At 68.2% G+C, this 57,540-nt stretch carries 55 protein-coding genes, 1 tRNA gene, 3 pseudogenes and 1 CRISPR repeat array (1 of these 60 only partly in view); of the genes and pseudogenes, 32 read left to right on the top strand and 27 right to left on the bottom strand.

The features are described 5' to 3' along the window. Positions 1 to 223 (bottom strand): hypothetical protein (locus tag ADL03_RS49680; RefSeq protein ID WP_231642086.1); only part of this gene is annotated, 223 nt, incomplete at its 3' end. Positions 224 to 748: 525 nt separating this feature from the next. Here ADL03_RS49680 and ADL03_RS21040 point away from each other — a divergent pair. Then, entirely contained in the window at positions 749 to 2,491 is a 1,743-nt protein-coding gene (locus ADL03_RS21040; RefSeq protein ID WP_157529031.1) for a DUF11 domain-containing protein, read from the top strand. A gap of 99 nt (positions 2,492 to 2,590) precedes the next feature. On the opposite strand, the pseudogene ADL03_RS50825 reads toward ADL03_RS21040, so the two are convergent. Next, positions 2,591 to 2,974, bottom strand: a pseudogene (locus ADL03_RS50825) (DNA ligase); the annotation flags it as partial. Positions 2,975 to 3,385: 411 nt separating this feature from the next. Here ADL03_RS50825 and ADL03_RS21050 point away from each other — a divergent pair. From ADL03_RS21050 to ADL03_RS21065, 4 genes and pseudogenes are all read left to right on the top strand, one after another. Continuing rightward, a pseudogene (locus tag ADL03_RS21050) lies at positions 3,386 to 3,556 on the top strand (hypothetical protein); the annotation flags it as partial. Positions 3,557 to 3,843: 287 nt separating this feature from the next. Next, positions 3,844 to 4,167, top strand: coding sequence for a hypothetical protein (locus ADL03_RS21055; RefSeq protein WP_157529033.1), 324 nt, complete (start codon positions 3,844 to 3,846; stop codon positions 4,165 to 4,167). Between the two features lie 516 nt (positions 4,168 to 4,683). Beyond that, entirely contained in the window at positions 4,684 to 4,953 is a 270-nt protein-coding gene (locus ADL03_RS21060; RefSeq protein WP_157529035.1) for a hypothetical protein, read from the top strand. A 329-nt stretch (positions 4,954 to 5,282) separates the two neighbouring features. Continuing rightward, positions 5,283 to 5,492: a hypothetical protein gene (locus ADL03_RS21065; protein ID WP_053735234.1), complete on the top strand. Its 210-nt coding sequence runs from the start codon at positions 5,283 to 5,285 to the stop codon at positions 5,490 to 5,492. A 25-nt stretch (positions 5,493 to 5,517) separates the two neighbouring features. Here ADL03_RS21065 and ADL03_RS21070 read toward each other — a convergent pair whose 3' ends face one another. After that, entirely contained in the window at positions 5,518 to 6,051 is a 534-nt protein-coding gene (locus tag ADL03_RS21070) for an NYN domain-containing protein (protein ID WP_053735235.1), read from the bottom strand. 2 nt (positions 6,052 to 6,053) lie between these two features. On the opposite strand from ADL03_RS21070, the gene ADL03_RS21075 reads away from it, so the two are divergent. Continuing rightward, the gene (locus ADL03_RS21075; RefSeq protein ID WP_053735236.1) at positions 6,054 to 6,245 is read left to right on the top strand and encodes a hypothetical protein; all 192 of its coding nucleotides are present in this window, start codon (positions 6,054 to 6,056) and stop codon (positions 6,243 to 6,245) included. A gap of 591 nt (positions 6,246 to 6,836) precedes the next feature. Next, a complete protein-coding gene (locus ADL03_RS21080) occupies positions 6,837 to 7,304 on the top strand; it encodes a hypothetical protein (RefSeq protein ID WP_053735237.1) in 468 nt (155 codons plus the stop codon). A 1,100-nt stretch (positions 7,305 to 8,404) separates the two neighbouring features. Here ADL03_RS21080 and cas6e read toward each other — a convergent pair. Genes cas6e through cas3 form a run of 7 tightly spaced genes read right to left on the bottom strand, consistent with a single transcriptional unit; the run spans position 8,405 to position 15,945 of the window. Further along, complete coding sequence (cas6e, locus tag ADL03_RS21085) at positions 8,405 to 9,076, bottom strand: type I-E CRISPR-associated protein Cas6/Cse3/CasE (RefSeq protein ID WP_053735238.1); 672 nt, start codon at positions 9,074 to 9,076, stop codon at positions 8,405 to 8,407. Then, on the bottom strand, positions 9,067 to 9,786 hold the full coding sequence (gene cas5e, locus ADL03_RS21090; protein WP_053735239.1) for a type I-E CRISPR-associated protein Cas5/CasD: 720 nt from the start codon (positions 9,784 to 9,786) through the stop codon (positions 9,067 to 9,069). The genes cas6e and cas5e overlap by 10 nt, the downstream gene beginning before the upstream one ends. Before the next feature lie 2 nt (positions 9,787 to 9,788). After that, positions 9,789 to 10,967, bottom strand: a complete 1,179-nt coding sequence (gene cas7e, locus ADL03_RS21095; protein WP_053735240.1) for a type I-E CRISPR-associated protein Cas7/Cse4/CasC — start codon at positions 10,965 to 10,967, stop codon at positions 9,789 to 9,791. Positions 10,968 to 10,986: 19 nt separating this feature from the next. Then, complete coding sequence (casB, locus tag ADL03_RS21100) at positions 10,987 to 11,574, bottom strand: type I-E CRISPR-associated protein Cse2/CasB (protein ID WP_053735241.1); 588 nt, start codon at positions 11,572 to 11,574, stop codon at positions 10,987 to 10,989. Next, complete coding sequence (gene casA / locus ADL03_RS21105) at positions 11,571 to 13,199, bottom strand: type I-E CRISPR-associated protein Cse1/CasA (protein WP_197288518.1); 1,629 nt, start codon at positions 13,197 to 13,199, stop codon at positions 11,571 to 11,573. The genes casB and casA overlap by 4 nt, the downstream gene beginning before the upstream one ends. After that, on the bottom strand, positions 13,196 to 13,564 hold the full coding sequence (locus ADL03_RS21110) for a hypothetical protein (protein WP_053735242.1): 369 nt from the start codon (positions 13,562 to 13,564) through the stop codon (positions 13,196 to 13,198). Before ADL03_RS21110 ends, casA begins: the two co-directional genes overlap by 4 nt. Then, entirely contained in the window at positions 13,561 to 15,945 is a 2,385-nt protein-coding gene (gene cas3 / locus ADL03_RS21115) for a CRISPR-associated helicase Cas3' (RefSeq protein WP_197288519.1), read from the bottom strand. The genes ADL03_RS21110 and cas3 overlap by 4 nt, the downstream gene beginning before the upstream one ends. Positions 15,946 to 16,418: 473 nt before the next feature. Next, positions 16,419 to 17,112: a CRISPR direct-repeat array (repeat unit 28 nt; unit sequence GTTCTCCCCGCGCACGCGGGGGTGGTCC). 387 nt (positions 17,113 to 17,499) lie between these two features. Here cas3 and ADL03_RS21120 point away from each other — a divergent pair. The 5 genes from ADL03_RS21120 (at position 17,500) to ADL03_RS50830 (ending at position 21,524) form a co-directional block, all read left to right on the top strand. Beyond that, positions 17,500 to 18,243, top strand: a complete 744-nt coding sequence (locus ADL03_RS21120; RefSeq protein ID WP_053735244.1) for a DddA-like double-stranded DNA deaminase toxin — start codon at positions 17,500 to 17,502, stop codon at positions 18,241 to 18,243. Then, positions 18,240 to 18,863, top strand: a complete 624-nt coding sequence (locus ADL03_RS21125) for an Imm1 family immunity protein (protein ID WP_053735245.1) — start codon at positions 18,240 to 18,242, stop codon at positions 18,861 to 18,863. The genes ADL03_RS21120 and ADL03_RS21125 overlap by 4 nt, the downstream gene beginning before the upstream one ends. Positions 18,864 to 18,994: 131 nt before the next feature. After that, the gene (locus tag ADL03_RS45615; protein WP_369808999.1) at positions 18,995 to 19,282 is read left to right on the top strand and encodes a type I-E CRISPR-associated endoribonuclease Cas2; all 288 of its coding nucleotides are present in this window, start codon (positions 18,995 to 18,997) and stop codon (positions 19,280 to 19,282) included. A 1,382-nt stretch (positions 19,283 to 20,664) separates the two neighbouring features. After that, the gene (locus ADL03_RS48525) at positions 20,665 to 21,267 is read left to right on the top strand and encodes a hypothetical protein (protein WP_053735248.1); all 603 of its coding nucleotides are present in this window, start codon (positions 20,665 to 20,667) and stop codon (positions 21,265 to 21,267) included. Continuing rightward, the gene (locus ADL03_RS50830) at positions 21,264 to 21,524 is read left to right on the top strand and encodes a DegT/DnrJ/EryC1/StrS family aminotransferase (RefSeq protein WP_197288520.1); all 261 of its coding nucleotides are present in this window, start codon (positions 21,264 to 21,266) and stop codon (positions 21,522 to 21,524) included. Before ADL03_RS48525 ends, ADL03_RS50830 begins: the two co-directional genes overlap by 4 nt. 106 nt (positions 21,525 to 21,630) lie before the next feature. On the opposite strand, the gene ADL03_RS21145 is transcribed toward ADL03_RS50830, so the two are convergent. The 3 genes from ADL03_RS21145 to ADL03_RS21155 form a co-directional block, all read right to left on the bottom strand. Beyond that, entirely contained in the window at positions 21,631 to 22,041 is a 411-nt protein-coding gene (locus ADL03_RS21145; RefSeq protein ID WP_053735249.1) for a cupin domain-containing protein, read from the bottom strand. Between the two features lie 29 nt (positions 22,042 to 22,070). Further along, positions 22,071 to 23,087: a zinc-dependent alcohol dehydrogenase family protein gene (locus tag ADL03_RS21150; RefSeq protein WP_053735250.1), complete on the bottom strand. Its 1,017-nt coding sequence runs from the start codon at positions 23,085 to 23,087 to the stop codon at positions 22,071 to 22,073. Positions 23,088 to 23,388: 301 nt separating this feature from the next. Then, positions 23,389 to 24,264 carry a helix-turn-helix transcriptional regulator gene (locus ADL03_RS21155; RefSeq protein WP_053735251.1) on the bottom strand — a complete coding sequence of 292 codons (876 nt, stop codon included), beginning with the start codon at positions 24,262 to 24,264 and terminating at the stop codon, positions 23,389 to 23,391. A 159-nt stretch (positions 24,265 to 24,423) separates the two neighbouring features. On the opposite strand from ADL03_RS21155, the gene ADL03_RS21160 reads away from it, so the two are divergent. Further along, a complete protein-coding gene (locus ADL03_RS21160; protein WP_231642088.1) occupies positions 24,424 to 25,644 on the top strand; it encodes a multidrug effflux MFS transporter in 1,221 nt (406 codons plus the stop codon). 57 nt (positions 25,645 to 25,701) lie between these two features. Next, positions 25,702 to 26,397 (top strand): hypothetical protein, encoded by a 696-nt coding sequence (locus ADL03_RS21165; RefSeq protein WP_053735252.1) that lies wholly within the window; start codon positions 25,702 to 25,704, stop codon positions 26,395 to 26,397. A gap of 203 nt (positions 26,398 to 26,600) precedes the next feature. On the opposite strand, the gene ADL03_RS21170 is transcribed toward ADL03_RS21165, so the two are convergent. Genes ADL03_RS21170 through ADL03_RS50835 form a run of 3 tightly spaced genes read right to left on the bottom strand, consistent with a single transcriptional unit; the run spans position 26,601 to position 28,170 of the window. After that, entirely contained in the window at positions 26,601 to 27,266 is a 666-nt protein-coding gene (locus ADL03_RS21170; protein WP_197288521.1) for a helix-turn-helix domain-containing protein, read from the bottom strand. A 59-nt stretch (positions 27,267 to 27,325) separates the two neighbouring features. Further along, positions 27,326 to 27,901 (bottom strand): hypothetical protein, encoded by a 576-nt coding sequence (locus ADL03_RS21175; protein WP_053735254.1) that lies wholly within the window; start codon positions 27,899 to 27,901, stop codon positions 27,326 to 27,328. Next, complete coding sequence (locus tag ADL03_RS50835; RefSeq protein WP_157529037.1) at positions 27,898 to 28,170, bottom strand: zinc finger protein; 273 nt, start codon at positions 28,168 to 28,170, stop codon at positions 27,898 to 27,900. The genes ADL03_RS21175 and ADL03_RS50835 overlap by 4 nt, the downstream gene beginning before the upstream one ends. Positions 28,171 to 28,434: 264 nt before the next feature. Here ADL03_RS50835 and ADL03_RS21180 point away from each other — a divergent pair, with 264 nt between their 5' ends. The 3 genes from ADL03_RS21180 (at position 28,435) to ADL03_RS21190 (ending at position 31,164) form a co-directional block, all read left to right on the top strand. Further along, complete coding sequence (locus ADL03_RS21180) at positions 28,435 to 29,613, top strand: helix-turn-helix transcriptional regulator (RefSeq protein ID WP_063798668.1); 1,179 nt, start codon at positions 28,435 to 28,437, stop codon at positions 29,611 to 29,613. 11 nt (positions 29,614 to 29,624) lie between these two features. After that, on the top strand, positions 29,625 to 30,353 hold the full coding sequence (locus ADL03_RS21185; protein WP_053735256.1) for a 5-formyltetrahydrofolate cyclo-ligase: 729 nt from the start codon (positions 29,625 to 29,627) through the stop codon (positions 30,351 to 30,353). A 97-nt stretch (positions 30,354 to 30,450) separates the two neighbouring features. After that, positions 30,451 to 31,164 carry a hypothetical protein gene (locus ADL03_RS21190; RefSeq protein WP_157529043.1) on the top strand — a complete coding sequence of 238 codons (714 nt, stop codon included), beginning with the start codon at positions 30,451 to 30,453 and terminating at the stop codon, positions 31,162 to 31,164. Positions 31,165 to 31,171: 7 nt separating this feature from the next. Here the strand turns inward: ADL03_RS21190 and ADL03_RS21195 are convergent, their stop codons facing one another. After that, entirely contained in the window at positions 31,172 to 31,813 is a 642-nt protein-coding gene (locus ADL03_RS21195) for an HAD family hydrolase (RefSeq protein WP_053735258.1), read from the bottom strand. Between the two features lie 155 nt (positions 31,814 to 31,968). Here ADL03_RS21195 and ADL03_RS21200 point away from each other — a divergent pair, with 155 nt between their 5' ends. Continuing rightward, the gene (locus ADL03_RS21200; protein WP_157529045.1) at positions 31,969 to 32,988 is read left to right on the top strand and encodes a helix-turn-helix transcriptional regulator; all 1,020 of its coding nucleotides are present in this window, start codon (positions 31,969 to 31,971) and stop codon (positions 32,986 to 32,988) included. A 9-nt stretch (positions 32,989 to 32,997) separates the two neighbouring features. Here ADL03_RS21200 and ADL03_RS21205 read toward each other — a convergent pair whose 3' ends face one another. Next, positions 32,998 to 33,336, bottom strand: coding sequence for a hypothetical protein (locus tag ADL03_RS21205; RefSeq protein ID WP_231642090.1), 339 nt, complete (start codon positions 33,334 to 33,336; stop codon positions 32,998 to 33,000). A 327-nt stretch (positions 33,337 to 33,663) separates the two neighbouring features. Beyond that, positions 33,664 to 34,062 (bottom strand): zinc finger protein, encoded by a 399-nt coding sequence (locus ADL03_RS50840; protein ID WP_157529047.1) that lies wholly within the window; start codon positions 34,060 to 34,062, stop codon positions 33,664 to 33,666. A gap of 222 nt (positions 34,063 to 34,284) precedes the next feature. Between ADL03_RS50840 and ADL03_RS21215 the strand changes: the two genes are divergently transcribed. From ADL03_RS21215 to ADL03_RS47255, 7 genes and pseudogenes are all read left to right on the top strand, one after another. Then, positions 34,285 to 35,769 carry a helix-turn-helix domain-containing protein gene (locus tag ADL03_RS21215; protein WP_053735261.1) on the top strand — a complete coding sequence of 495 codons (1,485 nt, stop codon included), beginning with the start codon at positions 34,285 to 34,287 and terminating at the stop codon, positions 35,767 to 35,769. A 229-nt stretch (positions 35,770 to 35,998) separates the two neighbouring features. Next, positions 35,999 to 36,949 (top strand): XRE family transcriptional regulator, encoded by a 951-nt coding sequence (locus ADL03_RS21220; protein WP_231642094.1) that lies wholly within the window; start codon positions 35,999 to 36,001, stop codon positions 36,947 to 36,949. Continuing rightward, entirely contained in the window at positions 36,942 to 37,850 is a 909-nt protein-coding gene (locus ADL03_RS21225) for a phosphotransferase enzyme family protein (RefSeq protein ID WP_063798663.1), read from the top strand. Before ADL03_RS21220 ends, ADL03_RS21225 begins: the two co-directional genes overlap by 8 nt. A 469-nt stretch (positions 37,851 to 38,319) precedes the next feature. Then, positions 38,320 to 38,466 (top strand): hypothetical protein, encoded by a 147-nt coding sequence (locus ADL03_RS48535; protein ID WP_197288524.1) that lies wholly within the window; start codon positions 38,320 to 38,322, stop codon positions 38,464 to 38,466. Positions 38,467 to 38,508: 42 nt separating this feature from the next. Then, positions 38,509 to 39,099, top strand: a complete 591-nt coding sequence (locus tag ADL03_RS21230; protein ID WP_197288525.1) for a helix-turn-helix transcriptional regulator — start codon at positions 38,509 to 38,511, stop codon at positions 39,097 to 39,099. A 1,375-nt stretch (positions 39,100 to 40,474) separates the two neighbouring features. Continuing rightward, positions 40,475 to 41,227: pseudogene (locus tag ADL03_RS50845) on the top strand (site-specific integrase); the annotation flags it as partial. A gap of 283 nt (positions 41,228 to 41,510) precedes the next feature. Then, on the top strand, positions 41,511 to 42,185 hold the full coding sequence (locus tag ADL03_RS47255; protein WP_157529049.1) for a zinc ribbon domain-containing protein: 675 nt from the start codon (positions 41,511 to 41,513) through the stop codon (positions 42,183 to 42,185). Between the two features lie 181 nt (positions 42,186 to 42,366). Here the strand turns inward: ADL03_RS47255 and ADL03_RS21250 are convergent. Beyond that, positions 42,367 to 42,438: transfer RNA gene (locus tag ADL03_RS21250), tRNA-OTHER, on the bottom strand. Positions 42,439 to 42,555: 117 nt separating this feature from the next. Here ADL03_RS21250 and ADL03_RS21255 point away from each other — a divergent pair. Beyond that, positions 42,556 to 42,996: a hypothetical protein gene (locus ADL03_RS21255; protein WP_053735268.1), complete on the top strand. Its 441-nt coding sequence runs from the start codon at positions 42,556 to 42,558 to the stop codon at positions 42,994 to 42,996. On the opposite strand, the gene ADL03_RS21260 is transcribed toward ADL03_RS21255, so the two are convergent. Continuing rightward, on the bottom strand, positions 42,986 to 43,984 hold the full coding sequence (locus tag ADL03_RS21260; protein ID WP_197288526.1) for a LacI family DNA-binding transcriptional regulator: 999 nt from the start codon (positions 43,982 to 43,984) through the stop codon (positions 42,986 to 42,988). The two genes, ADL03_RS21255 and ADL03_RS21260, sit on opposite strands and share 11 nt — an antisense overlap. A gap of 109 nt (positions 43,985 to 44,093) precedes the next feature. Here ADL03_RS21260 and ADL03_RS21265 point away from each other — a divergent pair, with 109 nt between their 5' ends. The 6 genes from ADL03_RS21265 to ADL03_RS21290 all read left to right on the top strand — a co-directional run bounded on the left by ADL03_RS21265 (position 44,094) and on the right by ADL03_RS21290 (position 52,295). Next, complete coding sequence (locus tag ADL03_RS21265; protein WP_053735269.1) at positions 44,094 to 45,965, top strand: discoidin domain-containing protein; 1,872 nt, start codon at positions 44,094 to 44,096, stop codon at positions 45,963 to 45,965. 33 nt (positions 45,966 to 45,998) lie between these two features. Beyond that, positions 45,999 to 47,816 (top strand): lectin, encoded by a 1,818-nt coding sequence (locus ADL03_RS21270; RefSeq protein WP_063798664.1) that lies wholly within the window; start codon positions 45,999 to 46,001, stop codon positions 47,814 to 47,816. Between the two features lie 128 nt (positions 47,817 to 47,944). Further along, positions 47,945 to 48,337, top strand: coding sequence for an MmpS family transport accessory protein (locus tag ADL03_RS21275; RefSeq protein WP_053735271.1), 393 nt, complete (start codon positions 47,945 to 47,947; stop codon positions 48,335 to 48,337). 50 nt (positions 48,338 to 48,387) lie between these two features. Continuing rightward, positions 48,388 to 48,918 carry a phosphotransferase family protein gene (locus ADL03_RS48540; RefSeq protein WP_053735272.1) on the top strand — a complete coding sequence of 177 codons (531 nt, stop codon included), beginning with the start codon at positions 48,388 to 48,390 and terminating at the stop codon, positions 48,916 to 48,918. Positions 48,919 to 48,927: 9 nt separating this feature from the next. Beyond that, entirely contained in the window at positions 48,928 to 49,221 is a 294-nt protein-coding gene (locus ADL03_RS48545) for a hypothetical protein (protein ID WP_053735273.1), read from the top strand. Positions 49,222 to 49,262: 41 nt separating this feature from the next. Further along, positions 49,263 to 52,295, top strand: coding sequence for a BTAD domain-containing putative transcriptional regulator (locus ADL03_RS21290; RefSeq protein ID WP_053735274.1), 3,033 nt, complete (start codon positions 49,263 to 49,265; stop codon positions 52,293 to 52,295). Between the two features lie 27 nt (positions 52,296 to 52,322). Here ADL03_RS21290 and ADL03_RS21295 read toward each other — a convergent pair whose 3' ends face one another. The 6 genes from ADL03_RS21295 to mmuM all read right to left on the bottom strand — a co-directional run. Beyond that, positions 52,323 to 53,096, bottom strand: coding sequence for an ABC transporter permease (locus tag ADL03_RS21295; protein ID WP_053735275.1), 774 nt, complete (start codon positions 53,094 to 53,096; stop codon positions 52,323 to 52,325). Continuing rightward, on the bottom strand, positions 53,093 to 54,052 hold the full coding sequence (locus tag ADL03_RS21300) for an ATP-binding cassette domain-containing protein (RefSeq protein WP_053735276.1): 960 nt from the start codon (positions 54,050 to 54,052) through the stop codon (positions 53,093 to 53,095). Before ADL03_RS21300 ends, ADL03_RS21295 begins: the two co-directional genes overlap by 4 nt. Before the next feature lie 68 nt (positions 54,053 to 54,120). Beyond that, the gene (locus tag ADL03_RS21305) at positions 54,121 to 55,386 is read right to left on the bottom strand and encodes a lanthionine synthetase LanC family protein (protein WP_053735277.1); all 1,266 of its coding nucleotides are present in this window, start codon (positions 55,384 to 55,386) and stop codon (positions 54,121 to 54,123) included. Positions 55,387 to 55,415: 29 nt separating this feature from the next. Continuing rightward, complete coding sequence (locus tag ADL03_RS21310; protein WP_053735278.1) at positions 55,416 to 56,177, bottom strand: putative protein N(5)-glutamine methyltransferase; 762 nt, start codon at positions 56,175 to 56,177, stop codon at positions 55,416 to 55,418. A 72-nt stretch (positions 56,178 to 56,249) separates the two neighbouring features. Then, positions 56,250 to 57,266, bottom strand: a complete 1,017-nt coding sequence (locus ADL03_RS21315; protein WP_157529051.1) for a hypothetical protein — start codon at positions 57,264 to 57,266, stop codon at positions 56,250 to 56,252. Between the two features lie 134 nt (positions 57,267 to 57,400). Beyond that, positions 57,401 to 57,540: the 3' end of a homocysteine S-methyltransferase gene (gene mmuM / locus ADL03_RS21320; RefSeq protein WP_053735280.1), read on the bottom strand. 745 nt of this gene lie beyond the right edge of the window; the window shows 140 of its 885 coding nt (coding positions 746-885); its start codon lies beyond the right edge, outside the window; the stop codon is at positions 57,401 to 57,403.

Here is a 57,540-nt window from a genome sequence, read left to right on the forward strand (position 1 = left end):
TGGGTGTGCGGGGCGGCTGGAAGCGGCCGAAGGTGGGGTCGTCGCCGCGCTGGGAGCTCAGGTGGTTGGCCACGACGATCAGGCGGGTGCCGCGGAAGGCGCGCAGTGGGTGTTCGGATTGGTCTTCACCTTCGGCGCGTCGAGGAAGACGTCGACCGCCCTCGCGCACGGTCGGCCCGCCGCCGACGCTGGTCCCCGTCCGCCTGGTCTCCGGCTCCGTCACCGTCGCAACTACGAGCAGACCGCCCCTATCGACCTACCGCATAACGTGCGGGAGTGGCGTAGTGGTCACTGGGCGGTCTCCGCAGCCCGCCCCCGGCCGGTGTGGATCCCTTCACCGGATAACGGTCTGTTGTCGGGTAGCTCCCGGCAGGCGGGACCGGTCGGCACATCGGCATTCGGCCACTCAGGAACCATATTCACGTTTTGCGGGGAAGCCATTCGTATTCCACCTGGATCGCGAAACCTGCGGCCGCGGTGCCGCATACCGCAGTTCCCGTTCGTATTGTGTTCACCTTTCCGTCACGAAGCCGGACGGGACTACCGTGAGTAGTCCCGTCGGGCATTCGAGCGCTGTTCTCGCGGGTGGACTGAAGCCTTTCGGCTCTGTGAATAGTTCTGTTCACGGTAAAGCATTGGGTGGTTGGCCGATGCCCGTTCCTGTACCGGGCCCGGGGCGCGGCTCCCACACGGTTGGAATACGGCGGTCCGCACCGCCCTGCTCCACCCACGTCGAATCGAGGTTGTCTTGTCCACCACCACTTCCAGACCGCGCAGCCCGCTCGCGCGGCGATTGGGAACCCTCGCCGGCACCGCGTTGTTGACCCTGGCCTCGCTGGTCGCGGTCAGCGCGCCGGCGCACGCGGCGTTTCCCGGCACCAACGGACTGATCTACCTCGACCTGAACGACCAGATCTACTCGATCAGCCCCGACGGCACCGGCCTCACCCAGATCACCACCTCCGAGTGGGGTTCCGGGACCCCGCGGGTCAACGCCACCGCGACCAAAGTCGCCTTCCTGCGGTACGTCGACGAAACGAGTACGAACGAGATCTTCACGATGAACCCGGACGGCACCGGCGAAACCCAGATCACCACCAACACCACCGCCTTCGACGGGTCGCTGGCCTGGTCGCCCGACGGCACCCGGCTCGTCTACACCCCCGGCGGGAACCTGACGGTCATCGATGCCGACGGCACCGACCCCGCCCCGCTGGGCGTGGGCGGCAACAACCCCTCCTGGTCCCCCGACGGCACCAGGATCGCCTACTCCTCGGGCAGCGACATCCACACCATCCACCCCGACGGAACCGGGGACACCATTCTGGCCACCGCCCCGTCCGGCACGTTCTACTACAAGCCGGACTGGTCCCCCGACAACAGCAAGCTCACCTTCGGTGTCATCATCGAAGACGGGGAGGAGTTCATCGAGAAGGTCTACTCGATCAACTCCGACGGCACCGGTCAGACCAACATCTCCGGCGCCAACACCCGTGACGGTCTGCCGGTCTGGTCCCCGGACGGCACAAGGATCGCCTTCACCAACGGCAGCGGCCTGGCCCTGATGGACCCCGACGGCACCGACCGGACCCCGCTCCAAGCCGGATTCATCCCCAACCTCGACTGGGCGGCCGGAGCACCCGCGGGCGCGGACGTGTCGGTGTCGGTGTCCGACTCCCCCGACCCGGTGTCGCTGGGCGGGACCGCCACCTACGCCGTGACCGTGACCAACGCCGGCCCGTCGACGGCGACCGCGGCCGGGCTGTCGAGCGGGCAACTCTCGGGCGCCTTGGCGGGCGTCGTGTCCGTCACCACCAGCCAGGGCTCGTGCACCGTCAGCAGTCCGAGCGTGAACTGCGCGCTGGGCACGATCGCCGCCTCCGCCTCGGCCACCGTGACCATCACCGTGTCCCCCACCGCCACCGGCACGTTCTCCCGCACCTTCGGCGTGGGCAACCCCGACCAGACCGATCCGAACACGGGCAACAACTCCCAGGTCGAGTCGACCACGGTGAACAACGCGCTGGGCTGCACCATCACCGGCACCAACGGCAACGACACCCTCACCGGCACCAACGGCAACGACGTCATCTGCGGCCTGGGCGGCAACGACACCATCACCGGCGGCAACGGCGCCGACACCATCTACGCCGGCTCCGGTGACGACGTGCTGGTCGGCGGCAACGGCGCCGACTTCCTCTACGGCGGCCCCGGCAACGACACCAGCAAGGGCGAAAGCCTGCTCGACAACCTGCTCGGCCTGTTCGACAACGGCAACGACACCATCGACGGCGGCCCCGGCAACGACAACCTCGACGGCCAGAACGGCAACGACACCCTGATCGACCACGACGGCACCGACACCATGTCCGGCTCGCTGGGCAACGACACCATCGACGTCCAGGACGGCACCGGCGGCGACACCGCCAACGGCGGCCTGGGCACCGACACCTGCACCACCGACCCAGGCGACACCACCACCAGCTGCTAGAACCCCACCCCCACCCACCGACTCCGCCGCGCGGCGACCAACACACCGGCCACCGCGCGGCGGAGTCTTCCCACGTCCGCGGCGGACGTCCTCACGGGACGGATCAGCCACGCACGGATGACCGCTGTACTCCAGCGGTCGCAGCAGGACCTGTAGTTCCTTGCGGGTGGTCTCGGTGAAGCCGGTGCCGACGTCACCGAGGTAGATCAGATCGCCGGTGTCGGGGTCGTGGGTCCCGAACAGGAGACCGCCGGTCATGCCGGTAAACCGACCCTCACCTAAACGCCATCCGCAGAGAATTACTTCTGTCGTGTGCGTGACGGGGGTGTTAGCACCACGACTCCGGGCAGCTGCCCGGCTTGTAGACGGGGCCCGTAGCTTCACCACGAGTCCCTCGTGCCCCTCCGTTGTCACCTGGTCGAGCAGGTGCTGTTGGCAAGCCGGTCGCCGACGCCCTTGTCCGTGAGATCGGAGTCGAAGCATCCCCACCACACCGTCGACATGATGCCTCGCCTCCGGGTGCGCGACGAGGTGAACGTTCTCCAACTCGACCCCCTTCACAGACCGAACCTCACATGCTGGGCACTCGAGCCGTTCACCATGGAAGTCGGTGATGGCGGCAACGTTCCCGACCTTGAGCCGAACGGCTGACCCAGCTCCTCAACTCGACGCGCGGCGATGAACCACTGTTGCTGTGCGACCTCTGTTGCCAGCCGAACCGCCGCAAATACATCTGCGGCACAGTGTGGTCGTTGGTCAACTTCTCGGGCCTGGTGAACGCTCACGCAGCGATTGACCAACCAGCAGCACCGGCTTGGTTAGTGGCGCTGCTCACCGCGCAACGATCCCCTGTTGCCTCTTCGGCGGCTCATGAGACACGCGAAAGCCGTAGAACAAGAGCAGGTGATGCAGATCGCGATCGACGTCGCCGGGTTCACTCCGGCCGAGGCCGATGAACTGCGCCGCGCGATGGGCCCCAAACGCAGCGAGTCCAAAATGGAGCAACTACGGGCCCGGTTCTGCAAAGGAATGGAGCGCAACAACATCCGCGGACCGGTCGCCGAGCATCGTGCTCGACCGGAACTCTGACGAGAGCGGCAGGCGTCGACACCCGAATGGGCTATTGAGTGCTCCGGCGAACGGAGCGCATGCTTTCCATCCCAACGGCCTTCATCTCCGCAGAAGCACATCTCCGCATGCCGCGTTTCGCCGTTCACACGTACTCCGCAGCCCGTAATAGCCGCCGGCCGTAACGGCACAACCGTCTCCGGTGCGGCACGGCCGATTGCGCGGGGTGGTCCACGCGCGAGTTCGGCGGCAGAGAGGGTCGCGCAATCAGTTTAGGAGTGGAAATGAAACACGCAGTCCGAATGACGTTCACGGCGCTGAGCACGGCGGCGCTACTGATCGGCGCCACGGCGATCCCCGCGTCCGCCTCGAGCGTCGCCCACGGCTCGTTCTACACCTCCGACCTCGTCAACGGGTACAACGAGCTCAAGGACCCGACGACCGGCGCCTGCTATACCCTCACCCCCACCATTCTCTCCGCCCACAATGACACCGACAGAACCGCGGTCGTCTACAGCGACCCGTACTGCTACCTGGCCGGCTTCCGCGTCGATCCCGGCAACACCACCACGTTCCAGCTCTGGTCCGTGCGCTTCGTGGACGCCTGACACCGGGCCGAGGCCCGCGGAACAGGTCGGGGATTGCTCGGCCACCAGCCCGCGTCACACGGCGCCTCATGGCGCGATACCCGACCAAGGGTGCGTGACGCGGCACTAGCGGGGGCTTCCGGGCTCTGCAGCCGACCGAGGTGGCCGGCATGCCGATGGTGAGGTGGTGGTGCGCGGATGATGCGGGGCCCGCTGCCTGCGCACGTCGCCGGTGATGCGCACCCCGCAGCCCGGTGGCTCCTCCTCCGGTCCCCGCATACCGCGAATGGCTCGATTGCGTTCACCCGAATGGCCGGTAACGCGACGACGGGGAACGCACGATCTCCCCGATGAGTAACCCACATCACCTGGCAGGGTTCCCTCGATTCGCCGCCCGATCGGGCGGCGGCGCGCCCAGGCAGGCGGTCGGACTCTGCAGGAACCGCTGGAACGACAACAAGAAAGCCCACTAGGGCCGCGGTGGAACTCCCTGGCAGGACACCCGCGGACCGCACCCAGAGGGTGGAGATGGAGCTAATGATGAACCGTACCCGCCGCATCCTCACCGCGGCAGCCTGTCTGCCTGCTGCCCTGCTGATCGGGCTGGGCATGGCCGGCACCGCCTCGGCCCAGACAGTCAACTGCCCCAGTGTCAACCTGAACAGCCTCGCCAGCACCGGCTGCAAGGCCCAGTACAACAGCAGCAGCAGCCTCGGGAACTCGGTCGAGGTGTCCGTCGACCTAAATGACCTTGACGTATATGTCGAGATCTATGCGGTAATCAAAGACGGACGTAGCGCTGGATAGCACCGCCCACTGAGCATGGTGATGGACGCATTCACTGCACGACCGCGGCAGTGGCCGCCGTGGCAGGCAGGCTGAAGGTTCGCCTTGAGCCAGCCGATGCCGGTGAGTTCGCGCGACCGCATCGACAGGCCGGTCCGGGAATGCTTCGTCGGAACGTCGCGAGGGATTCCCGGACCGGCACTCTTGCCTTCGGAGACAAGCCGCTACGACGTTATGCCCTGAACGTCACCCCGCCGGGCGCGTGAGCCCCTCCGCGACAGTGACACGGTTTCAGGCTTGTCTGGTTCTCGATCGTCACCGGCCGGCATCGCTCTCGGCGGTGCGCATATATGATCGATGGCAACAGCTTCGCATATGGCGGCTATGACGCCCGCTACTACGCCTGTGCTTGGGCCACTGTGCTGGCGGCGCAACTCCGGAAACGGGAAGAACGCGACTCCCGGATGAGGGAGATCATCGCGCTCGGCGCACTCGCGGCCGGCCGTTTCCCCGCCCCGGACCCAACCGCGTTCCCGCGCCAGCTCGGGATCACCCGCTGAGTTCGCGCGGGTTAACCATCGCCGCTCAGATCTTGCGACCGAGTATCCGGTCGGCGAGTCGGGCACCGGCCGCGAAGCCGAATCCGGGGACGACGGCTGTGATCAGGGTGCGTGGTAGATGGTCAGACGCTACGGCTGGACATGCTGGCGCGGCCGGTCTGGAGACCGTGTCTGCTGGTGGCGAGACGTGCTCGATGAGCGATGCGACCGGATCCGTGGTTGGCCGTTCCACTTCGCGCACCTGGTGTGCGGCATCGGAGAGTCGGGTCGAGATCGGTTGGCCGGTGAAGACCACGAGCTCGAGGCGGCCGAGTTCGGCGAGTTCGGCGAAGGCGCGGTCGGCGGAGCAGACGGCGAAGTCGCGGCATCGGTGTTCGGTGTGCAGGCGGCGGGCGTGGGCCAGCAGCACGTGTTCGGCCGCGTTCGGGCCTGGCGAAGTCCGCAGAGGCGCGATCCGGAGTTCGGCGAGCACCGAGGCGATGGGATCATCCTCGTCAGGCAGCGCGTAGCCGGCGACGGCATGGTGAACGTCCCCTGCGGCAGCGAGCAGAGCGCTCACGCGTGCTCGAAACGGGCGGGGGCGGATCCTTCAGCCCGAGCTCGTGGACGACCACCGCGAACGCCACTCAGCGCTCGGTCGGCGTCGACAACACCGAAGCGATCACCGTGAGCAACCCGTCCCCCGGCTACGTCTACATCAGCCTGAAGGGCGAGACCACCTGCTCGGGCGTCACCGGGGCAACCCAGTACTGACCAACCACCACCTGCCCGACATCACCACCGATCGAAGGTGCGGCTCGGCGGGAACACGTTCCCGCCCAGCCGCACCCCCGTCACGACCGGTTCTCGGAACTCGAAGCCGACCTAGGCGGGCGCAGAGCCCTTCTGACGATCTGTCCACAAAGGTGACAGCTTTCTTGGAGCCTCATCGGGGACCGAGCACCTGCCGCGCGGTGATCTCACCGCCGCCGGATGCCTAAGCGGTCGCATAGTTCGGCGGATTGTGGATAGGACGCGTGACGGGCAGCGCGTCGAGCTGGACCGTCCCGACTGTGCGGGCGGGTACGTGTTGGTCATCGAGGCCGACGAGTGGATGGTCGAGCTGCGCAACCGATCCCCACTCTGCGACGCAGATCGTCCATGTGGAGTGACCAGCATCGCCAGCGGCTGGTGCTCCCATGTCCGCCGGACCGGATCGCGTGAAGCCGGCCTACCTCACGCGCTACGCGTGTCGGGTCGAGCAGAGAACACGTGTTCGATACCGTTCTCTGCTCACTGCTCGTTCCCGCAGGCCACCGAGGCGACGCGCTCCGGTGGCGACACAGACACACGAGGACCGGCTATATGAGGATCAACATCGAACACCATGCCGAAGGCTTGCTGCTGTACCTGGGACAGAGCGCCGAGAACGAGGCGGCCGGCTACTTCGAGCAGCACGAGATCGACAAGGCCAACGGGCACCTGGTCGTGGACTTCATCGTCGACCGCGGGCTGGCCAGCGACCGCTCCACCTTCGGCGGTGCCGATTGCACGCTCACCGGCAGAGGCGTCGTCATGGCTCAGCAACTGCTCGCCGAACGCAACAGCCCCGCCCGCCGTCTGGGCACGCGGCCTGATCGAGCAGTGGCAGCCGGGGTGCTGCCCGCACGCGCGGGGGTGGTCCCTACGAGTACCAGTCGTGGACAGCCGGCCCGGAATGCTCCCCGCACGCGCGGGGATGGTCCCTGGTCGGGGGCCGGGTTAGGCCACTTCCAGTTGTGCTCCCCGGACGCGGGGGGTGGTCCGTCCCGCAGATCGGCGGTCAGGTCGTAGCTGCCGTGCTCCCCGCACGCGCGGGGTGGTCCCGTGGAGTTCGCGGTTCCGTTGCAGCAGAGCACGTGCTTCCCGCTCGCGTGGGGGTGGTCCGTCCTTGTAGACCAGCACGGTCAGGCGCCGGTTGTGCGCGGAGGTGGTCCGATCCGCCGCCACCGCGCTGCTTGAGCACGGCGGTGCGCCCCGCACGCGGCGGTGGTCCCTTGGGGTAGATGCCGCCGTAGGGGTCGTGCGGGTTCTCCCCGCGCACGCGGGGTGGTCCCGTCTGCTGCGCTGCCCTGGTGGAGAGAGCCCAGTTCTCCCCGCGCAGACGGGGTGGTCCGGTGAAGCCGCGAGCCTTCGACGCGGTGTGCACGTTCTCCCCGCGCAGGCGGGGGTGGGTCCGGACGTCGAAGCTGGCCTGTGGGAAGACGGCGAGTTCTCGCCGCGCAGACGGGGGCCGGGTGAGAAGAACACCGCCGAGTCCGAGTTCTTCGTTCTCCCCGCGCACGCGGTGGTGGTCCCCGGTTCCGGGAACTAGTAGGAACCAGTTGGGGTTCTCCCCGCGCACGCGGGGGGCCTGGTGAGGATCCGCGAGTTCGGCGAGCGCAAGCCGTCCTCCGTACGCACGCGAGGTGGTCCCGACCGCCTCGCGCCCGCCGGCGACATCGTCCCCGGCGGCCCGCGTGATCCCGTCTCCCCGCGCACGCGGCGGTGGTCCCAATTGCAGGGCGCGGTTTCCTTCACGGTGACGTTCTCCCCGCCCCCGCGGTGGTGGCGCCCGTAGTCTGTCGCTGGAGTAGGCCGTCATGGTGTTCTCCCCGCACGCGCGAGGTTGATCCCAACACCACCCATTCATCCAGATGCAGACGATGTTTTCCACGCACGCGCGGGAGTGTTTATCGGGACCGGCGGGGCCGGCAGCTCCACCGGTGCTTCCGCACATATGCACGGGGACGGTCTGGAGCGGCTACCACTCCGGCTTGGCTCAACGCCGTGCCGTCGCAGGCAAAGAGAGTCCCGCGCCAACTCACAGCGCCGGTGTCGAACGACCTATGTGATAACGACACACGCCTCGGCGATGTCGCCGAGGCGTGTGTCGACGCCTGCTTGTGGACAAGTCACTGGGCGAGGCGCGGGGGCGCGATGCTGATCAGGCCGCAGCCGTAGGCTTTCGCTGGCCCGACGCCGTTGATCAGCGCGTCGGTGAACGCCTCGGTGTCGGTGACGATCAGATGTCCATCGAATCGCACGGGTTCGACCGTGATCTTGCCCTGGTCCTTCTTCTGGCCGGTGAGGGTGGGCACGGGCGAGGGTGCGACGTCAGGTTCGCCTCGGCGGGTCGTCGGGATGACGAAGCCGTGTCGTTCCCCGCGGCCGATGAGCCATTCGATCTGGGCTTCCGGTTTGCGGTGGGCGAATCGTCTGTGGACGTTGCGGCCTTGGCCGGCGTGGGTGCTCCAGGTGGGGTTGGCAAGCAGGCGGAACGAGAACTTCCTTCCTGCGGCGATGGCGTTGAGCACTGGCTGCAACGGTCGCACTTCGGCAGGTGTCATGAGGTGTCCCGCGGGGAGCTTGCGCCAGTCGGGGACGGTGTGGCTTTGGATGTACTGGGTGTATCCGGTCTGGGTGGCGTCGAGGCGCCAGAGGATCTTGTGTTCGAGCCGTGCCGGTGTGTCGCCGGTGACGTTGGGGTAGGCGCTCATGATGGTGCGGTGCATGTCGTGGACGTTGGCGTAGTCGCGGCGGAACTCGCGTGATCGCACGTTGATGGTGAGCTTGCTCAGGAACACGATGGATCTCCGGTAGTGATCATGCTGTCAAGCAGGGGGACCTGGTCGACGAGCACGGTCCGGGTGGCGAAACGCCGCCGGCCCTCTGCGAGGCTGAGGGGGTGGTCGTGGCGGACTTCGGCGTTGGTGGCTTGGGCCGGGCAGTCGATGACGGTGCGCAGCCCGATCCGCTCGACCTTGACGAGTTCGTTGTTTCGCGCGGATTTCGAGGTCTCCAACCACGGATGGCCCTCGAGTAGGTCTTTCGCGGCGAGGGCGACTGGCCCTCCGTTCGGCGGTAGCAGCGGCCGTGCGGGAACGAAGGCTCGCCGGCCGAAGAACAGCGGCCAGTGCGGGCGGTCGACGACCGAAGCGATGCGGGTCAGCAAGCCTTCGTCGCCTTGCAGCACGACGAGGAACAGTGCGTCGGCGAGGTAGTAGCGTTCGCTGACGACCGTGCGTCGGCCGGTTCCCATGGTGGTGGGAACGTTCTGGGTGGTGTGGTAGTCGCGTTCGAGGATGCCTTCGCGGTCGACGCGGACAGCGAGCTGCAGCTGCGCGAGCTCGGCGATGGCGTCGTCGTCTTCGCGTGAGATGCCGAGCGCGGCGGCGAGCAGGCCGACGACGCCGGATTTGGTGGGTTCGGTGGTGGTGTCTCGGATGACGCCTCGTGACCGGGTTCCCCATGACTGCATGGGTGCGTCGAAGCACAAGGCCAGTGACATCGCCATGGTCAGGCCGTTGCTCCGGTGAGGATCCGGCTGGTGAAGTCGTCGATGCTGGCGACGATGTCGGTGTCGTCGAGGTGTGGCACGTCGCCGGAGACGGAGGCTGCGGCGACGGTGCGGAGGTCGGTGGTGCCGTAGAAGGTGCGCAGCTGGTGGAAGTGCTGGGTGAGGCGGTCGGTGGAGGCGCTCATGATGTCGGGGTCGGTGACGGGTTTCTGGAAGGCGTTGGCGAGGTTCCAGGCGCCGCGGTCGCGGACGACGCCGAGGAGGGTGTCGGGCATCGTGCGGGCGGCCATGGAGTTCTGTGCGCCGCTGGGCACCGCGTGGATGAAGGAGTACAACCAGGCGCGGGCGGTGCGGGTGATCAGGTCCTGGTCGCCGGCGAGGTTATTGGCGAGTTGGTCGAGGTTGAGGTTGGCGTAGCGGTAGTAGCAGGCGGAGTTGAAGTCGATGGTGCCGATCATGTCGGCGCCGGACTCTTCCTTGGGCTTGAGGTCGTCCACTGCGGTGTAGTAGTCGAACTCGTTGACCACGGCGTGGGTGCTGATGGCGTGAGCGACCTGGGAGGCTGCTTCGACGCTGAAGTCCTTGTTGTCGGCGATCATGCGGCCGAACAGGGCGATGTCGGCGACGCGGCTGGCGTCGAGGATGCGGCGTGCTTCCGCGATCGCTTCCTTGCTTGGCTTGCTCACCTTGCCGTTTGTCTTCGGCTCGGCACCATCGGTCTTCTTACCGCGCTTGGCTTTCGCTGCATCGGCATCGGCGTCGGCCTTGGCTGCGATGGCGTGCAGCGTGTCCCAGTTCGTGTCGCAGTAACTGGTCAGGTGATCGATGGCGTGCCGGCCGACGAACAGCAGGTATTCGGTGAGGCCTTTGTTCTTGTCCACGCCGAACCCGAGCTGCTGCAGTCCGGTCGCGACGACCTTCGCCGCGAGCTCGGCGTCACGCCCGCTGGTGGCCAGTGCGTCGGCGGCACGTTCGAGCAGTCGCTTGGTGCGTACCGCGGTCTCGGACTTGTCGAGGCCGTAGTCGTTGAACAGCTGGCGAGCCGCGCGCTTGAGGCACTGGCTGGAGACCCTGCCGCGGGTGTGACCACCGAAGGTGGCGGTCTTGGGCTGGCCGACGTCGTCGCGGTTGAGGTTGCTGACCGGGAACGACTGGAGCAGGTGCAGTTCGATGATCACTGGAGGTTCTCCGCGATTTTCAGTGGATGTCGGCGGGTTCGTCGGGTTGGTCGTGGTCCTCGGTGGACTCGCGGGGTGCCGGGCGGTAGTGGAATTCGCGGGCCCAGCGGAGTCGGATGCGCTGTGCCTCGTCGTCGCGGTAGCGATCCCCGAGAAGGGTGACGAGGTCGGTGAGGAGCTCGTCGTAGTCGACCGGTACGTCCTCGCTGTCGAGCAAGCGGATGGTCTGGCGCAGTTGATGGGCCAGTGCGGCGCGGTCGCGGGCGAGGAGTTGGGTGAACCGGCGGTTCACCGATGCTCCGCGCTGTGTCGCGAGCTTTCCCATGGAGGCGCCGAGCGAGCGTGTGTTCCGGCGGGGCTGCGGGTGCAGGGCGAACAACCCGGCCACCAGCAGCCAGACCTCTTGCTCGGACTCGGGCGGGTTGTGTGCGAAGACGATGTCGTAGGCCTCGGCCTGTTGACGGGGGCCGGAGAAGCTGCGGCGCAGCCGAGCCAGGACTTGCCGGGCCTGAGACACGCGCTCTGCTCTCCCCGAAGACAGGCCGCTGTGCAGGCCGTAAAGGTAGGCAGTGAAGGCGCGGCGCCGGTCGACGATCGGCGTGGTCACGCGGCTCCTTTCGTGGTGATGTAGGCCGCGATCTCGGTATGGAAGATGCGGGTGAGTTTGTCGAGGCGTCCGAGAAATTGGCCGTAGTGTTTGCCCACGACAACGAGGTCATGTCCCTCAGCGGGTGAGCCTTCTGCCCAGTGGTCGGTGGCGCGTAGTGCGATCGTGGCAACCTGGTTTTGCCATGCTTCGACGGCCGTGGTCTTAGTCTCGTCGGCGTCATGTGCTTGAGCGATGTCGGTGAGGAACTCCGCGAACGGCCGTGCCAGTCTTGGCCAGTACTCAACGTCGAGGCTCCAGGTTGGCTTCTCGCGCTTGTTCTCCCGGTTGCCGCGCTTCTCTTTGCGGTAGCTGCGTTGCATGTGGCGCAGCGCGGCGCCGATGTTGTCGGCATAGGCGATCGCGCATCCCAGAAGCGCCCCGAGCGTCTCGTCTCGGGCGCGCAACAGCGCAACCGGCGCCGGGACAACTTCTTCAAGCCAGGTCTCGACTACCGTGGCATTATCGTCCAGCTGTTGATCGAACACGCGCAGCGTGTACACCGCATGGGCGGGGATGTGTCCGTGTTCGGCCAGCTCGGAGATCTGTTCCAGGGTACGGGGACGTTGCCGTGTTTTGCCTTCTTCCCAGAGGTTGGTCATCAGCAGTTCCACGCTGTGGCGCCACACGCCACGTACCGGGTGCAGGCGAACCGGCAGCATCGGCGCGCCCCGCTTCGTCTTGCCTTTCTGATCGGTCGGCTTGCGAAACGCCGCCATCATCTCCTCGTCCGCGGCAACAGCGTCCAAGCGTGTGCCCGGTGTCAAGATCACTCCATCGACCATCAGGCCGTCGTCAGTTCGTTTCTGTGACAGCAGGATTCGGCGGGCAGGCCACGTCAGGAGATCAGTCCATCCCCGCGTGGCGCGTTTGCCCGGTGCGGGATCCGGCGGGAGCATCTGTTCCCACGCCGGGCCGTCGTCGGCCGTGTTCGGTGCCGGCTGTTCGTGGTCGGGGCGGTAGATCATGGAGTTAAGGAGCAGCGTTTCTTTGAGCGTGTTGCCTTCTACGACAGCGATGCCGAGCGAACCGCATGGTGCGCGTTCGGAATACTTGTCTTTTTGATACGGCGTCTTCGTGCCTCCTGGGTCGAACGCTTGCGCGGTGACCAGCCAGCGCGCGGCCTCGGCGGGCGTGAGCAGGATCTGGTCGGTCGCCAGGGTCTTGTCGAACAATGTGACGTTTCTGCCGACCGACCGATATGGCACCAGCTTGGCCGCCGTGGCGGGTGTCAGCGTGGACAGGCCTGGGCACTGCATGAACGGATGCCGGTCATCGAAGAGGTCGAAGCTGCTTTTCTTGTCGCGCAGGTACGTGGCCAGTGGCGCGAATGGCAACCGCGGTGCCTTCCACAGTTCAGCCCACGCGGCTTCCGAGGGCGGCCCGTAGACCCTGTGTATCAACGCGAGCACGAGCCGGTGCAGCGCCGCGGTCATGGACGACGTCTCTCCGGCGATACGGCGCAAGCGATGTGCGCTGGTCAGGAGACGGGCCAGGCTGACGAGTTCCTGGTGGCCGTTGAGGTCGACCACGGGTAGCCAGGGCTCGGTGCGCAGGTCGAAGGAAGCGGGTTGGGTTATGGTCACTGGACTTCTTCGGCGTAGACGCCGATCCTCTCGTCGTAGGCGAGAACGTGGTCACCGACCGGGCATCGACCGTCGACGAGGACCACTGCTCGGTGCTTGCGCAGCCAGGGCGACTGTTCGAACAACGGCGGTACCGCGGTGTCCAGCAGCGTCCGGACGACGGCGGCCGGCACACCCGCGGGCGAGGTCAAGGTCGCGCGGGAATCCAAGAGCTCTGGGAGCACGTCTGCCGGAATCGGCTCTGCCGTGGACAACAAGACCGGCAGGCCTCCACACACCGCGAAAGTCCGTCCACCGTCGATGCGATGCAGCAGCACGACATCGACCCGGAGTTCACGCGTCTCGTCGTCATGGTCTTCGATCACCGGTAGCGACTCTTTCTCGTCTTGCTGGGGTTCTGAGGGCGCACGGTCATGTCGGCCAGCCGATGCGTCGCGACCGGCAGCGGCAGATACATCAGTCGCGCATCGTGGGTGTCCTTGGCATGCGCACGATTCAGCCGCTCGTGGGCACGCTGCCACGCCTGCTCCCACCCCGGCGGACACTCAACCGCCTCGGAGGGCCCGTACACCGCGTCAATCAGCACCGGCACTTCATCGGGCGAGATCAGCTTCTTCTTGCGGCGCAGGAGGGCCCATGTTCGTAGCAGCACCATCGGCTGGTAGATGTTGGTCAGATATGGTGGGAACACCGGGCCTGCTGGCGTGTCCGTGACGCCGGTGATCGCCAGCGTGAGCGTGCCGCGTCCCTTGTCTCGGTCGTGGCGATGCACGCGTCCGGCACGCTGGATCAGCGAGTCGATCGGGGCCATGTCGGTGAGCATCGCGTCGAAGTCGAGATCGAGACTCTGCTCCAGCACCTGAGTCCCGACCACGATCGCGCCGCGTTTGGGTCTGCTGCCGCCAGGTCCGAACGCGGCGCGCAGATCGGTTTCCACCGTCCTGCGATGACCATCGGCAAGCTGACCGGTGATCGTGATCAGCTGCGGCCGCTTCGACGCCGGCAGCGTGGCGATCCTCGTCCTCAGCGCGTCGCTGGTTGTTGTCGCCCGGTTGACGAGATTGTGCACGATGGCGACGCTTTCGCCGCCGGCGGCGCGTTTGAGGGCCCAGTTCACGATGTCGTCATCGTCGACCCATTCCAGCTGTACAGAGCGTTCACGATTCAGCTCGGACACACCTGTCGACTCGACCACGCTTGTGCCGCTGCCGACCATGGTGACCCGCGGATACGCCGTCGACGACGGCAACGCCGAAACACCGCCCGGCACGCAATCCAGCATTCCGGCTCGCCACGCCGCGGTGAGCTCCTCGCGTCGCCGTGACGGCAATGTCGCCGACAGCAGCAGCACCGACACGCCCATGCGGCCCAGCCACATCAACAGCCGGTCCAGCAAGGTCGACATGTAGGTGTCGTAGGCATGTACCTCGTCGATCACCACCACTTTGTTCGACAGCGCTGCAAGCCGCACGAACACATGCCCCGACCGGATCGCCGCCTTCAACACCTGATCGACCGTGCCTACCCCCAAAGGCGAGAGCAGGCTCCTCTTGCGCGTAAACCACTCCTGAGCGGCGACATCGGAGTCCTCGGGGTGGTCCGGTCCGACTTCGGTGGGTGTGGCGGCTTTGCTGTCCAGGAACTCCTTGGCGTTGGAGTGAATCAAGCGCACTGCCGTCGAGTCGCCGAGGTGGGTCAGCATCGTCTCGAACTCGCCCAGTACCTGGTGGCTCGTCGCCTGCGTCGGCATCCCGATGTAGCCGCCGGCGAGCCCGAGGCCGCTGACCAAGGTCGCTATGGCCTGCAAAGCCCCCTTGGACTTGCCCTCGCCGGTCGGGGCCTCCACGACGAGCATCGTGGGTTCGGTACGACCTTGGACCAGCCGCTCGATCACCGCCTGCACAGGCCGCGGGGCGGCAGCGAACAGAGCGACAAAGCTGGTGTCCTTTGGAGGCTCCCACGGCTGCAGGTCAAGTCCGTCGACAGCCTTGACCGCTCGAGCGCCGGAGGAGCGGAGGTAGTCGTCGAAATCGGCTTCGTCCTCGGGTGATGGGAAGTTGCGCTCTACTGAGGCAATCCAGTCGCTGGCCGTGGTCAACCCGGCGAGGGCGACAGCAGCTGTCGTGCTCAGACGCAATTCGTTCCAGGGAAGCGTGCGCGCATCAGGCAGGCCGCGCGCCTTGATCACCGCGTCCACCAGATCGTCACGCCATGCCTTCCAACGTGCCCCACCGTGATTGTTGACTTGCGCCCGCGTCTGCACGAGCTCCTGGCCAGCCGGGAAATGACCATGATGCCCACCGAGCGCGACTGCGATCCGCTCGGCCACGCTGCTCTCCGCACCCCAGCCGAGAAGCATGTCTTTCATGTGTAGCGCCGTGACAAGTCCATGCGGTGTGTCCAGACGCGGCAGGCCGCGTTGCCGTTGCACTCGCCGCAGGTCGGCCTCCGCTATCTCACCGAAACGCTGTTCCGCGAGATCCACATGCAACGCCTGGAATGTCGGCGAGTACTTCCCCAGGTCATGCAGACCACACAGCAGAGCTATCCAGCCAACGGCATCACCCAGCACCGAGAACGCATTCCGCAGCTCATCGCGGCTACGTGGCCCCAGCACCAGATCGAACAAGCGCGAAGCCACATTCGCCGTGTCCACCACGTGGCACAACAGCGGATGCGGAATACCGCGACCCGCAGACTTTCCCCAAGCCGCCCAGGTCGACGGCTTGTGACCATCAACGCTCACCGCACTCCACACCCGATCAGACGCTCACCATCACGACAAGCGAGAGCGGCCATGAAAGCAGATCACGAAGCATCGTTCGATGAGATCCGGAGGCAGTACGCCATTCGGATCGAAGATCACCCACTTGCACTAAAGATGCTCTGATCTTCAGGTAATTTCGACTTATCGACAGTTCAGTCAACTGGACCGGAGCCTCCAGAGAGGCTGTCAGCGGTTAGGTACAGCTATCTTGTTCCACTGTCACTCGCCTCAAGGGGCCTCTGGACGCGCAACCGATCTTTGACAACTCCACAACGGATAAGCAGTCAACCTTCGCTTACACCTCGGTGGCTCAACCGCCTAGCAGGCTGCAGCTCTGGTGTAGATGCTCCCCGCGGACGCGGGAGGTCCTTTGCCATTCGGATCTCGCGTGTCCTGTTCCCAGGCGGGTGGTCCTGCTCGTACAGCGAGGGCTTGGTCAAACGGAAGTACCCTCGCTTCCCGCGCACACAGGGGTGGTTCCCAGTGGACGACGCCGCTGGAGTAGCCGCCGTGCTCCTCGCACACGCGGGGGTGGTCCCATCTCACGCACGCTGTCGATGTCGTTCCACCGGTGCTCCCCGCGCACGCGGGGATGGCCCCATTAACGGCAACGACAACCCTGCGGGCTTCGCGTTCTCCCCGCGCACGCGGGGTGGTCCCTGACCGACGGCCGCCTTCACCGCGTCCAGCTCGTTCTCCCCGCGCACGCGGGGGTGGTCCCTACTTCCCCGGCAGCCGAGCCGAGCTCGCCGCGTTCTCCCCGCGCACGCGGGGGTGGTCCCCTGCACCTCGGCGTCTCGGTCGAGGACCAGGAGTTCTCCCCGCGCACGCGGGGGTGGTCCCGGGTCGCGCAGTGGCGGGAGCTCGCTCCCACCGTTCTCCCCGCGCACGCGGGGGTGGTCCACTGCGGGACAAGAGGGGGTGTGGCGCCGCGGGGTTCTCCCCGCGCACGCGGGAGTGGTCCCGGCAAGTTGGCCGTTGCTGCCCAGTTCGCGAAGTTCTCCCCGCGCACGCGGGGGTGGTCCCGGCGACGACGCGGTGTCGGGCATGGTGTTCGAGTTCTCCCCGCGCATGCGGGGGTGGTCCCGTCGCTGTGAGTCCTGTATCTGCAGGACACCCGTTCTCCCCGCACGGGGGGGTGGCCCCTCGGCGGGCACGTCTGCCAAGACACATCATCTGACACGCTTAGCCCTCTGATCATCTGGGCACGGCCGCACAGCCATGACGGTCGCCGCAACGCGCCTACCCGGTGACGTGGCTCCGGTGCCGCACTGGGCAGGCACCCACAATGATCTCTTCGGCATGAGGAAGCACTGTGGTCAGGACGGTTAGCGCGTCCTGTGGCATCGTCCCACTGTCCAGCGCGCAGCTTTCGACCAAGGCAGAACCAACCACCGACCTGGCCCGCCTCTACACCCGCGTGGGCCAAGGTCAACGGGCGTTCGTCGTCATGGACACCCTGTTCACCGCGGTCTCGCATCGCACCATTGTCGGTATCCCGTGCGAGGATCGGACCAGTCGGGGAGGGCTGGTGTGGCGACGTTCGCGGAGGTCAGGGCACAGCTGGATCAAGTCATGGGGATGGCTGACCGGGCCATTGCGATGTTGCAGCTGGCCTGCGAGTTGGCCGGTGAGGCCGAGGGCCTGATCAGGGCTGCGTCGGCGGGTACGAACGAGGCGGACGCCGCGGCGGTGCTTGTCCGGTTTGAGCAGGTGCGGTCCAGGGCGCAGACGCTGATCAACGAGCTGCGTGAGGCGCGCGAGGGCGTCAGCCGGATACGGGATGCATTCGCGTCGACGTCCGCGCCGGCGTCCAGCGGAAGCAGTGGAGGCGGCAACAGCGGCGGCGGAAGCGGTGGCAGCGGGGGCCTGGGCGGCGGCCTGGGAAAGAACCCGGCCTGGGTTGTCTGGGCTCGATCCCAGTTGCCCCACTACAAGACCAGTGGAATCTGGCGGGATGCCGACGGACACTCAGACCTTGTGCAGAGCGGGCGGGAAGCCGACGGCGAACACGACCGCATCAACGACCACCTGGCCGGCCAGGGCGTCGTGTGGCCCGGCCAGAAGGCGGAGGTCACCAAGCACGTCGAAGCCAAGGTCGCCTGGCGCATGCGGCAGTCAGAGGTCGACGTGATTGAACTGGTCGTGAACAAGGAGGTGTGTGCTGGCATGCTGGGATGCCACGTGACCCTGCCGTACATCCTTCGACCAGGCCAGGCGTTGATCGTGCATGATCCGGTAGGTTCGCACGTGTTCCAGGGAAGGGATGCGCGGTGAGCTACACGCTCGACTTCTACTTCTACAAGGGCGCGAACCGCGCTACGGAGCCAGTCGAGGTCCGTACCGAATCCGACCTCAAGCGGACGCTGGCGGCGATCCTCGAGGAACCGCAGCCGCATCCCACACAGATCGCGGCGCGGGAACTGCCCAGGTTCGGCCCCGCGAAGATTCCCGACCGGATGTTCAAGCTGGATCTCTCCCCGGCCGGCGAGTACGTCGCGCTGCACTACTTCGGCCCGAAGGATGTGCAGCGGGCGGTGCGGCTGGTCAAGCACTGGGTACGGGAAGACCTGCCGGAACAGGCGCGGCCGACGAGGCTTCAGATTGAGCTGATGGTCATGCGGAACGTGGGCAGGACGCACGAAATCGACGTGGACACCAACTCCCCTCAAACGGGTGGCCTTGACGTCGCGCTCGAACGTCGGGCATGGGTGACATACTCCGAGGATATTGCGCCTGGCGACGTACCGACGCTGTACGTGGACACGGCGAACGAGACGGAGTTTCCTCGCAACGCGATCATCCCGGCAGCACTGGCGCGGGCGGCATTGCTCGAGTTCGCGCAGACCGGTGTACGGCCGGAGTCCGTGCAATGGCAACCGTTCGAGACGTACTGACAGGCAGTCACAGCGCGCTGAGCAGAACGCAGACCGTGGAGGCGAAGTTGTACAGATGACGAATGACGGTCATCGTGGTCGCCGCCTGCCCCGTCGGACTGCGGGGACACCTCACCCGCTGACTGCTGGAGATCTCGCCCGGAGTCTTCGTCGGGAAGGTGACCGCGCGAGTCCGCACCCTCATGTGGATCCGCGTCGTCGAGATGGTCAGCACCGGACGAGCGATCATGGTCCACGCAGCGGACAACGAACAAGGGCTCTCGTTCCAAGTTCACGACCACAACTGGAAACCGGTCGACTTCGAGGGAATCACGCTCATGCTGCGCCCCGCGGCCGACACTGAGAACGCCAGCGAACCGTCAGAGCCACGGCGACAAGGGTGGAGCAACGCCAGCAAACGGCGACGCTACGGACGCTGACCGACAAAGATGAATCAAAAACACACCTCACTCGAACAAACAGGCTGGTCAGCAAGTGTGCTCCCCGCGCACGCGGGGGTGATCCGAAGTACGGGTCCGGGGCGAACAGGACCAGCGTGTGCTCCCCGCGCACGCGGGGGGTGATCCCGCCTGGATCCGGCGCTTTACCCCGAGAGCGGGGTGCTCCCCGCGCACGCGGGGGTGATCCCGCGCACCACTCCTTGCGGTAGATGCTGTCGCCGTGCTCCCCGCGCACGCGGGGTGATCCCCGCCGGCACGTCGCGGTTTGGCCGGCTTGGCGTGCTCCCCGCGCTCGCGGGGGTGATCCCGCACCCTCGACGCCCCGGATCCCCTTGCCATGGTGCTCCCCGCGCTCGCGGGGGGTGATCCCGCACCCGAGGTGGTCGCGGACCTGGTGGGCTGGTGCTCCCCGCGCTCGCGGGGGTGATCCCGATGGCGGACTTACGCGCACCAAGCGCGACGTGTGCTCCCTACGCTCGCGGGGGTGATCCGGGCCTCATCTCGGGCGACAACAGCGGGTTCAAGTGCTCCCCGCGCTCGCGGGGGTGATCCGTACGACTGCCGCCAGTCACCGTCGGACGCCAAGTGCTCCCCGCGCACGCGGGGGTGATCCCGCGCCGATCCCGCTGCCTCTGCTCGTGCAGGGGTGCTCCCCGCGCACGCGGGGATGGTCCGCACTGCGGTACCGAACGACCTGCGTTCTCGTCGTGCTCCCCGCGTACGCGGGGATGGTTCGCCGGGAATCGTGGAGTTGCGCGTCCATGCTGCGTGCTCCCCGCGCGGCGCCGAGCGCCGGTCTCGCCCGCGGGGCGGGCCCGGCGGGGAATGGCCACTGAGCAACCACCGCGCCGGCTCGACGAGCTTGGAACTCGGCGGCCATGACATCGCAGCCAGCACGAGTCGCCGGGGCACACCGGCAGACTTACACGCCTGGGGCCGCCTGCGCGGCGCCGAACTCAAGCCGTCACCGTGACTCGACCACGGCTCCGGACACGGCGGCCAGGCGACGCCCACCGGACTGCGAGTCAGTGACGGGTGAGGCCTCGGGCGGCCGCGTGGACGGGCTGCACTGGCCGGGCTCTACTGCGTGATCAGGTGCGCGCCGAACACGCACTCAGCCGCGGTGAGGGTCTTCGCCGGCTCGCAGCGCAGGCTCAGCCCGGATCAGACCATCAAAAGCGGCGTGGCTGGCGTAGCCGCGCAGCGCCAACTCGGCTGCGGCATGGACTATGCGGGTCCCGGCATACTGGCTCTCCCGGACAACGCGCCGGGACTGTCGATGGCCGACCAGGAGCAGCCCTTCACAGTTCGTCCGCATCTGCCCCATCGATCTCATCGCGTTCGGCGATAGGAGGATTCCGGTGCACCAGCAGACCGCGCGACCCCGGACCAGCACGTCCCGGACGCCGACAGCGCTGTTCGTCGTCTGGAACAGCGCGAGCCGCGTCGCCCAGCACGTTCGGGACGCCACCGCAGCACACGCCGGATCCTCCGCGGTCACCGTCACCGTCGCGACGCCCCAGCACACTCACGAGATCCCGCCGCTGCTGCGCACGCCCGCCGACATGGTCGTGCTCGACGGGCACGGCTACCTGCCGCCGCGCGTCGGCCGGCTTGAGCTGACCGGGCACCGTATCCGCGACCACCACGGCCAGGGCATCACGGCGCCGATCATCGTGATCGGCGCCTGCTACGGGGCCGACCCACTGTTCGTCGACGCCGTGCGCGACTGCCTCGACCGGCCCGCGGTGCTGGTCGGCTGCGACGGCGAAACCGATCTCTGTCAGGCCGGCACGATCTACCCGCCCTTGCTCGACCTCCTCGCCCGGCAGGGAGCAAACATCCTCGCCGAGCACAGAGCCGACGACCTCCACGCCCTGGTCGACGAACTCGGCGATACCGCCGCGGGCTGGCAGGCCCGGCTTCTCACCCCACCAACCGCGACACACGCGGCATCACGGTGATCGAGGACGCCGCCCACGCCTTCGGGTCCCGGCACGGCTCGGCGCTCGTCGGCGCCCGGCCAGGGGTGGCGACCTGTTTCAGTTTCGGCCCGATCAAGAATCTGACCTGTCTGGAGGGCGGCATGCTCGTGCCGCGCGGGCCGGCCGCGACCGTGCGGCGGCTACGGCTGCTGGGCATCACGCGACCGCAAGCGCAGCGCGGTGGAGGCAATCTCTTTGGGGTTTGCCGAGGCGGCCGACCGGTTCGTCTGCGATAAGTCCGTCGCAGTGCCGCGTTCCGCAGGGCGCGCGGATCATGCGGCCTCCTGTTGCGGCCAGCGTCATGTCGGCCCATTGCTGCCTGATCTGGCTGGTTTCGCGCGTTCAGGCGGTGGGCGGGGCTGCGGCATATTCCTCGTCGGTGACGGGGGTCAGCCAGTGCACGACGTCGTGGTCGGCGTCGCCCTCGTTGATGGCCAGATGGACCATCAGCCGGTTGGGTGCCGCGCCGTGCCAGTGCTCTTCGGCGGCTTCGAACAGCACGCGGTCGCCGGGCCGGATGACTTCGACGGGGCCGCCCCGGCGCTGGCACAGGCCGATTCCTTCGGTGACGAAGACGGTCTGGCCCAGTGGGTGGCGGTGCCAGTGGGTTCGTGCGCCGGGCATGAAGTGCACCAGGTTGGCGGTGACCCGCGATGGGGCGGGAGCCGCGGCGACGGCGTCGATGTAGACGTCGCCGGTGAACCAATCGGCGGGCCCCTTCGCGGTGTCGATCGAGCTTCGGGTGATCTGCACGGTCGTTTCTCCTCCGTGGTGTGTGTGGATCAGGGCGTGAGGAGGGTTTTGATGGCGCGGCGTTCGTCCATGGCCCGGTAGCCCTCGGCGACCTGCTCGAGGGGCAGGGTGAGGTCGAAGACCTTGCCGGGGTCGATCCGGCTCGACAGGACGCGGTCGATGAGGTCGGGCAGATAGCGGCGCACGGGGGCGGGGCCGCCGCGCAGTCCGACGTGGGAGAAGAACAGCTCTTGGCCGTCGACGGCGACGTCGTGGGGGACGCCGACGAAGCCGACGTTGCCGCCGGGCCGGGCGGAGTGCAGGGCTTGTTGCATGGCCTGTGCGGTGCCGACGCATTCCAGGACGGAGTCGGCGCCGATGCCGCCGGTGAGCTCCTTGATCGCGGCGATGCCGTCCTCGCCGCGTTCGGTGACGATGTCGGTGGCGCCGAATTGCCGGGCGAGGTCTTGCCGGGTGGTGTGCCGGGACATGGCGATGATCCGTTCCGCGCCCATCTCCTTGGCCGCGATCACCCCGCACAGGCCCACTGCGCCGTCGCCGACGACCACGGCGGTCGAGCCGGGCTTGACCTGCGCGGCGTCGGCGGCCCACCAGCCGGTGCCCATGACGTCGGACACGGCCAGCAGGCCGGGCCAGAGCTGTTCGCCGGGCACGTCGTCGGTGGCGACGAGGGTGCCCTGGGCGTTGGGAATGCGCACGTACTCGGCTTGGCAGGTGCTCATGAACTCGCGGTGCAGGCAGTTCGACTGGAAGCCGTTGCGGCAGTTCGCGCAGGTGTTGTCCGAGGTGGCGAAGGACCCGACGACGAACTGGCCGGGCTTGACCGAGGTGACCTCGGCGCCGACTTCCTCGACGAAGCCGACGTACTCGTGTCCCATCGGGTGCGCGTCGCCGATCGGCTCCAGGCCGCGCCAGGGCCAGAGGTCCGAACCGCACACGCAGGTGACGGCCGTGCGGATGATCGCGTCGGTCGGGTGGAGGATCTTCGGGTCGTCCAGGGTTTCGAAGCGGACGTCGCCGGGGGCGTGGATCACTGCTCCGCGCATGAGGGTCCTTCCGGTGCTGAGGTGGCTGGTGCCTCACGCGGACGGTGGTTCGCCGGTGAGGAAGATGCGGTCCGAATCGGCCCGCTGGAACGCCGGCCCTGCCGCGGCGGCTCGCGCCCCGCAACATCGGGTCCCACTTGTTCCGTACCCAGGAACGCGCCCTGATTCGCCTGGGGAAGGCACTGCCGGTAGGTGTACTGGCAGGGCATCCTTCGTCGGCATGACACCGCGGAAACCGGGAATGCGAACCGGCGCGAGCCAGGTCCCGCAGGCATCGGCCAGTGGTGCGGTCGTGTGGTGTTCAGCGTTCGGGCGTGGACACGGTGCTGGTCTCGGAGGCTGCCCAGGAGGCGAGCAGCGACAGCGCCTGTGCGGTCGGCGAGTCGGGTTCGGCGGAGTAGATCGTCATGGTGAGGTCCGGCTCGGCCCGCAGGTCCATGCTCTCGTACGCCAGGTCGAGATCGCCGACGACGTGGTGGTGGAAGGTCTTCTTGCCGGTGCCGTGGATACGGACGTTGTGCGCGCCCCAGCGGCGGCGGAACTCGTCGCTGCGGGTGGACAGCTCACCCACGAGGTCGTGCAGGCTTTTGTCGTGCGGATCGACGCCTGCGGCGGTGCGGAGGTTGGCCACGAGCATGTCGGCGGCGAGGTCCCAGTTCGGGTAGAACCGGCGCGCCATGGGTTCCAGGAAGGTGAACCGGCCGAAGTTCGGCACACCGGTTGAGTCGGTGTAGGCGTCGCTGTACATCGCGCGGCCGAGCAGGTTCGCGGCGAGCAGGTCCTGGCGCAGGTTCACCACGATCGCCGGGCTGGTGATGCTGTCGAGCGACCACTGCAGGCTCGGCCGGATCGCGCGCTGTTTCGGCTTGCGGGTGGGACGCAACAGCGCGCCGCTGCCGTTGGCCTCCTGTGCCAGGCGCAGCAGGTGTGCGCGCTCGGCGTCGTCCAGCTGCAGGGCGCGGGCGACTGCCTCCAGCACACCGGGGGAAACCCCGGCGAGCTGTCCGCGCTCGAGCTTGGCGTAGTACTCCACACTCATCCCGGCCAGCGCGGCCACCTCGGTGCGGCGCAGCCCAGGGACGCGGCGCTGCCCCGCGGTCGGCAGACCGGCCCGCTCGGGCGTGACCTTGGCACGCCGCGAGGTGAGGAAGTCGTGCACTTCGGCTCGGTTGTTCACGTTCTCGACGGTACGACGCATCCCGCTGAACTGGGATGTACTGCCAGTACACCTATGGCTGGTGTCTTCTTCGTGCCGCCCGCAGCGGGTTTGCTCGAACACATGCCCTCACCGATCTCCGCGCCAACGGCGCCGGCCGTCAGGGGTGTGGTTCGCCCGTTGGTTCGCCAGGCGCGGCTCACCGCCGGCCTGGTCGCCACCGTGATCTTCTTGACCGCGATCGCGCCGCTGGCCACCGACATGTACGTGCCGGCGTTCCCCCGCGTCGCGGGCGAGTTGTCGGCGACGGCGACGCAGGTCCAGCTGACTCTGACGACCTTCTTCGTCGGCATGGCCCTCGGCCAGCTCATCGGAGGCCCGGTCTCGGACCAGTACGGCCGCCGGCGGCTGCTGATCGCCTCGATCGTCGCGATGACGGCCGCCTCGGTCGTGTGCGCTCTCACCCCCTCCATCGCGGTCATGATGGCGGGACGCTTCCTGCAGGGCTTCGCCGGCGGCTGGGCCATGGTGATCGGCCGGGCCGTCATCGTCGACCTCGCTCGTGGCGCCCGGCTGGTGCGCATCCTGAACGTCATCGCGGCCGTCGGCGGCATCGCGCCCATTGTCGGGCCGTTGCTCGGCGCGGTCATCCTGCAGCTGTCGCACTGGCGAGTGTCGTTCTGGGCCGTCGCGGCGATGGGCGTCGCGATGACCCTTGCCGTGCTGGTGGCCGTACCGGAGACGCTGCCGGTCGAGCAGCGGCACGGCGGCGGTCTGCGGACGTTCGTGAGCAACGGGCGGCACGTGCTGCGCCAGCGCCGCTACCTCGGGTATGTGCTGGTCAGCGGGTCGGCGATGGGTGCGGTGTTCGCCTACGTGGCGACGTCGGCGTTCGTGCTGCAATCGATGAACGGGATGTCCCCGGTCGCGTACTCGGCTGACTTCGCCGCCAACGCCGCCGGTATGACGGCCGCCGCGCTGATCGCCGCCCGGCTCGCCGGACGCGTCGCGACACGCAAGGTTATCGCCGCCGGGCAGATCGCCGCCCTCCTTGCCGGCGTGGCGATGCTCGCCGGTGCGCTGTGGTGGGACACCCCACTGCCGCTTGCGCTCGTGTGCTTCGCCGTGCTCATGACCGCGCAGGGCCTCATCGGTCCCAACGGCGGCGCACTCGCCTCCGCGGAGGTCCCCGAGCACCCAGGCACCGGATCGGCGGTCCTCGGCTTCGTCCAGTGGACCGCCGCCGGCGTCATCGCCCCGATCGCCGGGCTCGGCGGCGAGCACACCGCGGTGCCGATGGCCCTGCTGATGATGACGTGCGCCGCGCTGTCCATGGTGGGCCTGCTCGTCCTCGCCCGCCCCGCGAAGACGTCCACCAGACCACTGAGCGCACTCGTCTGAGCAGCCGCACCACCGACCGTCGCGCCCTTCCCACCAACCGAATGTGAGGAACGCTCCATGGAACGCCGCAAAGCGCTCGGACTGTTCGCCGCGACCGCCGCCTCCTTCACAGCTCTGCCCTCCCTCGGCGCGGGGGCCAGCCTCGCCGAAGACGTCACACGACAGGGCAAGGACGACTACACCTTCGCGCTGGACGCCCCAAGCTGGGACCCTGCAGGCGGCCATAGCCCGAACACCCCGTTCGCCGCGGCGATGGCGCAAGGCGGATTCGCCCTGCACATCCCCGCACCCGAGCTGTACTACCAGCTGCTTCCCGCTCACCACGTCGCCATCCACCGTCGACGTGGCGTCAAGATCCGAGGGCTGTGGTACGACAGCCCTGCCCTGAACCCTTACCGCGACGGTCCGTCCACGCGAAGCGGGCGCCATCGTGGCACCTGGCAGATCCACCGCGACCCCCGCGATGCCCGCACCGTGTTCTTCCAAGACCCCCACACGGACAACTGGCACACATTACCCTGGACCGGTCTACCGCCCAGCACCGAGGTCCCGGCCTTCACCGACAGCCGTGTCCGCGACATGCTCGCCGCCGCTCGTGCCGCAGGACTCACCCCACGCACCGATACCGAACTCCTGCCCGTGCTGCTCGACCTGCTCGGCGCACACGTACCCGTCTCCACCTGGCCGACTCTGACCAAGTCCGCGCGCCGCGGGATCACTCGCGACATCGCAGCTCACGGAGTTCAGCTATGACGACGCGGGCCGAACGCTGACCATGAAGCTCGACACCGCTGTTCGCTCTCGTCGATCCGAGGCCGCACGGTGGTCGGGCGTGCAGCACCGCGGGGTCGTCAATGCCTACTACGTGAACACGGCTCCGAACCTCCATAAGCCGCCCCACGACTGCCGGTGCGCGTTGTCGCAACCAAGGGTCCAGCGGTCGAGCATTCGCGGGATCAGCTCGCTTGAGTGGTGACTCCTTGCGGCTGCGTGACTCTCAGGCGAGCCCGCTCTCGTTGATCATGGGCGGCGTACAGGTGGGTGAGCACCGCCCGGAAGGTCGGGTCCGCGATTCTCAGGCGCTGGACCTTCTTGTCGGGCTGCGAGTGGCAGGCGGCGTGCACGATCAGCTCGACGACGTCTGCTCCGTACGCACGTGCGAGCTCGGCCAGCGTGATCAGGGTGGGCAGTCGGCCTCCGGTCTCGAAGTTCGACATGGTGGCCGTCGACACCGGCACCAGCTTCTCCACGTCTTTGAGGCTCCATCCCAGGTCCTCGCGAACGGTCCGCAAAGCCTTTCCCAACGCGGTCGCGTACGGCTGTCGTTCCGGGAACTGGCCGAATGCGGTATCGACGTCGAGTCCCCGTTCCTCGGCGAGCTCGCGCAAGACCTCGTCGTCGACCAGCTGTAGTTGCGTGCGTGCCTTCGTGACGCTGCCCTTGGGCAGGCGGAAGTAGTCCTTGGCCGGGCACGCGTCGAGGTCGGTGCGCCGGGACAGCACGCCTGCCTTGGCGAACCTGGCGGCCTGCTTGCCCACGTCTGCGGTGGTGAGGCCGGTCAACCGCACGAGTCGGCCCGTCGTCAGCTGACGGCCGACTCGCGTGAGCAGCGCCGTCAGCACCAGGCCGCCCCTTCGGTTCCAGGTGAGCCGCGAGTCCTTCGGGACGTTGTCGATGATCTTCACGTGTCGCTCGCCGGTGAGGTGGGTTCCGTCGCGGGCATGCCGGCGCAGCGCATGGCCTCGATCAACCATGCGGCGTGGCGTTCGAGTGTGCGTGCCGCCGCGGACACCAGGACGACCATCACCTCGAACGCGCCTTCGCCGCGGAGAACGGAGATGGCCTTCTCGATCGCGGCAGCGTCCCGTGCCGCGAAAGCGGACACGACAGCGGAGGCGACCTTGACGTTCTCCTGCCACGCAAGGCGGTCCTCGGCGTCGACACCGCCGGGCAGCGCGAAAGACACCGGGATCTTGACCGGCGACATGAGCTGATCGCGTGGAACACCGTCGAGCAGGATCGATGCCATGAGGCTCGCCGCTGAGACGAGCACCCGTTCGTCCCCGTGCGTCACGATGAGCTCAAGCGCCCATTCAACACCCGTCGGCTGAGTCTGCAGCTGATGCCCGACCGCGCTGAGACCCCACTGGACACCGAGGTCACTGACGTTCCTCTGCTGGCGCCGGAACTCGTCGAAGACGATCTGCTCGAACCCGGACTGCGCCTGCTCGTGTGAGTCGAACCCGTCGTAGCTCATGAGAGCGAAGCCACTTCCTCGCCCGCGGAGACCTCGGCTCCAGCGTACGAGTCCTCTTCCCTCGGCCAAGGGAGGGTGTTCTCCGCCGCTCGCCAGGCGCGATCGCACTTGACGCACGTGGGCCAGCACCGCTCGCAGGCCGGCCAGACATCTGGCCCGACCACGACCTTCAGGCCGCACAGCGTGCGACCGACATCGTGAACAGCAAGCTCCTGAGGTATCGCATGACGGCCGCCGTCGTGCGGCTGCCATTTATAGCTGCGAGACATGTCCGATCACTCCCGCGAAACATGGAACGCGACCAAGCGCGTGTTGTCCGGCAGTGATCCACGGAAATCGATGTACTGGCGAAGAACCAGCACACGAATCAGCCGCAGATCTAGCAAGGATCCATCGACTGGGGCGTCTACCTGCCCGAACGTCCCGATGCCCTAATTGGGTGAAACAGAATTTCGCTGGGCTGAGCCGCCGATTTGTAGTTGATCCAAGCTAGGCTGCCTATGACTATGCGCCGGATCGTTCAGGGGAGATCGATGGCGACGCCGAGGAAAGCACTTGCGGCCCGCCGGAAAGCAGCGGGCTACACCCAGGAGCAGCTGGCGGAGCTCCTCGGCGTCAGCGTCGGCACGATCGGGCGCTGGGAACGCGGTGAGAACGTTCCGGAGCCGCTTCTGCAGCCGCGTCTGGCCAAGGCGATCGGGCTGACCACCAAGGAGGCTGCGGATCTACTTCTTCCCGCCAACGGTGACGACCCGGACCTGGACGATGCCGGTCGGGATCGCGTGCGCTGGGCCGTCGCCAACCCGGCCAAGGTCGACTTCGCCGCAGCAGCGGAGCTCCGCGATCGTGTCGCGGAGTTGAACCTCCGCTACGACAGTGAACGTTCGACCGCCTTGCTCGCCGAGGCCGGCCAGGCGCTCGGCGAAGCCCGGCTGTTGCTCGAACACGCCCAGAGGTACGGCGTCAGACGCGACCTGCTTGTGGCAGAGGCGGAAGCGTCGATCCTGATGGGCCAGCTCGTGTGGGACGTGTCCCAGCGGCGCGGCCACGACGAGTCCCACGGGCACTTCGCTTGTGCGACCAAGGCGGCACGGCAGATCAATGACCCGATCTTGGAAGGCGTTGCGCTTCTTCGAACCTCGTATCTCAAGCTGTACGGCAACAAGGATCCTCGCAGTGGACTAGCGCTCACCTTGTCCGCCGAAGACGCGGCACGAGGGCGCAGCCCGGTGCTCGCGGGACTTGCCAGCCTCCACGCTGCCGAGGCGCACGCGATGCGTGGCGAGCGCCGCGCATGCGACGACTCTCTCGGTCGCGCACAACAGCAGTTCGAGCGGACCTCGCCCGACGAGCCAGCCGCGGACATGTTCTCCGAAACTCACTATGACCGTCTGGCAGGTTCGTGCCACCTGCGCCTGAAGGACGCCAAGAAGGCAAAGCCAGCTCTGGAACGTGTCGCGGCCCAGTCCTCGTCCCGGTCGAAGTCGCGCAGCATCGTGCTGGCCAACCTCAGCGTGGCGCACCTGCTCGAACAGGACCTGCACACCGCGGCGGCGACGCTGCACCTCGCCATCGACCTGGTTGAGGGAACGTGGGGCGGCGGTGGCATCAACGTCGTGTTCGACGCCGCGCGGCAGATGCGCCCATGGCGGAAGGAACCTGTGGTAGATCAGGTGTACGACCGCCTGCTGACGGTGATGGCGGCAACGTAGAGAGGCTGCCCGTGACGCGCGACGACGCCAAGAACGAAGCTCGCCACCGCGTCTGGGACTTGCTGGCCGAACGAGGCGCCGCACCGCCCGACGTCCACGGCACCATCCCCAACTTCGCCGGGGCCGAGCATGCGGCCGCCAGGCTCGCTGAACTGGCGGTGTGGCAGGAAGCGCGCGTGGTGAAGGCGGTGCCGGACAAACCTCAGGCGCCAGTCCGGGTACTCGCTCTCGAACAAGGCAAGCTGCTCTACGTGGCGGTGCCCAAGATCGCTGCCGAGAAGCCGTTCTACGAGCTCGATCCCTCCACGCTGGCCGTCGCGCCGGCAGAAGCGGCAGTGCCCAAGCTCGCCGCGGCCTTCGCGAGAACCGTCGACACCGACGACATGCCACACGTCGATCTCGTCGTGTGCGGTTCCGTCGCCGTCAACCGGCACGGTGCCCGGCTCGGCAAGGGCGCCGGCTACAGCGACATCGAGGTCGCTCTGCTGCAGGAGGCAGGCCTCATCAGCCAGACGACCACCATCGTCACCACAGTCCACGACCTCCAGATCGTCGAGGGAGACCTGCCGGAAACCGACCACGACTTCTCGGTCGACTCGATCGTCACTCCGACCCAGGTGATCGAGTGCGGCCCGCCGCGACGGCCCGCCGGCATCGTGTGGTCGAAGCTGGATCCGGCCAAGATCGCGGCGATCCCGGCCCTCGCTACCCGAGCGGGTCGGCGCCACTTCGAGCGATGAACTCGCCGGTGGCCGAACACTGTCACCGTCTCACCCGGTACCGCGGTGGCCAAGTCGGCGTCCGCATACCCGTCGCCGGGTCGCAGTGCTGCGGGCGTTGGCGATTCGGGCGGCAGACAGCGTCGCTTTCAAGTTCGGATATCTCGACCTTTCAGCTCGTCTTGTCGATCTGATCCGACACTCAGCCGCGGAGGCCGACGACCCCCTCCTGGTCGCCGCGGCCGAGTACGTCCGCACCGAGACGTTCTTCGCCGACGGCGACCTCGGTAGTACTGGAAGGGCTCTGCTCAAGGCAGCTGACGAGGTCGGCCGCCTGCGGAACGGTGATCCGCACACCGCGGCCGCGTATAGATCCCTGCACATGAGGGCGGCTGTGGTGGCCGGCCGAACCAGTGCGAGCAGCGCGGCCGCCGAGCATCTACGAGAAGCTCGGCGAGCAGCCGAGGCCGCGCAGGAGAGGATCTACCGCGGCACTGCTTTCGGTTCGCACTCCATGCGCATCCACGAACTGGCGGTCGCCGCCGAGCTCGGCGATCCAGCGGGGATCGAGCGCGCGGCCACCTGGCACCCACCGAACGAGGTTCGCGCGGAGCGCCGATCCCACTACTTCATCGACCTGGGCAGCGCTCAACTCGACCTGGGCCGTCTCGACGACGCTCACGAGTCCATCGAACTGGCCCGCGACGCCGCTCCTCAACACGCCCGCGAACACCCGCGGGCCAAGCGCGCCCTCGCAGCGCTTCTTCGGCGTCGGCCGGGGAACAGCAGGGTGGTCGAGCTGGCGGCGTGGGCGGGCGCGCGAGGGATCTGAGCGCCGGCTACGCCGTCAGCAACGCGGGAAGTTCGTCCAACGAATCGATCACCCAGTCGGCGTCCCGCCGTACCAATGGATCGTCTGCCCATAGATGTCCCCAAGGCCCGCGTCGGATGAGCGCTGTTCGCAGTCCCGCGGCCTTCGCGGGAACGATATCGTTGTCCCGGTGATCGCCGACGTACACGATCTCGCCACCGGCTCCTGGCGCAACGTCGATCACACGGTCGAAGAAGGCCGGCGCGGGCTTGGCGACGCCCCATTCACCTGAGGTCGAGACGTAGTCCGCCGGCAGTCCGAGTCCGCGGAGCAGATCAGCGGCACGTGCCGTCTGGTTGCCGACGATCCCCACCCACAGGCCCAGGTCACGAAGCGCCCCGAGGCCCGACCGGACATCCGGGTAGAGGTCGGACTCACCGATGTGCTCGCCCTGTCCCGCGTCCTCGCGGAGCTGCCGCTCGCGTGCCACGTCGAAGCCGGGCCGGAAGTACTGGAACGTCTCCGCGTTGTCCCTGCCGGCCGCGGTCACCGCGCCCAACACCGTGGAGAACGTGTGGCGCGACACGCCGATCCAGTCGGCCCACGCACCCCACTCACGCGAATCATCCAGCAGCGTCTCGCCCACATCGAACACGACAGCAGTGACCACGCACTTACGTATACGGCATCGAGATCGGCGGTGTGCGGTGGTCTGGCGGCCGCACAGTCGCAGAGGTGCCCGACGTGATCATGATTTCTGCGGATTCAACCACCCGATCGGGTCGGATCGGATGCCGGATCGGTCGTCCCAGGTAGCACCGGCGCATGGCCGATTCCCGGCAGATCCACGCGCGATTCGTGGGCTGGTGGGGCGTGGTGTGCGGAGGTTGGCTTCAGATCCGTCCGAGTGGACAGACCACCAGTCATCGCAAGGAAACCCGCATGTTGTCGTCACACGCATCCACGGCTCGAAGCCGCGAGTTCGGACTTGGCCTGCGCGCGGCGATCAGCCACGCGCAGTTCAACGGGCGTGGGATCGCTGAGCTTCTCGGCTGGGACCCATCGAAGATCTCGAACCTGATGCACGGCAAGGTCACAGCCAGCCCAACCGACCTCGCCCTGCTGCTTGGTATCTGCCGCGTTACACCTGCCGAACGCGACCGGCTGCTCGCTCTCGCCGACAACATGTTCTCCGGAAGCTGGTTGCAGCGACACGAGGCCGGGATGCCCGCTCCCGCGGTCGTCGACCACCTCGCGATCGCCGAGATGTTGGTCAGCTGGCACAACCACGTGATGCCGCTGTTCCTGCAGACGCCCGCCTACATGCGTGCGTTGATCGCTGCTTCCCCTCGGGTGACCGCCGCCGAGCTGGAGAACTGCATGCAAGCGCAGGCGAAAGTGCGTGAGCACCCTAGATGGATCGACATCGCAGGTAGCTACTACCTGCACGAGTCGGCGCTGCGCCTGCCTGTCGGCGGAAGTGAAGTTCACGCTGAACAGATCCACCACCTTCTGCAGATGGCAGTGCGTCCGAAGGTCCAGATTCGAGTGGTGCCCGCCGCCCATGGGGCCCATGCCGGCGTGTGCGGATCGTTTACCTGGCTGACCTTCGAGACGTACGCGCCGTTGGTCTACGTGGAGCGCGAGAACTCCACCCTCGTCCTCGAAGGCGAAGCTGCTCTCGACTACCGGTCGACCATCCGCGCCCTCCACGAGTCCAGTATGGACGAACGGGAGTCGAGAGTGTTCGTGGCGCAGCTCGGAGAGGAACTGTCCGCGGACGACCACACCGGGATAAGGACCGAGCAGCGCAGGCGGTACGAGCGGGCCCAGGATTGGGCCTGACATCGCCTCTCAGCGCGGCCCGCCGTGATTGCGCAGCCGTAGCACGTGGAACGGAACGAGTTGGTCGACCAGATGCACCTTGGCGGGTCGACCGTCGGCGTAGCCGATCTCGTAGTTGACAACGCCGAGCCAGTCGCCCTCGACACTGGGGAAGCGGCCGTGCAGCCGTCCCTTCACCGTGCCGGTCAGGTCTAGACCGGTTGCGATGACATGCCTCTGGGCGCCGGGTGCGCGCGGGAAAAGGCGGTCCAGCTGAACCGAGACGCCTGTGACAACGGCCCTCCGGCCGTGCACGCTGTCGCCCTCCCAGACGGTGAAGGCACTACTGAGCATGATCACCGCAGCCAACTGCGAAAGTCGCCTGGGACCGACTCCGGACGAGTTCGACGTAACGCTCCTCGGACAGCTCGGCGCGGTCGGGAGCGGCCGTGGTGGAGACGAGTCGCCAGCAGTGGTCGGCGCTCTCGGCCGCGCAGGCGAGACAGCTGATGCGAGCCTCACCGTCGTGCACGATCGCCCGGAACCGGGAGTGACCGAGGGTGTGCCGGCCGAGCTTGCACCTCGCAGGCAAGAGCGCGACCGGCTGGCCGGTGGAGTCGTACCTGAACGTGAGCCTGCCGTCCATTCGGGACGGTCCGAGAGCCTGCCGATCCATGAGGCGAGAACCTATCACCGTCATCGCACGTATGTTCGATTGGACGTGTGCGGCGCATCTGTGAGCGCGGTCAAGTGCGCCTTCCGGTGCACCCCCGCGCAACCCGACCGATCTAGCCGAGCTGCCTGCCGGTGCCGTGCCGGTCGCGATGAGCGCCCGCCCGACGCACTCCGTGGCCAAGGAACAATGTTCTCCGCCTCTCGCCATGCGCGGTCGCACTCGGTGCACGTAGGCCGACATCGTTCACAGTCGGACCATACGTCCGGTCCGATCGTGATTTGCAGACCGCACAGTGTGCGGTTGACATCGCGAATATCAAGCCTTAAGTGTCGCGTAGCGGCGACCGTCATGCGACTGCCACTTGTATCTACGAGGCATCTCTGGCCGCTCCCGCGAAACTGGACCATGAGCAAAGACATGGTTGCCTGCCAGTGATACACAGAAATCTATGCACCAGCGAAGTGTCCTTATGCAAATCGGTCCGACGTACAGCATGAAACGGGCCAGACGGCACATCTACCAACGTAAACAATCAGATGCACCGATCGGGTGAAATCGAAGTTATCTGAACTGAATGGCCAATTTGCAGTTGACGCAAGCTAGGGTGTCTGTGGCTGTGCTTCGGATGGTGCGGGGGATTCATGACGACACCCAGGAGAGCGCTTGCGGCTCGCCGGCAAGCTGCGGGTTACACCCAGGAGCGGTTGGCGGAGCTCCTGGAGGTCGGCATCGGCGCTGTCGGCCGCTGGGAACGCGGCGAGAACAGTCCAGGACCGCTCGTGCAGTTGCGACTAGCGAGAGCGCTCGGGCTGTCCGCTAAGGAACTGGCCGATATCCTGCTCGTGTCCGACCATGTCGATCCGAACCCGAATGCCTCTGGTCAGGATCGCGGGCAGTGGACCCTGGCTGAGTTTCCCGAGTCCCTCACCTCGACCGCGGGGCCGCCGCAGCGGTCTGCGGATCAGGTTGATCTGGATGATGCACCTGGTCCTGTGATCGCCGAAAACGTCCGTCGGAGCCAGGAGAAGTGGCTTCGGGTCCGTCGCGCTGTGGGCACGCGAGGGCGTGAACTGGCCGAACTGGCCGCATGGCTGTACCCGGTGACCATGAGGGCGCCCGGCGGCCATGTGTTGACCGGCTCGGGCTGGCTACTGGACACACCCGTCGAGCTGGACTCGGTACGGCTGAAGTTCTCCGACACCGCGCGCCCGGTGCCGAAGCTGGAGCCTGTGGACCACGTTCTGCCGCTCACGGCTCGCGGTGAGCGCTATGCCGGCTACAGCCGCGCCGTTCGAGACCTCGTACGGCCCCGGCTGCTGGAGAACCGGCTCAGCTACCGGCTGTTGGGGGTGTCCCAGAGCGATGGACTCGAGCTCACCTTCGGGACCACCACCTTCTTCGAGGTGCTCGACTTCAGAGAATGTCTTGCTCACGAGTTCAAGGCTGCCTGGCTGGCATCAGGTGGGTCGGTCCCGGACTGGAGCGCACTACCGCTGCGCTCGGCGATCAGCGACCCGTTCGACCCCGCTCGAATCTTGATGTCACCTGGCATCAGCACTGTGACGATCCGCAGGGACCGGCGGGGAGAGCACCGGTTCATGATGCACCAGCGCGACGGCCGTGCCGTTGCCGACGGCGGCGGCATGTGCACCGTCATGCCCGCTGGAGAATTCCAGCCCTCATCGCTCGCCGCGGCTGACGTTCACAACGACTTCTCCCTGTGGCGCAACATCATGCGGGAGTACTCCGAGGAGTTCCTCGGGAACCCCGAACATGACGGGGCCGGGCCCAGCTCCATCGACTACGCCGGGCAGGAGCCGTTCCGCTCCTTTGAGCAGGCTCGCGCAGACGGCCGGTTCCGGCTCTGGCACTACGGCTTGGCCATGAACGCTCTTACCCTGGGGGCTGGCCAATGCACCGTTGCCGTGGTCGATGACGAGATCTTCGACCGTTTGTTCACCGGCTTGGTGACGACCAACGATGAAGGACACGTCGTCGGTGAAGGCGGTCGGTCCGACATGCCCTTCACCGGCGAAGCGATCGACCGGCTCGAGCCGCGTCTGTCCGCCAGCTCTTTGACCTTGCTGCGCCTGGCGTGGCGTGATCGCCATCTCCTGCTCCACTGAGCAGCGTGAGGATGGCGGCACGGCATGTGCGATGTGAGCCAGCGCGATGAAGGGATAGCATCAAAGGTGGTGAGGAGGCATGCGGGCAAAGCCCGACGGGGGTGAGCTGCCGGGCTGATGCTGGTGGCCCCTGAGTCCGTGTGCGTACTGGATCTGATGTGTTCATGCCGGCAGTGCAGAGTGGTGCCGGCGGCCTCGTCGGGAGCGCGTGCAGTGGGCCCCGGCTGAGTTGATCGAGTCCCTCACCCTGACCGTGAAGTCGTCGCGGCGGGTGGGCTGGGCCGAGGTCAAACAGGTCAAGTTGATGACGAGCGCTTTGGCTGCCAGCGAGAACCTCTACGGCGGAGGTATGGCCGGGGAAGCAGGGGCCGCACATCTGCGATGGGCCGGCCGTCTGCTGGGTGCCCGAGCCAGCACCGCTGTTGAAGCTGGCATGTTCGAAGCTGTCGGCAACCTCGCCGGCGTGGTGGCGTTCTCGGCTTTCGACGTTGGAGACCACGAGGCAGCCGCTCGATGCTTTCGCTTCGGTCTGTGGTGCTCCGAGCAAGGCGGCTCGTGGGAGCTGCGTGCCGCAATCCTCGCCGACATGGCACGCCAGGCGATTTATCTGGGGAATTGGGACGAGGCGTTGTCCCTGATCGAGTTCGCCCAGGTGCGAGCTGACCGGTTGACCGCCACCGCGCGTGCCATGATCGGTGTGGTCCGGGCTCGGTTGCTGGCGGTGCTGGGCCGTCACGGTGAAGCGCGAGCCGAAGTCGGCCGCGCGGACGCCTGCTTTGCCCAGCGCCAACCGGAGATCGACCCGCCCTGGCTGGTCTACTACGACGAGGCTGAGCACGCAGGCAGTAGCGCGCAGGCGCTGATTCCGCTCGCCGTAGCGGACAAACAGCCAGGGGATGCCGCCGAACGACTCGTCTCCGCGATTCGTGCGCACAGCGACGCCTATCCGCGCTCTCGGGCGTTTTCACGGGCGCGCCTGGCCACCTTGCACATGACGATCGGGGATCCGCGTGAAGCCGTTCTCCTCGGACGGCAGGTCGTCGATGATGCCGCGATGTTGCACTCACGTCGGATGGACCAGGAGCTCGCGAAGCTGGTGCGAGCGAGTCGACAACACCGTGCGATACCCGAAGTGGCCGAGTTCTCGGCACTCGTGAAGTCCGGCACCACCGATGTCTGAAGTGGACACGAGTCCGGCTCTGGCCGGAGACCCGCGTGATGTGCTGGCGGTGGCGGCCGAGAAAGCCGGGGTGCCCGCCGCGGAAGTGACCCTGATCCGTGACGGCGCGAACGTCATCTACGAGTTGACCGGCGGTGTCGTGGCTCGTGTGGGCCCTGCAGGCTCGACGCCGGCTGCCGCCCGGCAGATCCAGGCGTCGCGTTGGCTGGCTGATGCCGGGATCACGGTCGTCCGCGCCGTCGACGACATCGACCAGCCGACGGTGGTGGGAACTCGACCCGTGACGTGGTGGGTACAGCTACCTGACCACCGCCACGCCACACCAGGGGAACTGGGCGCGGTTCTGAGGCGCCTGCACGCGCTGGACGTGCCGCAGTCGCCGTCGTTCGCCGTCGTCGACCCGTTCGAGGGACTGCACGAAGCGATCGACGGCGGTACCACCTTGCCGGAGGACGACCGAGCCTGGCTACGAAATCTCGTGAAGCGGTTGCACGGCGAGTACTCGGCGCTGGTTCCGGGCCTGTCTCGTTGCGTCATTCACGGGGATGCGTGGCAGGGCAACGTTGTCGTGCCCACGGCGGGTGGCGACCCCGTGCTGCTGGATCTCGACCACGTCGGAATCGGGCCTCGGGAGTGGGACCTGGTCTCCTTGGCCGTCGACCACACCGACTTCGCCCGGCTCACGGACTCGGACTACCGGGCTTTCGTGGACGCCTACGGCGGTTATGACATGACCGCGTGGTCTGGCTACCGCACCCTGGCGACCATCAGAGAACTGCGCTGGACCGCCTTCGTCCTCGGCAAAGCCAAAACCAGCACGGAGGCAGCCGAACAGGTCCGGCATCGGGTGGCATGCCTGCGCGGCGAAATCGAACAGCCCTGGTCATGGTCGGCGTTCTGAGTCGCTCGGGTTGTTCCCCACTCCCCAGCAGTCTCCCCCCACGATAGGAACCGGTACCGCTGCCGTGGATACCGAACCCGACACTCTGATCGCTTGCAGATGCGTCCTCGCGTCGCCGGTGTTGTCGGCGGCGATGACGAGCATGGCGCACGCGTCGTTGAGAAGCGGTCCTCCCCATCGCGCCGATCCAGTTCATCCCTCCGATTCTACAGTGGATAGATGTGCTGTCTTTGTGTTCCGATGAGTAGGAGGCCTTCTACGGCAACGGTTCGCTTCCCGCCGCGGTCACGCCGCGATCGGCGACAAAGGAGCCTCGCCCTGGCTGTTCCCCGGAGGACAACCCGGCCGCCCCATCAGCTCCTACCAACTCGGCCAACGACTCCGCCAACTCGGACTGCAGCCAGGACAAGCACGATCCACCGCCCTGTTCCAACTCGCCACGGACCTGCCCGCTGCCATCCTCGCCAAGATGCTCGGCATCCACATCACCGTCGCGGTCGCCTGGCAACGCGCCAGCAGCGGCGACTGGACGAGCTACGCGGCAGAAGTCAGCCACCGCAGCAACAGCCCGCAAGCAGCGTTCACGGATTCCATTGCTGATGCCTGCGATCGATAAGCTCTGGCGATAAGTCCTGCCAACCGCACGCTGAGCGCAGACGTGATCGCGGCACTGACATACTGGCCAAGCGCCATTGTCCCTGGCCAGAATTTCCCGCCGAAGCCGGTAGATCTCACCGCCCTGGTCCCCTTCTTCAACGATATGTTGCAGGACCTTCCGTGGTGGAATCGCGACTGGAAAGTCGCCCACATCGAGCCCGGCATCCCCTTGGAGATCGCAGGCGATCACGATCGCTCCAACACCAGGTTCACCGAGGTATCCGTGCCAGGCACCGTCAGCTCCGACAGCGGTGACACCTTGCCGTTCGTCGCGAAGGTCAGGTTTGAGAGCGACCAACTGATCCGATTCCAACCCAAGATCGGCGACATAGTTATCGGTCCCGCACAGGCACCCGCTGGCCAGCTGGAACCTCATCCGTTCGCAAAGGTGTTCACCAGGCTGATGAACCTGCGCGGCATCCCAGTCAAGGACATGGCAATGGACACCGCTCGATCGATGTCGACCATCCACATGCTTCGCAGCGGACGCCTGAACCCGCACCCGGTTCTCGCCAAGGAGATCGCTACGGTCCTGCACATGTCCCCCGAGGACATCACGGCAATCGCTGGACTCGACGATAACGTCAACTGATGCGGAGAGCCCGAAACCCATGGTCCGTTGACTGCCAATCCGAGGCATTCAGACAGTTGCGATATCTGACCTCGCCAGAGCGGCTGCGCCTGGACCAGCTCGTCGATCATGTCCGCCAACACCACCAGCGGCGAGACGAACGCCGACCGACCGATGCGGCGCCGGCCGTCGGCTACGACTCGGCGGACCTGCGGGAGCTGTTCGGCTGGCAACCTGGGTTCCGCGGATGACCACGGCACCCGTGCAGAAGAAGCCAAGCAATCGACCATCACCAACAGCTCCTTCCAGCTCGACGACGGACACAACGCGCCGTGCGGACGCATGGCCGCAGACTCAGCTGCACGGCGACGAGCTCGCGCAACTGGCCTATGACCTGCCGGTCGGAGATCAGCACCCGGACAAGCGGCAGTCCCGCCGCAATGGAGTGACGCGGCTGCTGATGTGGCTGGAGTCCTGGCCGGGCGCGACCTGGCAGGCGCGATGGGAGGCCAGCGGCGCCGAATCGTACGGCAAAGGCTGGCGTGACGCGGGCGTCGACGCGCTTGTCGCGGCGGAGGCAATGAGCCAGTTCAACGCCCGCAGGCTGTTTACGCTCGGCATGAGCTGCCTGATCAGCCTGCGCGTGCTGCGGCCCGGCTACGACTGGATGATCACCAACCACTTCTCCGACACCTACCGACACGTCCAGGCGGCGACCGACCCGGAGTTCTTCGCCGAGATCGACGCCACGGCGGAGCGAGACGGCGTCCGCGAACGCGTCCGAGTCGATGCGCTCAACCACCTCACCCGCGTCGTGATGCATACCGGCCGTGGCCCCCGCGAGCTGACACCAGACGATCTGCACGAATGCCACGCCGCACTGCGCGCCTCTGGACGCAACGGCGACTCGGTCGGCCTGGCATGGGACCTGTTGCGCTCGCACAACGTGTTCCCGCCCGGAACACCGACGATGCGTGCCGCTCGCCACCGCGGGCAGCTCAGCGTCGAGGACCTCGTCGACCGCCACGAGCTGCGTAGCGAACCGGTGCGGGCCTTGCTGATTCGCTACCTGCGCGAACGTGCTGCCGAGATGGACCACGTGTCTCTGCGTAGCCTCGTTGGCCTGCTCGCTGGTGTGTTCTGGAAGGACATCGAAGAGCACGACCCCGGCCTGGACATGATCGACCTCCCGCCAGAGGTCGCCGCCGCGTGGAAGGAACGGGCTGGATTCAAGCGCCGAAGCTCCAGCAAGGGGCAACCCCGCGCGGACCGGTACAGCGTCTTCTTCGCCGTTCGCGCGCTCTATCTCGACATCGCGCACTGGGTCTTTCGCTGCCCGATCCGCGACGAAGACGTCCGCGGCGCCATGAAGCACCAGCGGCAACGCCGCGCTCGCATGCACCAGCGCACCCGCACCCTCGCGCCGTTGCTGCCCGACCTCGTCACCAGTGTCGAGCGGCAGCTGGAACAGGTGGAGAAACTGCTCGCCGCGGCATCGGACGCGGCGGTCGGCGACGAATTCGGCGTCGACGGCACAAAGTTCCGCCGTGTCCAGGTTGCCGCCGACGCCCGCACAGGCAACCAGCGCGGAGCCTGCCGGGTACGCGTGGAACGCTGCGACACAGGTGAGCACATCGACGTCGAGCGCGCCGAAGACGAAGCGTTCTGGACCTGGGCAGTCGTGGAAACCCTTCGGCACACCGGGATTCGGCACGAAGAGATGCTGGAGCTGACTCACCTCGCGCTGACCACGCACACTCTGCCCGACACCGGCGAGGTCGTGCCGCTCTTGCAGATCGCACCGTCCAAACTCGACCAAGAGCGCGTGCTGCTGGTCGCCCCAGAGCTGGCCCACGTCCTCGCGCGCATCGTGTACCGGGTCCGCGCCGGCAACGAACGGGTTCCGCTGGTAGCGCGCTACGACCCGTACGAGCGTGTGACCAGCGCGCCACTACCGCACCTGTTCCAGCGCCGCCATGGCGCCGAGATCCGCGTCATGAGCGCGGCGACTACCCACCGCCTGCTCAAGCTCGCCATCCAACGCGCCGAGCTGGTCGGCCCCGACGGAAACCTGCTCAGCTACACGCCACACGACTTCAGGCGGATCTTCGCCACTGAAGCCGTCTCCGCCGGTCTGCCGGTGCACATCGCCGCAAAACTGCTTGGACACAACGACCTGAACACGACCCAGACCTACGTCGCCGTCTACAACGACGACGTCCTGCGTCACCACCGCTCGTTCATCACACGCCGCCGAGCGCTGCGCCCTGGTGGCGAATACCGCGACCCGACAAGCCCAAGAATGGGCGGAGTTCGAACAGGTCTACAACCGACGGGCCCGGCGCAGCCGCGGTGGGCGGAACAAGCCCAACCCGCCGGAAATGTGGGTGTGGTCGCCCGAACCCGCCCACGAACCTCTGATCCCCAAGTAGATGTTCGACGCGGTGAACGCCACCAGCGACCAGCGCAAGGGGTCGCGCGACGGCGCCGAGCCCAACACCCACCGCTACACCAAGCGCACGTACCTGTTTCGAAGTCGCGTGGTGCGCGACTGCGGCCGACGCATGATGGGGTACCGCCACAAGCTGAGATACACGTACTACCGCTGCTGGCCGACCAACAACAACCGGGGCCGTCCCGACAAGCACGCCGGGCACCCCCGCACTGTCTACGTGCGCGAAGAAGCGATCATGACGGCGGTCGAGCACGCATACAGCGAGTTCCTCTTCCACCCAGGCCGGCGCACCCTGCTCACCCAGGACATCGACCAGGCCGAACAGCAGGCAAACCGACAGCGCTCCGACGAACGGGCCCGCCTACAGCGCCACGCCGCCGACCTGGCACGCCGACAGGACAACCTGCTCAGACAAGCCGAGAGCGCCGAACCCGACGACCCGTTTTCACCCTCGGGCTACGTCAGCGCTACAACGACCTGCAGACGGAACGACGTCTCGTTCTCGACCAAGTCGTCGAACTCGACACCCAGGACATCACACAGACCCGACGACCGGACGAGACCGACCTGGATCTGCTGGACACACTCCCCCACCTGGCGCTCAACCTGCGCCGGGCACCGGAGGACCTGCAACGACGCCTGTACGAGCTGACCCAGCTGAAGATCGAGATTCACCACCAGACCCGCGAAGCCACCCTGGTGATCACATTGCCCGAAGACGACGTTCCTGCGGTCGCCGCCGCCGCGACCGCGCTACGGCAATCGGACGATCCACCTCAGACGCACGTCATACCAGCAAACCCGCAGGTAGACGTCAGTGTGAATGCAGTTCGTGCCCCCGGTGCGACTCGAACGCACACTGGACGGATTTGAGTCCGCCGCCTCCCCGGTTCGGCTGCTGGTGCCGCGGCCTCCGGCCAGCACGCGGTACGTGGACGCGGAGTCCGACTCCCATCCACGCCTCACAGGCAACTTGTCGCAGAGCGCCTCGAACGCCCGTCACCGCCGCATAAGATCGGCCGGTGACCACGACGCCCGCCGAAGTCGTCCTGACCAGCCGTGGCTCGGCCAGGGTCCAGAAGGTGCTCGCCGGAGCCTCGATCATCGCCGCCGTGGCGGGCGGTGTCGCGTTCGCCCTGTCGGACCTGCCGTGGTGGGGCCTCGCCCTGTGCGAGCTGGGCATGCTCGTGGTCGTGCTGCTCATGATGGCGTTGTGGTCGTCGGCATCGGCGAACGCGCAGGAGACCACCGCCTTGCGCGCCACGGGCAGGACCGTGCTCGCCGACGTCCTGGACAGCGAGGCGCACGACGACGGCGAGTCGACCTCACACCGGCTGACCTTGTGGATCCCGCTGGGGGACAGTGGTTTCGAGGCGAGCCACTGGTGCCACCACTTCGACGGCCAGCAGCAGTTCCAGGTCCTCATCGACCCCGCCACCCGCACCTGGGGCGTCATGCACTAGCGGTCGACTCCCGCACCACCAACGAGGTCGCGAGCTCGATGTGCAACGCCTCCGGCCGGTGACCGTCGAGCATCCGCATCAGTTGCGTGACGGCGATGCTCCCCATCTCCTGCAACGGTTGCCGCACGGTGGTGAGCGGCGGATCGGTCGCCTCGCTCAGGTCGATGTCGTCGAACCCCACGACCGACAGGTCCTGCGGCACCTTCAGCCCGAGTGACCGCGCGGCCTGCATCGTGCCGACCGCCACCTTGTCGCTGAAGCACACGACCGCCGTCGGCCGCGGTTGCGGCGCGAGCAGTTCCAGCGCCGCCCGGCGGCCCTCCGCGGTCGTGGGTTCGATGCACCGCAACCGGTCCGGCGTCAGCAGCACGCCCGCCTGGGCCAGTGCGGACCGGTGACCGGCGAGCCGCGCGTCGCCGGCCAGCCACTCCGACGGACCGGCGATCACCGCGATGTCCCGGTGGCCCAGCGAGATCAGGTGGTCGGCCACCGCGCGGGCGCCGGACGAGTGGGCGGCGGAGACCGAGGCGATGTCCGGCGGCGGTGGCGTGCGCGGGTCGACGACGACGAACGGGAAACCGGCCTGGGCCAGCGCGACGAGCTCGTCGCCCTCCTCCGGCGGCAGGATGAGGATCGCGCCGTGCACGTCCTCCTGGCCGGGCAGGCCGCGCAACGCCTCGGTGTGCTGCGCCGACTCCCCCGCGTCCAGCAGCAGGCGCACGCCGTGGAGCTTCAGGGTCTCCGCGACCGAGGAGACGATCAGGCCGAAGTAGTCGGTGAGGACGTACGGGCAGCGCACGTAGACGGTCCGTTGCCGGGTGTCCTGCTTGCGGCGTTCGAGCGCCTGGAGCACCAGGTCGCGGGTCCGCGGGGCCACGTTCACGTGGTCGTTCAGCACGCGCGAGACGGTCGCGATCGACACGCCGGTCTCCGCGGCGATGTCCCGGAGGCTGGCCCGGTGTTTCATCGAGCCGGAAGCACGTTCCACCTGGTCACTGTACCGGAACTGAAGCAAGCCATTGACCGCCACCACGCCGAGGTGTTTCATCCTGGAAGCAGACGTTTCAAGATGATGAACTCCTGTTACAAGGACGGCGATGAGAACAACCGCGATCGTGGCTCTGGTGCTCGGCCTGACCGCCGTGCCGACCGCCGAGGCGTCCGGCACGCCGGAGGCACGGGTGTGGGTGACCAGCCCGGACCGGGCCGAGCTGCTGCACGAACGCCCGCGCGTCGCGTTCGGCACCGCCACCTCCACGCACCCGACGATCGTGGTGGACCCCGGCCGCCAACATCAGACGGTCGACGGCTTCGGCGCGTCGATCACGGACTCGAGTGCCGAGGTGCTCTCGAACCTCGCGCCCGCAGTGCGCGCCGAGACGATGCGCAGGTTGTTCGACCCGAAGAGCGGCATCGGCGTGAGCTTCCTGCGCCAGCCGGTCGGGTCCTCTGACTTCACCGCCGCGGCCGAGCACTACACCTACGACGACGTGCCGGCCGGGCAGACCGACTTCGCGCTGCGGCACTTCAGCGTCCGCCACGACGAGGCGAAGATCCTCCCGTTGCTGCGTGAAGCGAAGCGGCTCAACCCGCGGCTGAAGGTCATGGCCACGCCGTGGAGCCCGCCGGCGTGGATGAAGGACAACGACTCGCTCGTCGGCGGTCGCCTCAAGGACGACCCGCGGATCCACGACGCCTACGCGCGGTACCTGGTGAAGTTCGTGCAGGCCTACGCGCGGGCGGGTGTGCCGGTCGACTTCCTGTCCGTGCAGAACGAACCGCAGAACCGCAAGCCGGACGCCTACCCCGGCACCGACATGCCCGTCGCCGACCAGCTGACAGTGATCGAGGCGCTCGGCCCGAAGCTCCGCGTCGCCAGCCCGCGCACGAAGATCCTCGCCTACGACCACAACTGGGCCACGCACCCCAACGACGGCACGGCGGAAGCCGACTACCCGTACCAGGTTCTGCGAGACAAAGCCGCGAGGTGGGTCGCCGGCACCGCCTTCCACTGCTACTACGGCGACCCGAGCGCGCAGAACGCGCTGCACAACGCCTTCCCGGACAAGAGCATCTGGTTCACCGAGTGCTCCGGCTCGAAGGGCGCCACCGACCCGCCCGCCAAGGTCTTCAGCGACACGCTGCGCTGGCACGCCCGCAACGTCGTGCTCGGCACCACCCGCAACTGGGCCCGCAGCGCGGTCAACTGGAACATCGCGCTGAACAGCACCGGCGGCCCGCACAACGGCGGCTGCGGCACGTGCACCGGCCTGGTGACGGTGCAGCCGGACGGTTCGGTCACCACCGACGCCGAGTACTACACGATCGGTCACCTCTCGAAGTTCGTGCAGCCGGGCGCGCGCCGCATCGCCAGCACGTCGTTCGGCACCACCGGCTGGAACGGCCAGGTCATGGACGTGGCGTTCCGCAACCCGGACGGCTCCACCGCCCTGGTGGTGCACAACGAGAACGACGACCCGCGCACGTTCGCCGTCAACGTCGGCGACCGCACGTTCGAGTACACCCTGCCCGGCGGCGCACTGGCCACGTTCACCTGGCCCGCCCACCACAGGCTCAAGACGAGGCTCGACCTCGTCCCGCTCACCGGCGCCACCGCCACGGCTTCGCTGGGCACGGGCGCCGCACTGGCCGTGGACGACGACGCCTCGACCCGCTGGTCCAGCGGCGCCGCCCAGGCCCAGGGCCAGTTCCTCCAGGTCGACCTGGGCCGCAACCGCGACTTCCGCCGGGTCGCGATCGACAGCGGCGGCAACCTGGGCGACTACGCCCGCACCTGGCAGCTGGACGTGAGCCGCGACGGCACGACCTGGCGCACCGTCGCAAATGGACAGAGCACGGGCCAGCTGACGACCATCGACGTCCGCACGAGCGCACGTTTCCTGCGGATCACCGCCACCGGTGCCGCGAGCAACTGGTGGAGCATCGCCGACATCCGGCTGTACGAGTGAGTCCGGGCGCCCGAACCCCTGCAAGGAGGGCCAATGTCCCCTGGAACACGCCGTTGGCGCAGTGCCGCCCTCGTCTCGGCCGTCGTGGCCGTGACGGCGGGCACGTACCTCGCCACCCCGGCAACCGCGGCGACCACCGCGAACGTCTGGCTGACCACCGCCGACCGCACGAACCTCCTGCGCCAGCAGGCGGGCGTGGCGTTCGGCAGCGGCGGCAGCGGCCCGGTGATCACCGTCAACCCGAACACCACCTACCAGTCCATGGTCGGGTTCGGTGCGTCGTTCACCGACTCGGCCGCGTGGAACGTCTTCAACTCGCCACGCCGTGACGAGATCATGAACAACCTGTTCAACCCGGGCAGCGGCATCGGCCTGAGCTTCCTGCGCCAGCCGATCGGCGCCTCGGACTTCTCGCGCAGCTTCTACACCTACGACGACGGCGCGGCGGACCCCACGCTCGCCCGGTTCTCCACCGCCCGCGACAACGCCTACGTCCTGCCGCTCATCCGGCAGGCGAAGGCGCTGAACCCGCAGCTCAGCATCATGGCCACGCCGTGGAGCGCCCCGGCGTGGATGAAGAACAACAACAGCCTCATCCAGGGCTCGCTGAACGACAGCCGGATCGGCGTCTACGCCGACTACCTGGTCAAGTTCACCCAGGCCTACCAGGCCGCGGGCGCGCCGATCGACTACCTGAGCGTCCAGAACGAGCCGAACTTCGAACCACCCGGCTACCCCGGCATGCGGATGTCCGCGCAGCAGCAGGTCAACGTCATCAACACGCTGGTCCCGAAGCTGCGCGCGGCCGGCCAGCAGGCCCGCCTGCTCGGCTACGACCACAACTGGGACGACACCACCTACCCGCAGACCGTGAACAACGGCGCCGGCACCAACGTCATCGGCTCCGCCTGGCACTGCTACGGCGGCAACCCGGGTGGACAGTCGGTGGTGAAGAACAACCAGCCGGGCAAGGACATCTTCTTCACCGAGTGCTCCGGCACCCGCTCGGCCACCGACGCGGCGACGTTCCGCGACACGTTGCGCTGGCAGGGCACGAACCTCGCGATCGGCGCCACCCGCAACCACGCCCGCACGGTCGCGCTGTGGAACCTGGCGCTCGACCAGAACAACGGCCCGGTCATCGGCAGCTGCACCAACTGCACCGGCGTGGTGACGACCAACGGCTCCTCCGTCACCTACAACGCCGAGTACTACGTCCTCGGCCACCTCGCGAAGTTCGTGAAGCCCGGCGCCGTCCGCGTCGACTCCACCGGCTACGGCGAGGGCGGCGTCCAGAACGTCGCCTTCCGCAACCCGGACGGCTCCATCGCCCTGGTCGCCCTCAACACCGGCGGCGACCAGAACTTCCAGGTCTCCTACGGCGGCCAGACCTTCGGCTACCGCCTGCCCGCCGGCGCCATGGCCACCTTCACCTGGCCGGGCACGCTCGACCCCGGCCAGCCCGGCACCCGCACCGGCCCCATCACCGGCCTGGGCGGCAAGTGCCTCGACGTCACCGACGGCAACACCGCCAACGGCAACCAGCCCCAGCTGTGGGACTGCGTCGGCGGCCCGAACCAGACGTGGACGCTCGGCACCGACGGCACGGTCCGCGGCCTCGGCAAGTGCCTCGACGTCACCGGCAACAGCACCGCCGACGGCGCCGCGGTGCAGCTGTGGGACTGCTTCGGCGGCCCGAACCAGCGGTGGACCGCGTCCGGCGGGACGCTGGTGAACGCCGGGAGCAACAGGTGCCTCGACGTGCGGGACGGCAACACGGCGAACGGCGCGCGGCTGCAGATCTGGTCGTGCACGGGCGGGCCGAACCAGCGCTGGACGGTACCGGCGTAGGTCGTTCCGGGGTCCGGTGCCCGTCGGGCACCGGACCAGTCGCGCCGCGCGCCGGCACCGCGGGATGACACGCCGTCAACCCGGCGAACGATGCCCGCTCGCGCGCCACCCCCATACCGTTGACCGTCGTGAAGACGCTCGCAGTGGTGGCCGCGCTGGTCCTCGTCGGCGCGGGTTTCGTGGTCGCGGTCAAGCACTTCGGCTGGTCGGAGATCACCGGCAAGGCCTGGGCCGTCACCTACGAGGTCACCGGGCGGGCCGGCGCGCCGGTGAAGATCAGCTACACCGAGAACCCGAGTCCCCGCAAGCGGGACGCGCCGCGGACGATCTCGGTCGACGGCGCACTGCCGTGGACGGCGGAGGTTGTGGTCAACTCGGGGCAGAAGGCGGAGGTCACCGCCACGCCGACGGGCGACGAGGTGCTGTCGTGCCGCATCCTGCTCGACGGCGAGCGGGTGTGGGCGAGTTCCACAGCTGCTCCTGGACGGCCGGTGACCTGCGACGAGGTGACCGACAGGTAGGGTTGGTTTTGGTCAGCACTGAAGCTACGGAGCGCATTACCGGACTCGGTGTGCGCCAGGTCGAGCCGCTCGGCGGTGGCACCTACAACCGGGTGTTCCGGGTCTCGGCCGGCGAGGGCGAGTTCGTGGTGAAGATCAGTCCGGGTGATCAGCCGGGGCTGACGTACGAGCGGGACCTGATGCGCACCGAGGCGTTGTTCTGCGCGCTCGGGTCGGAGGTCGCGCCGGTGCCGGAGGTCGTGCACACCGACTTCTCGTGCACGCTCGTCGACGGTGACGTCCTGGTGACCACCCTGCTGCCCGGCACTCCCCTGTTCGGACGGTCCGATGTGGACCGGCCGGTCGTGCGCCGGCAGCTCGGCGAGGCGGTCGCGGCGTTGCACGCGGTCGAGGGGCCGGGGTTCGGCTACCCGCAGCTGGGGTTGCACGGGACGTGGTCGGCGGCGTTCCTCGGGATGGTCGACGCGGTGCTCGCGGACGCGGACCGCTTCGGGGTCGTGCTCCCGGACGTCCCGGTCGGGCAGCACAGGGCGTTGTTCGCCCAGGTCGAACGGCCCGTGCTGGTGCACTTCGACCTGTAGGACGGCAACGTGCTGGCCGACGGCGGCCTGACCGGGCTGGTCGACGGGGAGCGGGCGTTCTGGGGTGACCCGGTCGCGGAGTTCGTGTCGCCGGCGCTGTTCGGCGGCATCGAGGCCGATGTGGACTTCCTGGCCGGTTACGGGTTCGCGTTCACCGACGCGGACCGGGTGCGGCTGGCCGCCTACCAGGCGTACCTCTACCTCGTCATGCTCACCGAACGGGTGCCGCGGGGCAGCACCGACGAGGGCGTGGAGCGGCTGGTCACACGGGCGCTCGACACGGCGGTGGCCGGTCTTCGGTAAAGGCGCGCGTGCGTGGTCTGTCGATCTGGGAAGCTGGTCGTGTGCGTGTGGCGTTGCTGGGACCGCTCAGGGTCGAGGACGACGACGGCACACCGGTGGACATCGGTGGTGCCAGGGTCAGGATGCTCCTCGCCCGGCTGGCGCTCGACCCCGGCCGCCCGGTCGCGCCCGGCACCCTGATCGACGACCTGTGGGGTGAGCAGCCGCCGGCGGACGCGACGAACGCGTTGCAGTCGCTGGTGTCGCGGCTGCGGAAGGTGTGCCCGGACGTCGCTCTGGAGCCCGGCGGGTACCGGCTCGCGCTGGCGCCCGACGACGTCGACGTGTTCCGGTTCGAACGGCTCCGCGCGGACGGGCGGCTGGACGAGGCGCTGCGGCTGTGGCGTGGCGAGCCGTTGGCGGACGTGCGCGAGGCGCCGTTCGCGCACATCGCGGCGGCCAAACTGGACGAAGCACGCCTGAGTGCGGAAGAGGACAGGTACGCGCGGGGCGAGCTCGACGTCGTGCAGCTGACCGCGATGCACGCGCGGCACCCGCTGCGGGAACGGCTCGCCGGGCTGCTGATGCGGGCGTTGTGCGCGCAGGGCCGGCAGTCGGAGGCGTTGCGCGTCTACGAGGACGTGCGCCGCACGCTCGCCGACGAGCTGGGCGTGGACCCGTCGCCGGAGCTGCGGGAAGTCCACCTCGCGGCGGTGCGCGGTGAGCTGGCGCCACGGGTCGTGGCCGACCGGCTGCCGGTGCGGCTCACCAGCTTCGTCGGCCGGGAGGAGGAGCTGGGGCGCATCGCCGAGCGGCTCGGCCAGGCGCGGCTCGTCACGCTCGTCGGGCCGGGTGGCGCGGGCAAGACGCGGCTCGCGACCGAGGCCGCCGCACGGCACCGGCTGCACGCCAAGGGGCGGGTGTGGTTCCTGCCGCTGGCCGGTGTGCGGGCGGCCGACGACCTGATCGGCGCGGTGCTCAGCGCGTTCGACCTGAGCTTCGCCACGAGCGACCCGATGCGCAGGGGCGGCGACGGCATGAGCCGGATCGCCGAGGTGCTGGCGGCCGGCGAGTCGCTGCTGGTGCTGGACAACTGCGAGCACCTGGTCGACGCCGCCGCCGAGTTCACGGGCCGGTTGCTGCGGCTGGTGCCGACCGTCCGGGTGCTCGCCACCAGCCGCGAGCCGCTGGCCATCGAGGGCGAGTCGCTGTGCCCGGTCGGTCCGCTCGCCGTGCCGAACGGGCAGGCCGACATCTCCGGGTACGGCGCGGTACGGCTGTTCCTGGACCGGGCGGTCGCGGTGAAACCCGGCTTCCGGCTGGACGAGTCCACCGCGGCCGACGTGAAGCTGATCTGCCGACGGCTCGACGGCATGCCGCTCGCGCTGGAGCTGGCCGCCGCACGGCTGCGGTCGATGACGGTCCACCAGATCACCCAGCGCCTGGACGACCGGTTCCGGCTGCTCACCTCGGGCAGCCGCACCGCGCTGCCCCGCCAGCGCACGTTGCGCGCGGTGGTCGAGTGGAGCTGGGACCTGCTGACCGAGGAGGAACGCGAGCTGGCCAGGCGGCTGTCGGTGTTCCCCTCCGGCGCCGACCTCGCCGCGATCGAACGGATCTGCCGCCACGACCTGTACGTGCTCACGTCGCTGGTCGAGAAGTCCATCGTGGACGTCCTGGACCACGACGAGCCGCGCTACCGGATGCTGGAGACGATCCGGGTGTACGCCGCGGAGCAGCTCGCGGAGTCCGGCGAGACCGCCGAGGTGGTGGCGCGCTTCCGCGAGCACTACCGGGAGCTGACCGAGAGCTGGGAGCCGCTCACCCGCACCGCCCGGCAGCTGGAGGTGATCGTCGGCTACGAGGCCGAGCACGACAACATCGTGGCTGCGCTGCGCGGGGCGGTCGACGACGAGGACCCCGACGCCGCCGCGGGCCTGCTCATCGGCATCTTCTGGTACTGGATGGTGAAGGGCGACAACGACCGCGCCACCGCCGCGGTGCACGACGTGCTCGCGTTCGGCGACCGGCTGCCGGCCGACGTGGCCGCCGCGCTCAACGCGATGCGGCTGATGATGCAGGCGATGCCGGGCATCCCCGACCCCGCCGAGACCGAGGCCGCCATCGACGAGTGCGTGCGCGCCGCGTCGATCGACCGCTTTGCGGCGCTGGCGATCGCGCTGCCGATGCTGGCGTTCCTCAGCAAGAACAGGGACCTCGGCCACCGGGAGGTGCGGCGGGCGGCGGCGAGCTCCGATCCGTGGGCGCGGGCGGCAGCGGAGTGGGCGCGCAGCTTCATCCTGGTCGACGACGGCGACCTGGCCGGTGCGGCGCTGGCCCGCGACCGCGCGTACGAGCTGTTCACGGCCACCGGCGACCGGTGGGGCACGTCGATGTCGCTCGGGATGAAGGCGGCGTTCCTGTCGCAGACCGGTGACAACCGCGGCGCGATCGCCCTGTACGAGCGCGGGCTGGCGTTGGCGCGGGAGCTGCGCTCGCAGGACGACGTCGTGCAGCAGCACTGGCGGATCGCGGTCGAGTACGCCCGCATGGGCGACCTGGCAGCGGCGCAGGAACAGCTGGCCGAGGCCGAGCGGTTCGTGCGGGAGACGGGCAACGACCAGATGACGGCGCTGATCTGGTACGCCAAGGCGGAGATCCGGTTGCGTTCCGGCGCGGTGGCGGAGGCCAGGGAGCTGGCCGACAGCTTCCGCGCGGTGGGCGACTCCGAGCTGCTCGGCACGTTCGCCGCCGAGTGGTCCGCGCTGCTCGAAGCCCGCATCTGCCTGGTGGAGGGCCGGCACGCCGAAGCGGAGCGGGCCGTCGCGGTGGCGGTCGAGCTGACGTCGGCGCGCAACGACATGCCCGACCTCGCCGCGGCGGTGGAGATCCTCGCCCGGGTCCGGCACGACCAGGGCGCCGACGACGTCGCGTGGCGGCTGCTCGGGCTGGCCAAGCTCGTCCGCGGCGGTCTCGACCTCGGCGACCCCGGTGTGCGCGACCTCGTCGCCGCGCTCGGCGATCCGGACGCGGCGACCGTGCCGAAGGACGAGGCGATGCGCGAGATCCGCAGGGAGGCGGGCGTCATCGGCTGACGCCCGCCCCGGTCGCACGAGGTGTGCTCAGACCCGCCTGCGGTAGGCCCACATGGCCAGCGGGAAGAACACCGCCACCGCGCCGACCATCCAGATCAGCGACCCGGTCAACGGCCCCGCGATCGGCCCGCCGTTGAGCAGCCCGCGCAACGCGTCGGCCATCAGCGACACCGGGCTGATGTCGGCCCACGTCTTGAGCCAGCCCGGCATCGTCGAGGTGCCGACGAACACGTTGCTGCCGAACGTCAACGGCATGATCAGCACGAACATCAGGCCCTGCACGGCCTGCGGGGTCTTGAGCAGCATGCCGATGAACACCGACGCCCAGCAGAAGCACAGCGCGAACAGGAGGCCCAGCGCCACCGCGATCAGCAGCTCCACCGGGCCGGTCTGCACCCGGTAGCCCATGACCGTGGCGACGACCAGCAGCACCACGACGCACACCACGTACCGCACGACGTCGGCCAGCACCGCGCCGACCAGCGGTGCCGACCGCGCGATCGGCATGGCGCGGAACCGGTCGAACACGCCCTTGGCCGCGTCGGTGTTCAGCTGCACACCCGCGGTCATGCTGGCCTGCAACAGGTTCATCACCATGATGCCCGGCACGAGCATCTGCAGGTACGCCTCCGTGCTGCCGGCGAGCGCCCCGCCGAACAGGTAGGTGAACATCAGCAGGAAGACGATCGGCGCGATCGTCACGTCCATCAGCTGCTCGGGGTTCTTGCGGATCTTGAGGATCCCCCGCCACGCCAGGGAGAACCCGTGGCGCACGCCCTTGTCCGACGCGATCGTGCTCACACCAGGCTCCTCTCCGGCTCGATGGTCTTCTTCCCGGTCAGCGCGAGGAAGACCTCGTCCAGCGACGGCAGCCGCAGCGCCAGCTCGTCGGCGGTGATGCCGGCCTCGTCGAGCTTGCGGACCAGCGTGGACAGCAGCACCGGGTCGTTGACCGGCGCGGTCAGCAGCCCCGTGTCGTCGTCCCGCGACGGCCGCTCCCCGGTCAGGTCGCCCAGGATGCGCTGCACCGCGTCGAGGTCGCGCGCCGAGGTCGGCCGCACCTGCAGCGTCTGGCCGCCGACGCGGCGCTTCAGCTCGTCGGGGCGCCCCTCGGCCACCACCCGGCCGTGGTCGAACACCGTGATCGTGTCCGCGAGCTGGTCGGCCTCCTCCAGGTACTGCGTGGTGAGCAGGACCGTCGTGCCGTTCGCGACGAGCCTGCGCACGACCGCCCACACCTCGTTGCGCGCGTGCGGGTCCAGGCCGGTGGTCGGCTCGTCCAGGTACAGCACGCGCGGGCTCCCCACGAGGCTGGCGGCGAGGTCGAGCCGCCGCCGCATGCCCCCCGAGTAGGTCTTGGCGGCCCGTCCCGCCGCGTCGGTGAGCTCGAACTGCTCCAGCAGCTCCGCCGCCCGTGCCCGTGCCCCCGCACGGGAGTGGTCGAGCAGCCGGGCCAGCAGCACGAGGTTCTCCGTGCCGGAGAGGTCCTCGTCGACCGACGCGTACTGCCCGGTCAGCCCGATCAGCGCGCGCACCGCCACCGGGTCCTTGAGCACGTCGTGCCCGCAGACCGTGGCGTGCCCCGCGTCCGGGCGCAGCAACGTGGCCAGCACCCGCACCGCCGTGGTCTTGCCCGCGCCGTTCGGCCCGAGCACCCCCACGACCTTTCCCTCCGGTACCTCGAGGTCCACACCGTCGAGGGCCTTGGTCTCCCCGTAGTGCTTGACCAGGCCCTCTGCCCTGATCGCCAGCGACATCGTCCGTTCCTCCCTGTGTCCGGGAGGACTGTGCGCCCGTGCGCTGGCAACGCGCGCACAGCACGCTGTCAGTGGCTGTCAGTCGCCCACCAGTTGTCCATCCGGGGCACCCCGGGACCGCCCCTGCTCGCCTGGAACAGGAACGCCGCGATGCCCGCCGCACCCTGCATCCAGCCGACGCCGGGTGGCAGCAGCGGCTCCTCCGCGCGGTGCTCGACGAACCGCCAGCAGACCCCGTCACCGTCCGGGACGGCACGGTCGACGAGGACGTCGGCGAGGTGCCGCGCGAACTCCGGCTCCGCACCGGCGTCCAGCAGCACGGCGCCCACACCCGCGGTACCGCAGCAGCGCCCGTCGTTGTCCCAGAAACCGGGCCACAACCGTTCGGGCAGGCCGCACGTGCGGAGCGTGCGCACGCACCGGCGGTGCAGCTCCGCCGTGGTCAGGCCATCCACCTCGAACACCCCGGCGTGCTCCAGCGCCTTCCACAGCAGCGAGGTTCCGGCCGGGCCGTGGCACCAGTTGTAGCTGTACTCCTCGAAGTCGTCGTCGAGCCGCGGGATCCGCAACGGTGCCCGGAACCCGCCGCCGGACAGGTCCGCGAGCGTCACGAGGTGCCGGGCGCCGTCGAGCGCGGCCGCGACCCACTCCGGGCGGCCGAACTCGGCCCCGGCCAGTGCCAGCGACGTCGCGACGCCCGCCAGGCCGTGCGAGAAGTTCGGCAGCTGCCGCTCGACCGGGGAGAACCGGGGCGGCACCATCCGCCAGTTCAGCCCGGACGGCACCTCCTCGCGCTCGGCGAGCAGGACCCCGGCCGCGACCTCGGCCAGTTCGTCGGCCCTGGCGCCGTGCCGCCGCGCCCAGACGGCACCGAGCAGCACACCGGCGGTGCCCAGCACGACGTCGCTGACCCGCGCGCCGTCGCGGTAGCGCGGTGGCCCGGCGAACGTCTGCGGCCACCCGTCCGGTCCGGCGAGCTCGAGCATCCGCGCCACGGCGGCGTCCGGGGCCGGCTCGCCCAGCGCGGTGAGCGTGCCGATGGCGCTGACCAGGCCGTGGAACAGGCTGTGGTCCGTGCTCGTCGCGATGCCCGCGGTGACCTGCTCGCCGATCGCGTCCGCCAACCCGCGCTCCCGCGCCGTCCACGGTCGCACGGCCCGGATCTCCGCCAGCGTCAGCGCCAGCCCACCGGCACCCTCGTGCATGCCGTCGCGGTGGGCCGGGTCGGGCTCGGCCCCCGGTGACGGCGGAACCCACACGCTGCCGTCGTACCGCACCTGGTCCAGCACCCACCGCCAGGCCGACTCCGCCGTGCGCCCGCAGGTCTCGTCCACCGGACGATCATCACACCCCCGGCGGGTGGCTATCCGGCGTTCGTCCCGATCACGACGGTGCAGTAGTGCTCGTCCGACGTGGTCACCCGCGGCACCAGCCCGTGCTCCGCCATGGCCGCGGCGGTCAGCGGTGCCTGGTGCTCGCTGGTCTCGATCAGCAGGTGGCCGCCGGGGGCGAGCCACCGCGGCGCACCGGCCGCGACCCGGCGGTGCACCGCCACGCCGTCGGAGCCACCGTCCAGCGCCACCACCGGCTCGTGGTCGCGGGCCTCCGGCGGCATCATCGCGATCTCGTCGGTCGGCACGTACGGCGCGTTCACCACGAGGACGTCCACCCGGCCGCGCAAGGTCTCCGGCAGCGGTTCGTACAGGTCGCCCTCGTAGACCCGGCCCGTGCCGGCGAGGTTGCGGCGGGCGCAGGCCACCGCGGCGGGCTCGATGTCGGCGGCGTGCAGCTCGACACCCTCGACGGCGGCCGCGACCGCCAGCCCCAGGGCCCCGGCGCCACAGCACAGGTCGAGCACCACGGCGCCGGGCCGGGCCAAGGCCACCGCGTTCTCCACCACGAACGCCGACCGCTGCCGCGGCACGAACACCCCGGCGTCGACGGCGACCCGGCGGCCGAGGAACTCCGCCCAGCCGACGATCACCTCCAGCGGCTCGCCCGCTACCCGCCTGCGGACCAGCTCGTCCAGCTCGGCGGGGGTGGCCGCGGCGTCGAGCAGCAGGCGTGCCTCGTCCTCCGCGAACACGCATCCCGCCGCACGCAGCGTCGCGACCACATCGATCATGGCCGCCTTTCTACCAAAGGCCGCGTGGGACGGCCCCCTCACACCGTCCCACGCGGCCGTCCCCGTGAGGGGCTACCGGAACGGCACCGCGTAGGCGTGGCTCATGTCCGAGTCGTGCTTGGCGGCCGAGCCGCGCGAGTCGGTCATGTTCTGCGCGACGCCCTGCACCGCGCCGGTCTCACCGCCGAGCCACCGGGTCCGGACGTAGGTGGAGAACTTCGGCACGCACCCGGAGTCCGTCCTGATCATGAAGTCCGGCTTGTTCAGCGGCACGTAGACGTGGTGGACGTAGTACGGCACGTCCAGGGTCACGGTGGCGGAGGAGTCGGTCTGGCACAGCGACCCGTCGGCCTTCCACTGGTTGACGAACAGCGTGAACGACGCCTGTGACGACCTCTTCTTGTCGCACGGCGCGTCCAGGTGGCAGATCATGTACTCGGTGTCGCCGAACACGCTCAGGCCGCGGAAGCCGGGTGCGAGCTCGAACGCGTCGATCGACGGCTCCCGCTGCACGGGCGTGGTGGCGTCGACGTTGAGCAGTCCGGCCGGCACGCTGCTCTGGGCCGGCTGACCGGTCGTGGTGTTGTCGATCGAGGTGTCCGCGAACCGCATCGAGCCGCCGACCAGGCGGATCGTCGAGGCCTCGTAGGCCAGCGAGGCCGTGCGGACGTTGGCCGTGCAGGTGACCGTGGTCGCGACGCCGGGGTGCACGAGGAACCGGGTGGTCAGCCAGATGTCCGCCCACTGCGGGGTGGCGGTGGACGCCTCGTAGACGTTCTGGCCCATCAGCATGGTCTTCTCACCGCCCGCCCAGCGGCAGCGGACCTCGTTCTCGAACAACGTGCGGATCGTCGCGCTGTTGGCCCGCATCACCGAGACCACGTACGCGGTCTGGTCCGCGGCCATGTCCAGCGAGATCGACCCGACCGGCACGACGTTCTGGTCGAACGTGTGCGGCGTCGTCGGCACCCCCGGTCCGAGCACGGTCTGCGGCGCGAACGTGACGCTCGTGGCCGCGTGGGCCTGCGGGACCTGGGCGACCACCAGCGCTGTGACGACAGCGGTGACCAGGGACAAGAACCTTCTCACGCCAACCCCCTCCAAGGACTCCCCCGATGGAACGAGCGGGAACATAGCGAGCCGATCTACACGTCCCCTACACGCCGACGGGCCGTTATCGCGCCACGACCAGCGCGCGAGGTGCGCCGGTTCCGGCGGCCACCTCACGCCTTGAGCACCCCGGCGATCTCGGCGATGCCCGCGGGTCCCACCCGGCAGCAGCCGCCGATCAGCCGGGCGCCCTGCTCGGCCCACTGCCCGACGGCGAACGACTCCACACCGCCGGTCCACTCGTGCGTGGCGG

Source organism: Nocardia sp. NRRL S-836 (assembly GCF_001279525.1).
Taxonomy (GTDB): Bacteria; Actinomycetota; Actinomycetes; order Mycobacteriales; family Pseudonocardiaceae; genus Lentzea.

What these genes read in the sequence shown, in the direction of transcription:
- ADL03_RS21055 (WP_157529033.1), top strand. Translation starts at nt 3,844, where the DNA reads ATGAAACACGCAGTCCGAATGACGTTCACGGCGCTGAGCACGGCGGCG.
- ADL03_RS21060 (WP_157529035.1), top strand. Translation starts at nt 4,684, where the DNA reads ATGATGAACCGTACCCGCCGCATCCTCACCGCGGCAGCCTGTCTGCCT.
- ADL03_RS21065 (WP_053735234.1), top strand. Translation starts at nt 5,283, where the DNA reads ATGATCGATGGCAACAGCTTCGCATATGGCGGCTATGACGCCCGCTAC.
- ADL03_RS21080 (WP_053735237.1), top strand. Translation starts at nt 6,837, where the DNA reads ATGAGGATCAACATCGAACACCATGCCGAAGGCTTGCTGCTGTACCTG.
- cas5e (WP_053735239.1), bottom strand. Translation starts at nt 9,786, where the DNA reads ATGGCGATGTCACTGGCCTTGTGCTTCGACGCACCCATGCAGTCATGG.
- ADL03_RS21150 (WP_053735250.1), bottom strand. Translation starts at nt 23,087, where the DNA reads ATGCGCGGAGCAGTGATCCACGCCCCCGGCGACGTCCGCTTCGAAACC.
- ADL03_RS21165 (WP_053735252.1), top strand. Translation starts at nt 25,702, where the DNA reads ATGGAACGCCGCAAAGCGCTCGGACTGTTCGCCGCGACCGCCGCCTCC.
- ADL03_RS21175 (WP_053735254.1), bottom strand. Translation starts at nt 27,901, where the DNA reads ATGAGCTACGACGGGTTCGACTCACACGAGCAGGCGCAGTCCGGGTTC.
- ADL03_RS50835 (WP_157529037.1), bottom strand. Translation starts at nt 28,170, where the DNA reads ATGTCTCGCAGCTATAAATGGCAGCCGCACGACGGCGGCCGTCATGCG.
- ADL03_RS21180 (WP_063798668.1), top strand. Translation starts at nt 28,435, where the DNA reads ATGGCGACGCCGAGGAAAGCACTTGCGGCCCGCCGGAAAGCAGCGGGC.
- ADL03_RS21200 (WP_157529045.1), top strand. Translation starts at nt 31,969, where the DNA reads ATGGCCGATTCCCGGCAGATCCACGCGCGATTCGTGGGCTGGTGGGGC.
- ADL03_RS50840 (WP_157529047.1), bottom strand. Translation starts at nt 34,062, where the DNA reads ATGTCTTTGCTCATGGTCCAGTTTCGCGGGAGCGGCCAGAGATGCCTC.
- ADL03_RS21215 (WP_053735261.1), top strand. Translation starts at nt 34,285, where the DNA reads ATGACGACACCCAGGAGAGCGCTTGCGGCTCGCCGGCAAGCTGCGGGT.
- ADL03_RS21225 (WP_063798663.1), top strand. Translation starts at nt 36,942, where the DNA reads ATGTCTGAAGTGGACACGAGTCCGGCTCTGGCCGGAGACCCGCGTGAT.
- ADL03_RS48535 (WP_197288524.1), top strand. Translation starts at nt 38,320, where the DNA reads ATGCTCGGCATCCACATCACCGTCGCGGTCGCCTGGCAACGCGCCAGC.
- ADL03_RS47255 (WP_157529049.1), top strand. Translation starts at nt 41,511, where the DNA reads ATGTTCGACGCGGTGAACGCCACCAGCGACCAGCGCAAGGGGTCGCGC.
- ADL03_RS21265 (WP_053735269.1), top strand. Translation starts at nt 44,094, where the DNA reads ATGAGAACAACCGCGATCGTGGCTCTGGTGCTCGGCCTGACCGCCGTG.
- ADL03_RS21270 (WP_063798664.1), top strand. Translation starts at nt 45,999, where the DNA reads ATGTCCCCTGGAACACGCCGTTGGCGCAGTGCCGCCCTCGTCTCGGCC.
- ADL03_RS21300 (WP_053735276.1), bottom strand. Translation starts at nt 54,052, where the DNA reads ATGTCGCTGGCGATCAGGGCAGAGGGCCTGGTCAAGCACTACGGGGAG.
- ADL03_RS21310 (WP_053735278.1), bottom strand. Translation starts at nt 56,177, where the DNA reads ATGATCGATGTGGTCGCGACGCTGCGTGCGGCGGGATGCGTGTTCGCG.